At 62.0% G+C, this 57,367-nt stretch carries 50 protein-coding genes; 20 read left to right on the top strand and 30 right to left on the bottom strand.

The features are described 5' to 3' along the window. Window positions 1-253 precede the first annotated feature (253 nt). Window positions 254-1,591 (bottom strand): aspartate aminotransferase family protein, encoded by a 1,338-nt coding sequence (locus K5R89_RS22745; protein WP_217259575.1) that lies wholly within the window; start codon window positions 1,589-1,591, stop codon window positions 254-256. 180 nt (window positions 1,592-1,771) lie between these two features. Here K5R89_RS22745 and K5R89_RS22740 point away from each other — a divergent pair, with 180 nt between their 5' ends. Next, the gene (locus K5R89_RS22740) at window positions 1,772-2,536 is read left to right on the top strand and encodes an SDR family NAD(P)-dependent oxidoreductase (RefSeq protein ID WP_023288749.1); all 765 of its coding nucleotides are present in this window, start codon (window positions 1,772-1,774) and stop codon (window positions 2,534-2,536) included. A gap of 53 nt (window positions 2,537-2,589) precedes the next feature. Here K5R89_RS22740 and K5R89_RS22735 read toward each other — a convergent pair whose 3' ends face one another. Genes K5R89_RS22735 through K5R89_RS22720 form a run of 4 tightly spaced genes read right to left on the bottom strand, consistent with a single transcriptional unit; the run spans window position 2,590 to window position 5,564 of the window. Further along, window positions 2,590-3,351: an amino acid ABC transporter ATP-binding protein gene (locus tag K5R89_RS22735; protein WP_032455037.1), complete on the bottom strand. Its 762-nt coding sequence runs from the start codon at window positions 3,349-3,351 to the stop codon at window positions 2,590-2,592. Further along, window positions 3,344-4,009, bottom strand: coding sequence for an amino acid ABC transporter permease (locus K5R89_RS22730; protein WP_044521507.1), 666 nt, complete (start codon window positions 4,007-4,009; stop codon window positions 3,344-3,346). Before K5R89_RS22730 ends, K5R89_RS22735 begins: the two co-directional genes overlap by 8 nt. A gap of 14 nt (window positions 4,010-4,023) precedes the next feature. Beyond that, window positions 4,024-4,665 carry an amino acid ABC transporter permease gene (locus tag K5R89_RS22725; protein WP_002893187.1) on the bottom strand — a complete coding sequence of 214 codons (642 nt, stop codon included), beginning with the start codon at window positions 4,663-4,665 and terminating at the stop codon, window positions 4,024-4,026. A 47-nt stretch (window positions 4,666-4,712) separates the two neighbouring features. Then, window positions 4,713-5,564, bottom strand: a complete 852-nt coding sequence (locus tag K5R89_RS22720; RefSeq protein WP_022631237.1) for a transporter substrate-binding domain-containing protein — start codon at window positions 5,562-5,564, stop codon at window positions 4,713-4,715. A gap of 240 nt (window positions 5,565-5,804) precedes the next feature. Between K5R89_RS22720 and K5R89_RS22715 the strand changes: the two genes are divergently transcribed. After that, the gene (locus K5R89_RS22715; protein ID WP_087824416.1) at window positions 5,805-7,268 is read left to right on the top strand and encodes a PLP-dependent aminotransferase family protein; all 1,464 of its coding nucleotides are present in this window, start codon (window positions 5,805-5,807) and stop codon (window positions 7,266-7,268) included. Here K5R89_RS22715 and K5R89_RS22710 read toward each other — a convergent pair. Beyond that, on the bottom strand, window positions 7,265-8,599 hold the full coding sequence (locus K5R89_RS22710; RefSeq protein WP_048296978.1) for a PLP-dependent aminotransferase family protein: 1,335 nt from the start codon (window positions 8,597-8,599) through the stop codon (window positions 7,265-7,267). The genes K5R89_RS22715 and K5R89_RS22710 overlap by 4 nt on opposite strands. Before the next feature lie 124 nt (window positions 8,600-8,723). On the opposite strand from K5R89_RS22710, the gene K5R89_RS22705 reads away from it, so the two are divergent. Further along, on the top strand, window positions 8,724-9,632 hold the full coding sequence (locus K5R89_RS22705; RefSeq protein ID WP_117135898.1) for a DMT family transporter: 909 nt from the start codon (window positions 8,724-8,726) through the stop codon (window positions 9,630-9,632). A gap of 34 nt (window positions 9,633-9,666) precedes the next feature. Here the strand turns inward: K5R89_RS22705 and K5R89_RS22700 are convergent, their stop codons facing one another. The 6 genes from K5R89_RS22700 to K5R89_RS22675 form a co-directional block, all read right to left on the bottom strand. Beyond that, window positions 9,667-10,935: a Zn-dependent hydrolase gene (locus tag K5R89_RS22700; RefSeq protein ID WP_044521501.1), complete on the bottom strand. Its 1,269-nt coding sequence runs from the start codon at window positions 10,933-10,935 to the stop codon at window positions 9,667-9,669. A 97-nt stretch (window positions 10,936-11,032) separates the two neighbouring features. Then, complete coding sequence (locus K5R89_RS22695; RefSeq protein ID WP_044521499.1) at window positions 11,033-12,043, bottom strand: ABC transporter ATP-binding protein; 1,011 nt, start codon at window positions 12,041-12,043, stop codon at window positions 11,033-11,035. Then, window positions 12,033-13,070: an ABC transporter ATP-binding protein gene (locus K5R89_RS22690; protein WP_023288742.1), complete on the bottom strand. Its 1,038-nt coding sequence runs from the start codon at window positions 13,068-13,070 to the stop codon at window positions 12,033-12,035. Before K5R89_RS22690 ends, K5R89_RS22695 begins: the two co-directional genes overlap by 11 nt. A gap of 3 nt (window positions 13,071-13,073) precedes the next feature. Then, the gene (locus K5R89_RS22685; protein WP_023288741.1) at window positions 13,074-13,967 is read right to left on the bottom strand and encodes an ABC transporter permease; all 894 of its coding nucleotides are present in this window, start codon (window positions 13,965-13,967) and stop codon (window positions 13,074-13,076) included. A gap of 2 nt (window positions 13,968-13,969) precedes the next feature. Next, the gene (locus K5R89_RS22680; RefSeq protein WP_023288740.1) at window positions 13,970-14,923 is read right to left on the bottom strand and encodes an ABC transporter permease; all 954 of its coding nucleotides are present in this window, start codon (window positions 14,921-14,923) and stop codon (window positions 13,970-13,972) included. 18 nt (window positions 14,924-14,941) lie between these two features. After that, window positions 14,942-16,609: an ABC transporter substrate-binding protein gene (locus K5R89_RS22675; protein WP_023288739.1), complete on the bottom strand. Its 1,668-nt coding sequence runs from the start codon at window positions 16,607-16,609 to the stop codon at window positions 14,942-14,944. A gap of 326 nt (window positions 16,610-16,935) precedes the next feature. Between K5R89_RS22675 and K5R89_RS22670 the strand changes: the two genes are divergently transcribed. Both K5R89_RS22670 and K5R89_RS22665 read left to right on the top strand, forming a co-directional pair. Then, window positions 16,936-18,051, top strand: coding sequence for a YbdK family carboxylate-amine ligase (locus K5R89_RS22670; protein ID WP_048296974.1), 1,116 nt, complete (start codon window positions 16,936-16,938; stop codon window positions 18,049-18,051). 47 nt (window positions 18,052-18,098) lie between these two features. Beyond that, window positions 18,099-18,818 carry a phosphodiester glycosidase family protein gene (locus tag K5R89_RS22665; protein ID WP_065882582.1) on the top strand — a complete coding sequence of 240 codons (720 nt, stop codon included), beginning with the start codon at window positions 18,099-18,101 and terminating at the stop codon, window positions 18,816-18,818. Window positions 18,819-19,060: 242 nt separating this feature from the next. Here the strand turns inward: K5R89_RS22665 and K5R89_RS22660 are convergent, their stop codons facing one another. The 3 genes from K5R89_RS22660 to K5R89_RS22650 are packed head-to-tail and all read right to left on the bottom strand — an operon-like array spanning window position 19,061 to window position 26,022. Beyond that, complete coding sequence (locus K5R89_RS22660; protein WP_048296972.1) at window positions 19,061-22,153, bottom strand: efflux RND transporter permease subunit; 3,093 nt, start codon at window positions 22,151-22,153, stop codon at window positions 19,061-19,063. 13 nt (window positions 22,154-22,166) lie between these two features. Continuing rightward, window positions 22,167-23,246, bottom strand: coding sequence for an efflux RND transporter periplasmic adaptor subunit (locus K5R89_RS22655; protein WP_087827243.1), 1,080 nt, complete (start codon window positions 23,244-23,246; stop codon window positions 22,167-22,169). 52 nt (window positions 23,247-23,298) lie between these two features. Continuing rightward, entirely contained in the window at window positions 23,299-26,022 is a 2,724-nt protein-coding gene (locus K5R89_RS22650) for a cation-transporting P-type ATPase (RefSeq protein ID WP_217259574.1), read from the bottom strand. Between the two features lie 501 nt (window positions 26,023-26,523). On the opposite strand from K5R89_RS22650, the gene K5R89_RS22645 reads away from it, so the two are divergent. Next, window positions 26,524-26,772, top strand: coding sequence for a DUF1158 domain-containing protein (locus K5R89_RS22645; RefSeq protein WP_002893037.1), 249 nt, complete (start codon window positions 26,524-26,526; stop codon window positions 26,770-26,772). Between the two features lie 17 nt (window positions 26,773-26,789). Here K5R89_RS22645 and K5R89_RS22640 read toward each other — a convergent pair whose 3' ends face one another. Then, a complete protein-coding gene (locus K5R89_RS22640) occupies window positions 26,790-27,131 on the bottom strand; it encodes a RamA family antibiotic efflux transcriptional regulator (RefSeq protein ID WP_004202492.1) in 342 nt (113 codons plus the stop codon). 30 nt (window positions 27,132-27,161) lie between these two features. Beyond that, a complete protein-coding gene (locus tag K5R89_RS22635) occupies window positions 27,162-28,277 on the bottom strand; it encodes an MBL fold metallo-hydrolase (protein WP_217259573.1) in 1,116 nt (371 codons plus the stop codon). 179 nt (window positions 28,278-28,456) lie between these two features. Between K5R89_RS22635 and K5R89_RS22630 the strand changes: the two genes are divergently transcribed. The 3 genes from K5R89_RS22630 to nfsB all read left to right on the top strand — a co-directional run bounded on the left by K5R89_RS22630 (window position 28,457) and on the right by nfsB (window position 30,179). After that, the gene (locus tag K5R89_RS22630) at window positions 28,457-29,041 is read left to right on the top strand and encodes a TetR/AcrR family transcriptional regulator (protein ID WP_023288732.1); all 585 of its coding nucleotides are present in this window, start codon (window positions 28,457-28,459) and stop codon (window positions 29,039-29,041) included. Continuing rightward, window positions 29,038-29,406 (top strand): MmcQ/YjbR family DNA-binding protein, encoded by a 369-nt coding sequence (locus tag K5R89_RS22625; RefSeq protein ID WP_048296969.1) that lies wholly within the window; start codon window positions 29,038-29,040, stop codon window positions 29,404-29,406. Before K5R89_RS22630 ends, K5R89_RS22625 begins: the two co-directional genes overlap by 4 nt. A 119-nt stretch (window positions 29,407-29,525) precedes the next feature. Next, window positions 29,526-30,179, top strand: a complete 654-nt coding sequence (gene nfsB, locus K5R89_RS22620; protein WP_023288731.1) for an oxygen-insensitive NAD(P)H nitroreductase — start codon at window positions 29,526-29,528, stop codon at window positions 30,177-30,179. Window positions 30,180-30,335: 156 nt separating this feature from the next. Here the strand turns inward: nfsB and K5R89_RS22615 are convergent, their stop codons facing one another. The 4 genes from K5R89_RS22615 to K5R89_RS22600 all read right to left on the bottom strand — a co-directional run bounded on the left by K5R89_RS22615 (window position 30,336) and on the right by K5R89_RS22600 (window position 33,543). Next, complete coding sequence (locus K5R89_RS22615) at window positions 30,336-30,623, bottom strand: helix-turn-helix transcriptional regulator (RefSeq protein WP_049013658.1); 288 nt, start codon at window positions 30,621-30,623, stop codon at window positions 30,336-30,338. Then, window positions 30,616-30,933, bottom strand: a complete 318-nt coding sequence (locus K5R89_RS22610; protein ID WP_049013659.1) for a type II toxin-antitoxin system RelE/ParE family toxin — start codon at window positions 30,931-30,933, stop codon at window positions 30,616-30,618. The genes K5R89_RS22615 and K5R89_RS22610 overlap by 8 nt, the downstream gene beginning before the upstream one ends. A 184-nt stretch (window positions 30,934-31,117) precedes the next feature. After that, window positions 31,118-32,161: a DUF2157 domain-containing protein gene (locus K5R89_RS22605; protein WP_032454993.1), complete on the bottom strand. Its 1,044-nt coding sequence runs from the start codon at window positions 32,159-32,161 to the stop codon at window positions 31,118-31,120. A gap of 515 nt (window positions 32,162-32,676) precedes the next feature. Further along, the gene (locus K5R89_RS22600; protein WP_023288725.1) at window positions 32,677-33,543 is read right to left on the bottom strand and encodes a helix-turn-helix transcriptional regulator; all 867 of its coding nucleotides are present in this window, start codon (window positions 33,541-33,543) and stop codon (window positions 32,677-32,679) included. A gap of 108 nt (window positions 33,544-33,651) precedes the next feature. Here K5R89_RS22600 and K5R89_RS22595 point away from each other — a divergent pair, with 108 nt between their 5' ends. Together K5R89_RS22595 and K5R89_RS22590 are read left to right on the top strand one after the other, a co-directional pair. Beyond that, complete coding sequence (locus K5R89_RS22595) at window positions 33,652-35,079, top strand: MFS transporter (protein WP_072414144.1); 1,428 nt, start codon at window positions 33,652-33,654, stop codon at window positions 35,077-35,079. 70 nt (window positions 35,080-35,149) lie between these two features. Beyond that, entirely contained in the window at window positions 35,150-36,394 is a 1,245-nt protein-coding gene (locus tag K5R89_RS22590) for a mechanosensitive ion channel family protein (protein ID WP_032454965.1), read from the top strand. A 2-nt stretch (window positions 36,395-36,396) separates the two neighbouring features. Here the strand turns inward: K5R89_RS22590 and K5R89_RS22585 are convergent, their stop codons facing one another. Beyond that, entirely contained in the window at window positions 36,397-37,377 is a 981-nt protein-coding gene (locus K5R89_RS22585) for a LacI family DNA-binding transcriptional regulator (RefSeq protein WP_017900840.1), read from the bottom strand. 248 nt (window positions 37,378-37,625) lie between these two features. Between K5R89_RS22585 and K5R89_RS22580 the strand changes: the two genes are divergently transcribed. Further along, entirely contained in the window at window positions 37,626-38,042 is a 417-nt protein-coding gene (locus K5R89_RS22580) for an Exc2 family lipoprotein (protein WP_023288721.1), read from the top strand. A 33-nt stretch (window positions 38,043-38,075) separates the two neighbouring features. On the opposite strand, the gene K5R89_RS22575 is transcribed toward K5R89_RS22580, so the two are convergent. The 5 genes from K5R89_RS22575 to K5R89_RS22555 all read right to left on the bottom strand — a co-directional run bounded on the left by K5R89_RS22575 (window position 38,076) and on the right by K5R89_RS22555 (window position 44,752). Continuing rightward, window positions 38,076-39,227 (bottom strand): Gfo/Idh/MocA family protein, encoded by a 1,152-nt coding sequence (locus K5R89_RS22575; protein ID WP_087776295.1) that lies wholly within the window; start codon window positions 39,225-39,227, stop codon window positions 38,076-38,078. A gap of 1 nt (window position 39,228) precedes the next feature. After that, a complete protein-coding gene (locus K5R89_RS22570) occupies window positions 39,229-40,251 on the bottom strand; it encodes a sugar phosphate isomerase/epimerase (RefSeq protein WP_023288719.1) in 1,023 nt (340 codons plus the stop codon). A gap of 16 nt (window positions 40,252-40,267) precedes the next feature. Further along, window positions 40,268-41,473, bottom strand: coding sequence for an MFS transporter (locus tag K5R89_RS22565; protein WP_072096478.1), 1,206 nt, complete (start codon window positions 41,471-41,473; stop codon window positions 40,268-40,270). Between the two features lie 187 nt (window positions 41,474-41,660). Beyond that, window positions 41,661-43,037 carry a phenylalanine transporter gene (gene pheP, locus K5R89_RS22560; protein WP_023288717.1) on the bottom strand — a complete coding sequence of 459 codons (1,377 nt, stop codon included), beginning with the start codon at window positions 43,035-43,037 and terminating at the stop codon, window positions 41,661-41,663. Window positions 43,038-43,267: 230 nt separating this feature from the next. Further along, on the bottom strand, window positions 43,268-44,752 hold the full coding sequence (locus K5R89_RS22555) for an aldehyde dehydrogenase family protein (protein ID WP_217259572.1): 1,485 nt from the start codon (window positions 44,750-44,752) through the stop codon (window positions 43,268-43,270). A 158-nt stretch (window positions 44,753-44,910) separates the two neighbouring features. Between K5R89_RS22555 and K5R89_RS22550 the strand changes: the two genes are divergently transcribed. The 4 genes from K5R89_RS22550 (at window position 44,911) to K5R89_RS22535 (ending at window position 48,948) form a co-directional block, all read left to right on the top strand. Further along, window positions 44,911-46,212: an FAD-binding oxidoreductase gene (locus K5R89_RS22550; protein ID WP_023288715.1), complete on the top strand. Its 1,302-nt coding sequence runs from the start codon at window positions 44,911-44,913 to the stop codon at window positions 46,210-46,212. A 13-nt stretch (window positions 46,213-46,225) separates the two neighbouring features. Then, the gene (locus K5R89_RS22545; RefSeq protein WP_002892824.1) at window positions 46,226-46,591 is read left to right on the top strand and encodes a cupin domain-containing protein; all 366 of its coding nucleotides are present in this window, start codon (window positions 46,226-46,228) and stop codon (window positions 46,589-46,591) included. Window positions 46,592-46,877: 286 nt separating this feature from the next. After that, window positions 46,878-48,377 (top strand): APC family permease, encoded by a 1,500-nt coding sequence (locus K5R89_RS22540; protein WP_032454960.1) that lies wholly within the window; start codon window positions 46,878-46,880, stop codon window positions 48,375-48,377. Continuing rightward, complete coding sequence (locus K5R89_RS22535) at window positions 48,355-48,948, top strand: DUF3156 family protein (protein WP_023288713.1); 594 nt, start codon at window positions 48,355-48,357, stop codon at window positions 48,946-48,948. Before K5R89_RS22540 ends, K5R89_RS22535 begins: the two co-directional genes overlap by 23 nt. A 6-nt stretch (window positions 48,949-48,954) precedes the next feature. On the opposite strand, the gene K5R89_RS22530 is transcribed toward K5R89_RS22535, so the two are convergent. The 3 genes from K5R89_RS22530 to K5R89_RS22520 all read right to left on the bottom strand — a co-directional run bounded on the left by K5R89_RS22530 (window position 48,955) and on the right by K5R89_RS22520 (window position 52,061). Further along, complete coding sequence (locus K5R89_RS22530) at window positions 48,955-50,070, bottom strand: class II histone deacetylase (RefSeq protein ID WP_064155707.1); 1,116 nt, start codon at window positions 50,068-50,070, stop codon at window positions 48,955-48,957. After that, window positions 50,067-51,260 (bottom strand): MFS transporter, encoded by a 1,194-nt coding sequence (locus tag K5R89_RS22525; RefSeq protein ID WP_217259571.1) that lies wholly within the window; start codon window positions 51,258-51,260, stop codon window positions 50,067-50,069. Before K5R89_RS22525 ends, K5R89_RS22530 begins: the two co-directional genes overlap by 4 nt. A 117-nt stretch (window positions 51,261-51,377) precedes the next feature. Further along, window positions 51,378-52,061: a LuxR family transcriptional regulator gene (locus K5R89_RS22520; protein WP_032454931.1), complete on the bottom strand. Its 684-nt coding sequence runs from the start codon at window positions 52,059-52,061 to the stop codon at window positions 51,378-51,380. Between the two features lie 425 nt (window positions 52,062-52,486). On the opposite strand from K5R89_RS22520, the gene K5R89_RS22515 reads away from it, so the two are divergent. The 4 genes from K5R89_RS22515 (at window position 52,487) to K5R89_RS22500 (ending at window position 57,132) form a co-directional block, all read left to right on the top strand. Further along, window positions 52,487-53,674: an anaerobic sulfatase maturase gene (locus K5R89_RS22515; protein WP_044521446.1), complete on the top strand. Its 1,188-nt coding sequence runs from the start codon at window positions 52,487-52,489 to the stop codon at window positions 53,672-53,674. 43 nt (window positions 53,675-53,717) lie between these two features. Then, window positions 53,718-55,451, top strand: a complete 1,734-nt coding sequence (locus K5R89_RS22510; protein WP_217259570.1) for an arylsulfatase — start codon at window positions 53,718-53,720, stop codon at window positions 55,449-55,451. 87 nt (window positions 55,452-55,538) lie between these two features. Continuing rightward, window positions 55,539-56,315 carry an SDR family NAD(P)-dependent oxidoreductase gene (locus K5R89_RS22505; protein ID WP_049013140.1) on the top strand — a complete coding sequence of 259 codons (777 nt, stop codon included), beginning with the start codon at window positions 55,539-55,541 and terminating at the stop codon, window positions 56,313-56,315. A gap of 25 nt (window positions 56,316-56,340) precedes the next feature. Further along, window positions 56,341-57,132 carry a MoaF C-terminal domain-containing protein gene (locus tag K5R89_RS22500; protein ID WP_101978031.1) on the top strand — a complete coding sequence of 264 codons (792 nt, stop codon included), beginning with the start codon at window positions 56,341-56,343 and terminating at the stop codon, window positions 57,130-57,132. Window positions 57,133-57,367: the final 235 nt, after the last annotated feature.

Raw genomic sequence — 57,367 nt, 5'->3', positions numbered from 1 at the left:
AGCCCGGGGGTACAGGGGGCGGCGGCGACTGGCCGCCCCCTGTGCGCTCCCTGCGCCATGATTGACATAACGCAGAAAATTAACCGGGAGCGCAATCTGCCCGGAATTGACATAACGCAGACGATTAGCCGGGAGCGCAAACTACGCTGAAGCCACAGATAACATAAAAAACCACACGGCAGCGCTTCCCCTCCCCCTGGCCCTCTCCCGGAGGGAAAGGGAACCGTCCGGCGGTCGCTTCCACTACCCTCCCCTACTTCGCCAGGCTGGCAAAGCGGGCGAAGACCGCATCAAAAATCCCCAAGCCCTGCGCCACCTGCTCAGCAGTAATGGTACACGGCGGTACCACATGAATGCGGTTCTCCACCACAAAGGCCAGCAGCCCGGCTTCGGTCAAGGCCCCTTTGATCGCGGCCATGTCGGCGGCGGTCAACGGCGTTTTTTGTTCGCGGCTGCTCACCAGCTCCAGTGCCTGGAACAGGCCGCGACCGCGCACCTCGCCGATAATGGCGTGCTTCTCCGCCAGCGCCTCGAGACCGGGGCGCAGCACCTCGCTGCCGATATAGGCCGCGTTCTCAACCACCTTCTCCTCTTTCATCGCGTCGATGGTGGCGACAATCGCCGCCATCGCCAGCGGATGGCCGGAGTAGGTCAGCCCCCCGGCAAAGAAGTGATCGTCAAAATAGCGGGCAATCGGCTCGCTAATCAGCACCCCGCCCGCCGGCACGTAGCCGGCGTTAACCCCCTTGGCAAAGGTCACCAGATCCGGCACCACGCCATCCTGTTCGAAGGCGAACCAGCTGCCGGTACGACCAAAGCCGGCCATCACCTCATCGAGGATCAGCACGATGCCAAACTCGTCGGCCAGCGCGCGCACGCCCTGCATATAGCCTGCCGGCGGCACGAGGATCCCGGCGGTGCCGGGGATGGACTCCAGCAGGATCGCCGCGATAGCCGTCGGCCCCTCGCATTCAATGATCCGCCGCAGATGGGCCAGCGCGCGCTGGCACTCCTCCTCCTCGGTCGCGGCGTTGAACTCGCTGCGGTAAAGGTAAGGATTGAAGAAATGCACATGGCCGCGGGAAAACTCATTCGGCACCCGGCGCCAGTCGCCGGTGGCGGCGATCGCGCTGCCGGTGTTGCCATGGTAGGAGCGATAGGCCGACAGCACCTTGTCACGTCCGGTATACAGCCGCGCCATGCGAATCGCGTTCTCATTGGCATCCGCCCCGGCGTTGGTGAAAAACACCTTGCTGAAGCCCGCCGGCGCCAGGTCGACGATGCGCTTCGCCGCTTCGCCGCGGGCAAGGTTGGCGGTAGCGGGCGCGATGGTGACCAGGGTCTCCAGCTGCGCCTTCATGGCCGCCAGCACCCGGGGATGTTGATAGCCAATGTTGACGTTCACCAGCTGGCTGCTGAAGTCGAGCCAGGTGTTCCCCTCATAATCCCATAGCTCGCAGCCTTGCGCCCCGGCGATGACCAGCGGGTTGAGATTGCCCTGCATCGACCATGAATGAAACACATAGGCGCGATCCAATTGCCGAACTTCGTCATTGCTTACCGCGACCTCGTTGTGAATTGCCAGCTTCATACCCTGCCCTCTCTCATGTCGTAGTGGTTGACTTCATCATTGGCCGCGGCCGCGCAAATCGGATAGAGCCAGTGTGCGCAAAACGATGTGACACGGTGTCACATCCCCGCCCGTCGTCTGGCCCTGTGCCTTGCCATCCGGCGTTTTTATAGTGAAGGGACAACCGCACAGGAGAATGAGATGGCAACGAGCAACGTAGTGTTTATCACCGGGGCGACCTCGGGTTTTGGCGAAGCGGCAGCGCAGGTGTTTGCCGATGCGGGCTGGTCGCTGGTGTTGAGCGGGCGCCGCTATCCGCGACTGAAGGCCTTGCAGGACAGACTCGCCGCCCAGGTGCCGGTGCATATTATTGAGCTTGACGTTCGCGACAGCGAGGCGGTGGCTGCGGCGGTGGCGTCGCTGCCCGCCGATTTCGCCGATATCACCACCCTGATCAACAACGCCGGGCTGGCGCTGTCGCCGCTGCCGGCGCAGGAGGTGGCCCTGGAGGACTGGAAAACGATGATCGACACCAACGTCACCGGTCTGGTGACGATGACCCACGCCCTGCTGCCGACGCTGATCCGCCATGGCGCCGGGGCGAGCATTATCAATATCGGCTCGATCGCCGGGCAGTGGCCCTATCCCGGCAGCCATGTCTATGGCGCCAGCAAGGCCTTTGTAAAACAGTTCAGCTATAACCTGCGCTGCGATCTGCTTGGCACCGGCGTGCGGGTCACCGATCTGGCGCCGGGGATTGCCGAGACCGAATTTACCCTGGTGCGCACTAAGGGCGACCAGGCGGCATCGGATAAGCTCTATCGCGGCACCACGCCGCTGAGCGCGCGCGATATCGCCGAGCAGATGTTTTATATCGCCACGCTGCCGGCGCATATGAACATTAACCGGGTGGAGGTGATGCCGGTGCGCCAGGCGTGGCAGCCGTTCGCCATCGACCGGGATTAAGCGAAACCCGACGCTCCCCCTGCCGGCGCTGCCGGCAGGGGGCACAGGCCGGTCTAGCGGCTGCTTTGCAGAAACTGCCTGACGCGTTCGGAGTCAGGTTGCGTGAAAAACTTCTCTGGCGGCGCCTTCTCAATCAGCAGCCCCTTCTCCAGAAACACCACCTCATTGGACACCTGGCGGGCAAAATCCATCTCGTGGGTCACCACCACCATGGTGTAGCCCTCGGCGGCAAGGGCTTTCATCACCCCTAACACCTCGTTCACCAGCTCCGGATCCAGCGCCGAGGTCGGTTCGTCAAAGAGGATAACTTCCGGCGACATCGCCAGCGAACGGGCGATCGCCACCCGCTGCTTCTGCCCGCCGGAGAGGGTGATCGGGTAGACATCGGCTTTGTGCGCCATGCCGACTTTCTCCAGCTGCTGCATGGCCATGGCCTGCGCCTCGTCTCGTTTCATGCCCTTAACGCGCAGCAGCGCCTCGCTGACGTTCTGCTGCACGGTCAGGTGCGGCCACAGGTTAAAACTCTGAAACACCATCCCCACCCGTTCGCGGATTTTCGCCAGCTGGCGGTGCGACATCGCCCGGCCGCGCTGCTCATCAATCCCCAGCCGCTGACCGCCGATATGAATTTCGCCGCGGTCCGGCTGTTCCAGCCAGTTCATACAGCGCAGCAGGGTGGATTTTCCCGACCCGGACGAGCCGAGAATACTCACCACGGTCCCCTTCTCCACCGTCAGGTTAATATCCCGCAGGACTTCCACATTATCGAACTGCTTGGAGACGTTTTTGACGCTTACGGCAATAGACTCAGGCATGGCTCATTCCTCTTTTGGCTCCCCAGGCGGTCAGGCGCTTAATCAGCAGCTCCAGCAGAATGCTGATCGCCCAGTAAAGCCCAATGGCGACGATAAAGGCGTTAAACGGAATAAAATAGGTCGCCTGGACGCTGTTGGCGGCGGCGGTGATCTCCTGAACGGTAATAATGCTCAGGAAAGCGGTGTCCTTCAGGCAGATAATCAGCTGATTGCCGATCAGCGGTAAGGCGGAAGAGACGATATTGGGTAAAATAATCCGCCGAAAAATGGCATAGCGAGAAAAGCCCTGAGCAATGGCGGCTTCAATATACCCGCCGGAAAATACCCGCCGCTGACTGCGCAATATTTCAAAAAAATAGGCGCCATGATAAATAATCAGGGCCAGTAAACCGGCGGTCCACGGCTCCATGCTAATACCGAGCTGCGGCAGTCCGTAATACAGCAGATAGGCGAGGATCAAAAAAGGGATCGCGCGCATCAGGCTGACGAAACCAATGATAACCCGGTTAAGGACTTTCTTTTGATATTCGCTAAAATAACACAGCGCAATACCGATAATAATGGCCGCGAGGGCGGCGGTAATAAACAGTTCGAGGGTCGCGAATAACCCGGCAATAAAGCTATCGCGTACCGACCAGATAACGCCCCACTGATTCATAATACCTCCCGTTGCTAGCGCGCCAGGCGCCTGGCTTTCCGTTCCGCGATCCCCTGCAGCTTCAATAAACAGCCGATGATCGCCACATACAGCAGGCCGGCGGCGAGGATCGGCGACAGCGGCTCGTAGGTGACCGAGGAGATACGGTTGGTCACCCGGGTGAGATCCACCACGCCGATCACGGCGATGGCCGGGCTACCTTTGATCAAAAACGACATCTCATTGACCAGCGCCGGCAGGCTCTCGATCCACATCTGCGGCAGCATGATGTAGCGGAAGTAGGTCCAGCGGCGCATTCCCACCGATTCCGCCGCCTCCCGCTGTTCGCGCGGAAAGGTGCGGAAGGCGTTGCGCCAGATCTCAGCGTTAAACGCCGAGGTGTTAAGCGTCAGCGCCACGATGGCGGCCACGTTCTTGTCGAGGTTAATGCCCATCGTGGGCAGGGAAAGGAACAGAAACAGCACCAGCGTCACCAGCGGCGTCGCGCGGGCCAGGCTGATATAGACCACCAGCAGCTGGTCGATAACCGGCAGGCGCAGCATCCGCACCAGGGCGATCAGCAGCCCCGCCACCACCCCGAAGGCGATAGCGATGGCCGAAATCCAGAGGGTCGTCCATGCGCCTTCGATTAATAACTGCCAGGAAATTGCATCCATGAGGCCCTCCTTCTCAGCAACAGGCGGCGGTCGCCCGCCGCGGAACATTACAGACCGGCAAGCTTATGAAACTGTTCCGGGCTGGTGATCGCCTCGGTGGGCAGGTTGTCATAGGTTTCGCCAAACCACTTTTTCTGCAGCTCGGCGAGCTTGCCGGTCTCCTTCATGTGGTTCATAAACTTGGTCATATAGGCCAGCAGCTGCGGCGAGTTTTTCGGGATCGGCCACGCCATATAGCCCGGTCCGGAGACGGCCAGCCCTTTGGCGAAGACCTTCGGTTTGGCTTTCGCCAGGTCGTTCACCGAGATCACCACGTTAATCACGTAATCCAGCCGCTTATTCGCCAGGTCGGCGTAGGCTTCCGGATAGGAGGGGTACTCCACCACCGGCCCCAGCTTGCCGCCGGTCTTCTCCAGCATCGCCTTCAGCTCCGGCAAACGCGCCAGCAGCGCGCTGCCCGCCTGCACGCCCACTTTTTTGCCGCTGAGATCGGCAATGGTGTTTAGCGAGGTATCGCCAGCGCGTTTGACGAAATAGTGCTGCGCGGAGGCCCACGGCGGGGTGAAATCAAAGACCTTCAGCCGCTCATCGGTAATAACCGCCCCGGTCAAGGCCATATCGTATTGTCCGGTGGAAACCGCCGCTAATAATCCGGTCCACGGTAATATGCTCTGGTCGACATGAAATTTGGCGTATTTACGTAACTCCTCAAGCATATCTTTGTTAAAGCCATCGGCCTGACCATTATTCATAAAGTTAAATGGCGCATAATCATCTTCCGTCGCCACTTTCAGGGTGCCGGATTTTTCTATTTCCGGCAGATCGGCCGCGACGGCGTGATAAGAAAAAGCAACCGTTAATACAGCGCTCAGACACATTGATGCCAATGATTTTTTCATTATTTCACCCCTGATGGATTAGCCAGACGGGTTCATTCCAGAACGCGAAAAGGTTTATGCAAAATAGAGGCCGGGAGGTTCCGGTCCGCGGCGGCTGAATGCGTTTTTAATGTGGGAGCGTTTTGCAATTCCGTATAGAGCCAGATGGGCCGCATCGCTGTGTCAGATGGCGGAAGGGTGGTATGGAATTTGCTGAGCTTATGGGGTGGTCGCGATGCGTTATTGCCAGAGGAGCCCCGTATGATCCGTCACCTGTTACACGTTGATTTTGAGCCTGGCCGCGGTTTGCAGGAGCAGGTGCGAGAGACGCTGGTGAATGCCATTCTCAGCGGGATCTTCGCCGCCGACACCCCGCTGCCCTCCTGCCGCCAGCTGGCCAGCCAGCTGCACGTCTCGCGCAATACCACCGCCCTGGTGTTCGAAAGCCTGGTCAACGAGGGCTATCTGATAAGCCGTCCGCGAAGCGGTTACTACCTGCATCCCGACTATCACGACGCTTCGCCTCCCGCGGTCGAGAGTGCACCGCAGCGCGAAGCGGCTGCACCACGCTGGGGCGACCGGCTGCAAATGACCCCCAGCCAGCAGGAGTCGATCCTCAAACCGGCGGGCTGGATGCACTACCGCTACCCGTTTATCTACGGCCAGCCCGATACCCGACAGTTCCCGCTGGCCACCTGGCGCTCGGCGGCCAACTGGCTGCACGGCGGGGTGCGCGATCCGGCGTGGGTGGTCGACCATATTGACCAGGATGTGCCGATGCTCATCGAGCAGATCCGCACCCGGGTGCTGCCCAAGCGCGGCATTGTCGCCGCCCCGGACGAAATTCTCATCACCCTGGGCTCGCAAAACGCCCTCTACCTGCTGACACGGCTGCTGCTCTCTTCCACCACCCGCATTGGCGTCGAAAACCCCTGCTTTCGCGAAGCCATCAACACCTTTCTGCTCGCCGACGCCGAGGTAGCGCCGCACCCGGTGGATGAAGAGGGGATCGTGCTTAATGAGCGTCCCTGCGATTACTACTATGTCACCCCCGGCCACCAGGTGCCCACCGGAGTGGCGATGAGCAGCGCGCGCCGCCGCCAGCTGCTGGAGCATGCCGCCCGCCATGACGCGGTGATCATTGAAGATGATTATGACTCGGAGAGTAACTTTACCCAAAACCCGCTGCCGGCGCTGAAGGCCAGCGATCGCAGCGGCCGGGTGGTGTATGTCAGCAGCCTGTCAAAGGCGCTGTCGCCGGGGCTGCGGCTGGGGTTTATGGTCGCCGACCCGGACCTGATCGACGAGGCGCGCGCCCTGCGCCGGCTGGTCTATCGCCATCCGCCGACCAACATTCAGTACCAGATGGCCCACTTCCTCGCCCAGGGCCATTATGAAACCCATCTGCGGCGCTACCACTACGACTCCGCCCAGCGCTGGGAGCGCCTGCACGCCGCCCTGCAGCGCTACCTGCCGTCGTGCCGCGCGCTGGCGGGGAGCGAACACGCTAACGCCTTCTGGCTGCAGACCCCGGCGCAGATCAACACCCAACAGCTTACCTGGCGCGCCGCCCACGCCGGCGTGCTGATTGAGCCTGGGGCGCGCCATTTTCTCAACGCCGCGCCGCCGGATAACTACTTTCGCATGGGATTCCACGCCATTAACCCCGACGCCATCGCCCGGGGGGTGGAAGTCCTGCGCGGCCAGCTGGAGCAGATGGGTTAGCGGGATTGCTCATACTCGACGGCGTCACGCACGTTGAGCAGCGCCGGGCGCAGGCTGTCGAAAGGCACCGAACCGAGCGCGATGCGCAGCGCCTGTGGGATCGTGGCGGAGACGCAGAACGGCTCGGCGGTCGACACCGAAATACGGCGTTCCATCAGCGCATTCGCCAGCCGGTCGGCCCGGCTCTCTTCGCCCAGCGGCAGCCAGACAAAGTACGAATCGGGATGACTCACAACGGGAAGGCCGCAGAGCACCTCGCGGGCCACCTGCTGCCGCTGTCGCGCATCCTGGCGTTTCTGCGTTTCAAAGCGGGCCACCGTGCCATCTTCAATCCAGGCGCAGATCAGCGAGCTTATCAGCGTCGGCGTATTCCACGTCGTGGCCCGGATGGCGCGCTCAATCTCCGGCCGATAGCGCGGCGGAGAAATCACCACCCCCACGCGCAGTCCGGTGGCGATATTTTTCGAAAATCCGGTGACATACACCGTTCTTTCCGGCGCATAGCTGACCACCGGCGGCGGCGGACGGCTCACCAGCCGGGCGTAGGCGGCATCTTCGATAATCAGCAGATCGTGCTGGCGCGCGAGGTCGGCCAGCGCCTGCCGCTGCCCGGCGTTGAGCACCCAGCCCAGCGGATTGTGCAGCGTCGGCATGGTATACACCGCCCGCACCCGCCGCTGCTGGCACAGCGTGTGAAGCGCCTGCAGGTCCGGCCCTTCGGCCCGACAGGGGATCGCCGCCAGCTCCAGATGATAGAGCGCCGCCAGCACCTTGAAGCCCGAATAGGTCAGCGCATCAACCGCCACCACATCCCCCGGACGTAACAGCCCCATAACGGTCACCGCCAGCCCGTGCTGCGCGCCGTTGACGATCAGGACATTTTCCGCGTCCGGCGCAAAGTGCCGGCAGGTCAAATGGCGGGCGATAATTTCCCGCTCGGCGAGCCGCCCGGCGTGAGGCTGATAGCGCAGATGCGAGTCAATATCGCCCGCCATCGCCAGCTGCCTGAGCGCCTCGCGCAGCGCATCGCCCTGCGCCGGCAGCGAAGGGTAGTTGAAGTTAAGATCCACGACGTCGGCGGCCACCACCTGCTGGTCGACCCCATGCCCCGGCGGCAGCGAGAGGTCCCGCACGAAGGTGCCGCGCCCGGTTTCGCCACTGACCAGCCCCATCTCCTCCAGTTCACGGTAGACGCGCGTGGCGGTGGCCAGCGAGAGGCGTTCCTCGGCGGCCAGGGTACGGTGCGTCGGCAGACGGCTGCCGGCGGGCAGCTGCCCGCTGCGGATCGCCTGCGCGTATCGGTCGACAACGGCTTTGTATCGGGCTTTCATCGTGAAATGTATCTATGACAATAATTTGATTGTATCAGATTGGCCACATTACCATCGCCGCTGACGATGCTCAAGCGGGCGCAGCCCAATCAGATAACGCGAGGTTAACGTGGTAGATTCAACACTGGATAAATCGGCGCCCGGCCCCTGGTCCGGATGGCTTCATGGTTTACTGGGGGTGATCATTTTCAGCGGTTCGCTGCCCGCGACGCGGCTGGCGGTGCAGGATATGGATCCGTTGTTATTGACCTTTCTGCGCGCCTCCATCGCCGGGCTGCTTGCCGTCGCGCTGCTGGTCGGCTTTCGTCAGAAACGCCCGCGCCTGGCGCAGCTTGTGCCCCTGATCATCGTCTCATCCGGGGTGGTGATCGGCTTTCCCCTGCTCACGGCGCTGGCCCTGCAGCGCATCACTTCGGCGCATTCGATTGTGTTTATTGGCCTGCTGCCGCTGATGACCGCCCTCTTCGGCGTACTGCGCGGCGGCGAACGTCCGCGGCGGGCTTTCTGGATCTTTTCGCTGCTGGGCAGCCTGCTGGTGATGGGATTCGCCCTGACGCAAAGTGCGGCGGCGTCGCTCAGCGGCGATCTGCTGATGCTGGCGGCAGTGATCGCCTGCGGCCTCGGCTATGCGGAAGGGGCAAAGCTGACGCGGGAGCTCGGCGGCTGGCAGGTGATCTGCTGGGCGCTGCTCATTGCCCTGCCGTTGATGCTCCCCGCCTCGCTGATGGTTCAGCCCGCCTCCTGGCGCGCCATATCGGCCTCCTCCTGGGCCGCGCTGGGCTATGTGTCGCTCTTCAGCATGCTGATTGGTTTTATCTTCTGGTACAAAGGGCTGGCCGCGGGCGGGATCGCCGCCGTCGGCCAACTCCAGCTATTGCAGCCGTTCTTTGGGCTTGGCCTGTCGGCGGCGCTGTTGCACGAAACCGTTAGCCCCTTGATGCTGGCGGTCACCCTCGGGGTGGTGCTGTGCGTGGTGGGCTCGCGCAAATTTGGCCGCCAGCGGGTTGGCGCAGGGAGCGGGAGCCGCGCCTGACCTGACGCGTCGCCCCGCCGGGGAGGAGGAGCGCCTACACCGGCCGGGCGTACTGGAGCATCACCTGCAGCAGCACGTTGGCCCCGGCGGCGACGTGCTCCGGCGAGGCATACTCCATTTCGTTATGGCTGATCCCGTCCTTGCAGGGAATAAAAATCATCCCGGTCGGCGCCAGGTAGCTCATATACACGGCGTCATGCCCGGCGCCGGAGACAATCGGCCGCGCCGGATAGCCCAGCCGCTGCGCGGCATCGGCAATGGCCTGCTGGCATTCGCCATCGAACGGCGCCGCCGGATAGTGGCTCACCTGCTTCAGGGCCACCTGCAGACCGCTCTCCCGCTCAACCTCCGTGATAAACGCCCGCAGCTGGCGATCCATTTCATCCACCAGCGCATCGCTGAGATTGCGCATATCAATGGAGAAGGTGACCTCCCCGGGCACCACGTTGCGGCTGTTGGGCCACACCTGCACGCTGCCGACGGTGCCGCGTCCCTCTTCGCTGCGCCCGGCAATGGCGACCACCTCCTGCATAATGCGGGTCGCCACCTGCAGGGCATCCTGACGCAGGCGCATCGGCGTGGGTCCGGCGTGCGACGCCTGGCCGGTCACCACGCAGTCGTACCAGCGGATCCCCAGCACGCCCTGCACGATACCGATGGTTTTCGCTTCATCTTCGAGAATCGGTCCCTGCTCAATGTGCGCCTCAAAATAGGCGCCGATGGGATGCTCTCCCGGGGTCTGCTCGCCGATATAGCCGATCTGCGCCAGCGCCTCGCCGACGCTGACGCCCTCTTTATCCGTGACGGCCCAGGTCTCCTCCAGCGGGAAGACCCCGGCAAAGACCCCGGAGCCCATCATCACCGGCACGAAGCGCGACCCCTCTTCGTTGGTCCAGAACACCACCTCAATCGGCGCCTCGGTGGCAATCTGCCGATCGTTGAGCGTGCGCACCACCTCCAGCGCCGCCAGCACGCCGTAGTTGCCGTCAAATTTGCCGCCGGAGGGCTGGGTGTCGATATGGCTGCCGGAGACGATGGGCGGCAGGCTGGGGTTGCGCCCCTCCCGGCGCATAAACACATTGCCGATTTTGTCGATGGTGACGCTCATCCCGGCCTCCCGCGCCCAGCCAATCACCCGGTCCCGCCCCTGGCGGTCGAGGTCGGTGAGGGTCAGACGGCGGCAGCCGCCCTTCGGCGTGGCGCCGATCTGAGCAAGGTCCATTAACGACGCCCACAGGCGGTCGCCATTGATGCGCCAGCGGGTGGTGTCGGTGGCGGGGGTAAAAAGTACATCACTGCTCATGGTGGTCTCCTGACATCAAGGTCGCCGCCAGCGCAACCGGCGGTGGGAAATAAGGCATCAGCGCCTGGCCTTCATCTGTAGAGTATGTTGCCGTCGGTCAGACGGCCAGGGCCTGCGCGTGGGCGTCAATCGCCAGCTCGCGCCAGCGGTGGCAACTCACCGTGTGGCGCTCCGCTGCGGCCTCCGTCGGCGGCAGGCTCTGCTCGCAGACCGGGCGACGGTGCGGGCAGCGCTCGGCAAAGGCGCAGCCGGGGGGCAAGCGCGCCAGATCCGGCGGCGCGCCGGGAATGCAGTGCAGGGCATCGCCTTTCTTGAGCCCCTCTTTCGGCCGGCTGCCCAGCAGCACCCGGGTATAAGGATGGCGCGGGTGGCGCAGGATCTCGCTCATGGCGGCCTCCTCGACGATCCGCCCGGCGTACATCACCGCCACCCGGTCGGCAATCTCCACCGCGGCGCCGATATCGTGGGTCACAAACACGATCGACAGCCCGCGCTGCTTTTGCTGCTCGCGCAGCAGGATCAGGATCTGGATTTGCACCGTGGCGTCGAGGGCGGTGGTCGGCTCATCCGCCAGCAGCAGCTGCGGGTTACAGGAGAGGGCAAGGGCGATCATCGCCCGCTGGCGCATCCCGCCGGACATCTCGTGCGGGTAAGCCTCCAGCCGCCGTTCGGGGCTGGGAATGCGCACCTGACGCAGGGCCTCCAGCGCCCTGTCCCGGGCCGCCTGGCGCGACAGCCCTTCGTGGCGGCGCAGCCCTTCTATAATCTGCTGCCCGACGGTGTAGACCGGATCGAAGGCCAGCAGCGGCTCCTGAAAAATCATCGCGCAGCGCCCGCCGCGATAGCGCCGCAGCTGGCTGGCGTTCATCGTCAGCACCGCGTCGTCCCCCACCCGCAGGGTGCCGGAGAGCTCACTGCTCCCCGGCGGGTGCAGGCGCATCAGCGCCCGCAGGGTCACACTCTTGCCGGAACCCGACTCGCCAATCAACGCCATCACCTCCCCCTTTTGTACGTCAAAGGAGACCCCGTTGACCGCGTTGATGGTCTGTCCGTCGCGGCGAAAGACGACCCGCAGGTCGCGCACATGGACAAAGGCGTTATGCGACATGGCTGACCTCCTTAAGGGGGATGCGCTGATGCCAGGGCGAGGCTGGCTGCGCCATCAGGCAGGCGCTCTGGTGCCCCTCCCCGACCGCCTCCAGCCGCGGTTTCACCTCGGCGCAGACCGCCTTCGCGTGCGGGCAGCGGGTGTGAAAGCGGCAGCCGCTCGGCGGCGCGATGGGGCTGGGGGGATCGCCGCTCAGCGGCGAGGTCAGGGTGCGGTTTTGCGGATCCATGGAGGGCATGGAGCTTAACAGCGCCCGGGTATAGGGATGGGCGGAGGCGGTAAACAGCTGCTCCGCCGGGCCGATCTCCACCACTTCGCCAAGGTACATGACGAGGATCCGATCCGACAGCCAGCGCACCACGTGCAGATCGTGGCTGATGAATACGTAGGTCAGCTCGAGGGTCCGCTTCAGCTCCTGCAGCAGCTGCAGCACCTGAGCTTCCACCGATTTATCCAGCGCCGACACCGCTTCATCAAGAATCACCAGCCGCGGCTTCATCGCCAGCGCGCGGGCGATATTCACCCGCTGCCGCTGGCCGCCGGAGAGCGCATGGGGATAGCGGTCGGCAAAGCGCGCCGGCTCAAGGCCAACGTGCGCCAGCAGATAGCGGGCGTATTCGCTGGCCTCTCTGGCGCTGACGCCGTGGACGCGCTGGCCGAAGGCGATGCTCTCCTCCATGGTCAGGCGCGGATTGAGCGAGGCATAGCTGTCCTGGAAAACCATCTGCACCTGGCGACGGTAGGCTTTCAGCGGCAGGCGCGACGAGCCGACCCCCAGCCCGTCGAAGATCAGTTCGCCGCTGTCCTGGGTGAGCAGCTGCATCAGCAGCCGGGCGGTGGTCGATTTGCCGCAGCCCGACTCGCCGACCACCCCCAGGGTTTCGCCTTTCATCACCGTGAAGCTGATATCGTCCACCGCCTGGACCACCTCCCGGCCTTTGCCGCCGCGGAAGTACTTCAGCAGGTGATTGACCTTCAGCAGCGGCTGCGCCGGCCCGCCGAGGTCGATATTGGTAAAGGGTTGCATCGCTTACTCCTTAATCGCCATTGCCGCACGCAGGCGGTCCGCGAGGATATTGAACGAAATGGAGGTGATAAAAATCATCAGGCCCGGCAGGGCGGCCACCCACGGCTGGGTATAGATTGCCGTGCGCAGCGTATTGAGCATCAGCCCCCACTCGGGCTCCGGCGGCCGCACGCCGAGGCCGAGAAACGACAGGCCGGAGGCGAGGATCATGCACACCGAAATCAGTCCGGTGGAGAAGACGAAGATCGGCCCGAGCACGTTACCCAGCACCTGGACGCGGATAATGGTCAACGCGCTGGCGCCGGTGGCCCGGGCGGCATCGATATAGTCCATATGCCGTACCTGGGCGGTCACGCTCTCGGCAATCCGCGCCACCTGCGGGACAAACACCAGGGTCAGCGACAGCAGCGCATTGCCGATGCCCGCCCCCAGCGCCCCCGACAGCGCAATCGCCAGCAGGACCGAGGGAAAGGCATAGAACACATCCACGGTGCGCATGATCAGGGTATTGATTTTGCCGCCCATGTAGCCAGCGATGATCCCGATGGCGCCGCCGATAAAAAAGGCGAACACCACCGGGACAATCCCCATAAACAGCGACAGCCGGGTGCCGAGGATCAGTCGCGACAGCATGTCGCGCCCCAGCTCATCAGAGCCCAGCGGGAAGCCGTCGCTGCCGATGGGCTTCAGGCGCAGGAACATCGACGTTTGATAGGGGTCTTTGACGATAAGCCACGGCCCGAACAGCGCCAGGGCCAGCAGAACGAGAATGATCGCGCCGACGAATACCCCGCCCGGATCGCGCAGCAGGCGGCGCAGCACGCCGCGCCAGTAACCTTGCCGGGAAGCGTTGGCCGGCGCGGCCGGGACCGCTTTCGTCGTTGCCGTATCCACCATGGTCAGCTCCTCTTAATGCGCGGGTCGAGGGTGGTCTGCAGAATATCCACCAACAGGTTGAGCAATACGAAAAACAGCGCCAGCACCCAGATGGTGCCCTGCAGCAGGGGCAGGTCGCGCTGAAAAATGGCGGTGTTGAGCAGCAGTCCGGTTCCCGGCCAGGAGAAGACGGTCTCCACAAGGATCGAGCCGCCCATCAGATAGCCCACCTGCAGCCCCATCACCGCCAGCGCGGTTGGCGCGGCATTTTTCATGACGTGGACAAAGATGCGCGACTCGTTGAGCCCGCGAGCGCGCAGGCCAACGATGAACTCCTGGCTGAGGATATCGGCGACCTGCGAGCGCACGGTGCGGGCGATAATCCCGGTCGGGATCACCGACAGCGTGATGGCCGGCAGCAGCATGAACTGCAGGTGCGCCCAGTCCCATTGCCAGCCCACCTCGCCTATCGGCCCGCCGCCGGTGGCCGGCAGCAGCGCGAACTTGACGCTGCAGAGGATCACCAGCAGCATCCCCAGCCAGTAGTGCGGCACGCTGACGCCAAACACCGACAACACCGAGGCCAGACGGTCGATGACGCTGTTGCGAAAATAGCCGGCGACAAAGCCGAACAGACTGCCGAGGACGAAGCCGATCGCCGTCGCCAGCAGCGCCAGGCGCAGGGAGTAGCTTACCGCGGTCATCACCTCGTCTATCACCGGGCGGCCGGTGGCGACCGACATACCGAGGTCGCCGTGCAGCGCCCGCCACAGCCAGTGGATAAACTGCAGGGGCAGCGGCTTATCAAAGCCGTAGGCCTGCATCAACGTCTGGCGCAGCGCCTCCGAGGCGTCCGGCGGCATTACCGACACCAGCGGGTCGCCAGGCGCTATCTGCACCAGCATGAAACAGATCACCGCCACCCCAAGCATGGTGGGGATAGCCAGCAGAATGCGGTATAGCAGCGTATTGATCATCGGTCGCCCCTTTCGCGATTACTCTTTTTTGCTCACCAGACTGAGGTCGATAAACCAGCTCTGCGGTTGCACCACCCCGGTCACCGCGGGCGAAATCGCGCGCGGCCCGACGTCGTGGGCGACAAACAGGAACGGCACCTGATCCACCAGCGCGGCGTGCAGCTCGCCGGCGGCTTTATTCATCGCTTCCGGGGTAAAGGCGTGCTTGACGGCGGCGGCCAGTTTTTCCGTCTCCGGGGTGGAGAAGTAGCCCCAGTTGGTCGCCACCGGCGGAAACGCTTTGGCGGTGGAGAAGCGGATCAGGCCAAAATAGGGATCGTTGACCGCGGCGCTGACGTTGATCGCGTCGATCCCTTTTGCCGAGGGATCCCGGGCGCCCAGACGCCAGTTGGTGAACAGGGTGTTCCATTCCACCACTTTGATATCCACATTGAAGAAGCAGCTCTTCAGGCTCTGCTGGATATACTCGTTCATCGGCAAGGGCTGCATCTGCCCCGAGCCGGAAGCCGAGGTCGCCACCGTGACGTGCAGCGGCTTGCCGGCGCTGTATCCGGCCTCGGTCATCAGCTGACGGGCGGCGTCCGGGTCATATTTGATCTGGAAGGTGGGTTTGCCATGCCACGGGCTGTCGGCCTCGTAGACCCCGGTGGCCTCGGTCATATAGCCGCCGAGGTAGCTCTTCAGCTCGGCGCGGTTCAGACACAGGTTGGCCGCTTTACGCACCCGAATGTCCTGCCACGGGGATCCTTTTTCAAAGGAGAACTGCCAGGGCCACAGGTGCGGCTGGGTGTTGGCGTAGAGGTGAAAACCCTGAGACTTGATCTGATCGATGGCGTCCGGCGCCGGGGCTTCAATCCAGTCCACCTGCTTCGACAGCAGCGCCGCGGTGCGGGCGTTAGCCTCCGGCAAGGGGATCAGCACCACCTTATCCACCCGGGGAATGCGATCTTTATTCCAGTAGTCGGGGTTTTTCGCGAGGATCAGCTGCTGACGCGGCACCAGCTTCTCCAGTTTGAACGGGCCGCTGCCCACCGCATGGGCGGCGAAGGCGGTCCACGCCTGTTTGCTGCGCGCGGCGCTATCGCCCGCGCTGGCCGGCACCGCGTCATACTGCTTCTGCCACGCCGTGGGCGAGACAATAAACAGGTTGGTAATGTTGTACGGCAGCAGCGCGTCCGGTTCCGAGGTGGTCAGCGCCACGGTGTGATCGTCAATTTTCTCCGCGCCGGCGAGGGTCGGCATCCGCGACAGGGTGTTGCCGATCTGACCCGGGGCGTACTGTGGCGCTGCTTTATTGAGCACCTTATCCACGTTCCAGACGATGGCGTCGGCGTTCACCTCGCTCCCATCATGAAATTTCACCCCCGGACGCAGGGTGAAAATCCAGCGGCGGGTGTTCTGCGGATCGATGTGCCACTCGGTCGCCAGTCCCGGCACCAGACCGCTGGGCTTTTCCCCTTGCGACAGATCCCACTCCACCAGCGCGTCGTACAGCGGGATGCCGGTAAAGCGGTTGCCCTCATAGCCCTGATCCGGCTGGCCGAGGGTCAACGGAATATCCGCGGCGGTCATGGCGATCCGCAGCGTGGAGGCGTTGGCAGGTAAGGCGGCGCCCGCCAGGGCCAGTGCGCCGCTCACCGCCACGGCGAGACGACCGGCACGCGAAAATAACGTCGTTTTGTGCATCACATGATCCCTGTTAAATAAAGTGTCACTGATTAACAGGCAAAATGCGTACCAGCTCTGGTGCGGGCGGAAATAGGCCGAAACCGACCGATAAAATAAGAAGGACTTATATTATCACCATGATAATTATGGGAAAATAATTCAACCTTATTCTGCCGCACCGCCAGCGGGAAATATGTTGCAGAATTGCACCAGTCGCTATATCGCAAAATTTAAATAATCACGTCGCGTCACTTTTTTATGCTTCCCCCTCCCCCGCCGCGGCGTATTCTCCGCCGGGAACAATCCCTTCTATACTTCAGAGAACACATCGACCGGGAGAGACTATGCCTTTAGCCGATTTTCACCGCTCCGATCCGTTTACCCTCGGTATCGAACTGGAGCTGCAGGTGGTGAACCCGCCGGGTTACGACCTCAGCCAGGATGCCTCGACTCTGATTGCCGACGTCCAGCATGAACTGACCGTGGGAGAAGCCAAGCACGATATCACCGAGAGCATGCTGGAGATCGCCACCGGGGTGTGTCGCGACATCAGCCATGCGCAAGCCCAGCTCAGCGCCATCCAACAGGCGGTCCAGCGCGCGGCGCTGCATCATCATCTGCAGATCTGCGGCGGCGGTTCGCACCCCTTTCATGCCTGGCAGCGCCAGCAGATCAGCGACAATCCGCGCTATGTCAAAACCGTCGAGCATTTTGGCTATCTGGCGCAGCAGGCGACGGTCTTTGGCCAGCATGTGCACGTCGGCTGCCAGAGCGGCGACGACGCCATCTATCTGCTGCACGGCCTGTCGCGCTTTGTGCCGCATTTCATCGCCCTTAACGCCGCCTCGCCGTGGTTCGACAGCACCGACAGCCGCTTCGCCTGTTCGCGCCTCAACCGCTTCTCCTCTTATCCCGACAACGGCCCGATGCCGTGGGTGGCCGACTGGCAGGGGTTTCGTCGCCTGTTCCGCCAGCTGAGCTACACCAGCATGATCGACAGCATGAAGGATCTGCACTGGGATATTCGCCCCAGCCCGCAGTTTGGTACCGTCGAGGTGCGGGTGATGGATACCCCCCTGACCCTTGCCCAGGCGATCCACATCGCCGGCTTTATTCAGACCCTGGCCTGCTGGCTGTTGACGGAGCGTCCTTTTAAGCACCAGCCTGACGATTATCTGCTGTACCCTTTTAACCGCTATCAGGCCTGTCGCTACGGGCTGGACGGGACTCTCACCGATGTGCGCGGCGGGGAGCAGCGCAGCATCCGCCAGGAGATCCTGCAGCTCGCCGACCGGCTGGCTCCTTTCGCCCATCAGCTGAAGGCGACGGCGGCGCTGGAGGCGGTGGTTCGTCAGGCGAAATCGCCGCACAGCGAGGCGCAGCAGATGCGCGAGTTTATCGCCAACGGCGGTTCGCTTTCCGGGCTGGTGCAAAAACACTGTGAGATTTGGGCGGCATAAGACAGCGAGGCGGTTATACTCGGCGCAGACCATAGAAAGGACCGCCCATGTTATTACGCTGCCTGCTCCCCCTGGCGCTGCTGCCCCTGGCCACCCTCGCCAGCGCCGCCTGTACCCTCACCGACCCGACGCTGACCCTGCAGAGCTATCGGGTGGATGCGCAGAAAGAGCGCATTGCGATGTACTGGCAGGATCGGCACGGCAAAGCCTGGGGTTCCCTGCGTTCGCTGCTGGCGGGTATCGATGGCGATGGCCGGGTGCAGATGGCGATGAACGGCGGCATTTACGATAAGGCCTACGCGCCGCTGGGGCTGTATATCGAAGACGGCAAGCGCCTGACGCCGGTAAACCGCTCCGCCGGCGGCGGGAACTTCTTTATCCGCCCCGGCGGCGTATTCCTGGTGGAGAACGGCCGGGCGAAAATCGTGCCGCTGCCGGCGTTTAAACGCTCTCCCGCCATCCGCTATGCGGTGCAGTCCGGCCCGATGCTGATTGAAAATGGCGCTATCAACTGGCGGCTGAAGCCCTCCGCCAGCTCCCGCAAACTGCGCAACGGCGTTGGCATCGATAAGCAGGGCCGGGTGGTGTTTATGCTCAGCGATCGCGAAACCAACTTCTATGATTTTGCCTGCTATGCGCAGTCAAAACTTGGGGTGCGGCAGATGCTTTATCTCGACGGCACCCTGTCGAAGATGTACCGCAAAGGCGGCAGCGTGCCGTGGCAGTATCATCCGTTCGTGACCATGATAACGGTGGAGAGGAAATAGCGGGCGCGTTTGGGGGCGGCCATTCCAGCCAGGAGACTGAATAAATTAACGACAGGCCGGGCAAGGGATTGCCGCCGTGCCCGATGTCCTTGCCCGGTGGCGCTGCGCTTACCGGGCCTACAAAGTCTGCTCGCTATGGTATGGCCCTGAAAACTACGGGCGTGCAGCGGGGCCGATTCCCCCTGACCCCGGCTCTCCCCCAGAGGAGAGGGGATCGCCCGGTAGTCGTTGTGGCGCCGCGCTTACCCACGCCGATGCGCCCACTCGCGCATACGCTGAAACAGCACATACAGCGAAGGAATAAACAGGATGCCAACCATCGTCGCCACCAGCATCCCGCTGAACACCGTGGTGCCGATGATCCGCCGGCTCTGCGCCCCGGCGCCGGTGGCGAGCATCATCGGCATGATGCCGATAATAAACGACACCGCGGTCATCATCACCGCGCGGAAGCGGCGGGTGGCGCCCTCGCGCGCGGCGTCGACTATCGACAGCCCCTCCTCGCGCCGGCTGCGGGCGAACTCAACGATCAGAATCGCGTTCTTCGCCGCCAGGGCGATCAGCAGCACCAGCCCTATCTGGACATACACATCGTTGGCATAGCCCGCCGTCCACAGCCAGACCAGCGCTCCGCCGATGGCGAACAGCACCGAGAGCATGACGCTCGCCGGCAGCGTCCAGCTTTCATACTGCGCCACCAGGAACAGCCACGCCATCGCCACCGCAGCCAGCACGATCCACACCGCCTGATTGCCGGTCTGCTGCTCCTGCCAGGAGATCCCGCTCCAGGCGTAGTCATACCCCGGCGGCAGATGGGCCTGCAAAATCTGCTCCATGGCCGCCATCGCCGTGCGGCTGCTGACCCCCTCGGCCGCTGAACCGCTCACCGACACGGACGGGAACTGGTTGTACTGCTGAATAAACGGCGCCCCCACCGTCGGCGTAATGGTGACCAGATTGCTCAACCGCACCCGCTCGCCGTCGCGGCTGCGGACGTACAGCTCGCTAATCTGCTCAGCCCGCTCGCGCCACTGCATCTCATTTTGCATCACCACATGATAGACACGGTTGTTAAGACTGAAATCGCCGGCGCGCGTGCCGCCGAACGCCGTCTGCAGGCTGCTGAAGATCTGCGCCACCGGCACATCCAGCAGCGCCGCCCGATCGCGGTCGACCGTCAGGGTCAGCTGCGGCACGTTGCTGCTCCAGGTGGTAAATACCCGGCTCAGCTGCGGATGCTGGTTCGCCAGCTGAAGGATCTCCCGCGTCACCTGCTCCAGCTCCGCCGACGACTGACCGGCCTGCGCCAGAATGCGCAGATCAAACCCCGAGGCATTGCCCAGGCCCGGCAGGGTCGGCGGCGCGAAGGTCATGATCGTCGCCTCCGGCAGCGACAGCAGCTGGCGCTGAATATCCGCCATCACCGTATCCAGCGGCGGCCGCTGATGCCAGTCCTTGAGCATCACCGAGATAAACCCGCCGTTAGCGGCGCTGGTGCCGTTGAGAATGTTGAAGCCGGACACCTGAATCACATCCTCCACCGCCGGGTTAGCCGTCAGCAGCTTGCGCGCCTGGGCCATCACCGCTTCGGTACGCTCCAGCGACGCCGCCTCCGGCAGCTGCACACTGGCAAACAGGTAGCCCTGATCTTCCTGCGGCAGGAAGCCTTTCGGCATCGAGGTGAAGCTGAACGCCACCAGCGCGCCCGCCGCCACCGTCGCCGCCAGCGCCAGCCACGGGCGGCGGTTCATCCACCCCACCAGCCGGCCATAGCCGTCGCGGGTGCCGTCGAGAAGACGGTTAAACGCCCGCCACACTGCCGCCGGCCGGGCGGGTCGCGGGCGCAGCAGCAGCGCGCAGAGGGCCGGGGTCAGGGTTAACGCCACCAGGCTCGACAGGGCCACCGCGGTGGAGAGCGTCACGGCAAACTGCCGATACAGCTCGCCGACGATCCCCGGGAGCAGCGCCACCGGCACAAACACCGCCAACAGCACCAGGGTCGTGGCGATCACCGGCCCGGCGATCTGCCGCAGCGCCTGGGCGGTGGCCTGCAGGCGATCCAGTCCTTCCGCCATTTTGGTTTCGACATTCTCCACCACCACAATGGCGTCATCCACCACCATCGTCAGGGCAAGAATAATCGCGAACAGGCTGAGGGTGTTGGCGCTGTAGCCCAGCAGATAGAGCACCGCAAAGGTGCCGATCAGTGACACCGGGATCGCCAGGGCCACGATCAGCGTCGCCCGCCAGCTCTGCAGGAACAGCGACACCACCACCACCACCGCCAGCAGGGTCAGCGCCAGCGAGACGCCGATCTCTTTGATCGTCGCCGCCACAAAGCGGGTGGTATCGAACTTCACCTCCCAGGTGAGATCCGCCGGAAAGCGAGTGTGCAGGCGGTTAAGCTCCGCGCGCACCGCGCTGGCGACCTGCAGGGCGTTGGCGGTAGGCGTCGGATAGATCCCCAGATAGGCCGACGCTTTACCGTTCAGCTGCGCGCCGGAGCTGTAGCTGCGGGCGCCCAGCTCGATGGTCGCCACGTCGGCGAGGCGCACCAGCTGCCCCTGCGCGCCGCGGCGGAGGATAATCTCGCCAAAGCTGGCCGCCTCGTTCAGACGCCCCAGTCCGTTGATGGTCAGCGTCTGCTGCTGGCCGTTGAACACCGGTGGGGTGCCCACCTGCCCCGCCGCCCCCTGCACATTCTGCTCGCGCAGCGCCTGGGCAACGTCATCCGTAGTGATGTTAAGGGCGTTCATGCGGTCCGGGCGCAGCCAGATGCGCATGCTGTAATCCCGGGCGCCAAACATCTGCACCTCGCCGACGCCGGGCAGGCGGGCCAGCGCCTCGCGCACCTGGGTGCTGGCGTAATTGCTGACAAACAGCGGCGACAGCGTACCCAGCGGCGAGTAAAGGCTTACCCCCATCAGCAGGTTGCTGGCGCGCTTGCGCACCTGGACGCCATTCTGCTGCACTTCCGCCGGAAGCTGCGCCAGCGCCTGCGCCACCCGGTTTTGCACGTCGATCGCCGCCAGATCGGCATCGGTGCCTGCCGCGAAGGTGATACTCAGGCGGTACGTCCCCTCGTCCGAGCTGGTGGACTCCATATACAGCATATGATCGACGCCGTTGAGCTGGGTCTCCAGCGGGGCGGCGATGGCCTCCGCCACGTCTGACGCGCTGGCGCCCGGCCAGCTGGCGGTGACGTTCACCACCGGGGGCGTGATCGCCGGGTATTGCTCCACCGGGATCAGCTTCAGCGATACCGCGCCGACAAAGGTCAGCAGCAGCGCGATCACCATCGCAAATCGCGGACGACGGATAAAAAAGGTCAGCATCCCCTCTCCTTAGCTAGTTCAGCACCTGCACCGCGGCGCCTTCGCGCAGCCGCTGCGCGCCGTCAGTGATCACCTGCTCGCCCGCCTGCAGCCCTTTCTCGACCGCAAACTGCTGCCCCTGTTGCCCCGCAAGGGTCAGACGACGCTGCCCGGCGGTGTGGTCCGGCTTCAGCACCCAGCTGAAAAAGCCCTGCGGATCCTGCTGCACGGCGGCAGCCGGGATCATCACCCGCGACGACAGCGCTTGCGGACGGAACAGGATCGTCACGCTGCCGCCCGGCAGCAGACGGTGCTGCGGATTGGCAAACTCCGCCCGCACCGCCACGCTGCCGGTGCGGGCGTCGATCCGGTTATCGATGGAGGTCAACACGCCGTCGCGCCGTTTGCCATCCACGTCAATTTGCGCCAGCCATGCCTGCTTCAGGGCGTGGATGTCGGCATGCTGGCCGGTTTTGCTGAAAAACGCGGCTTCGTCGAGGGCAAACGACACCCGTACCGGATCGAGCTGCACGATGTCCGCCAGCACCCCGCTGGACGGGTTGACCAGCGTCCCGACGTGAAAGGCGCTGTGGCCCACCCGCCCGGTCACCGGCGCCGCAATCCGGGTATAACCGAGCACAATCTGCTGAGCCTCGACGCGGGCTTTCGCCTGCTGCACGGCGGCGGCGGCGACGTCGCGCTGCATCCGGGCCGTGTCGAGGTCGTTGCGGCTGATGGAGTGGTTGTTGATGAGCCGCTCATAGCGAGTGAGCAGCTGCTGCGACTGGCGTAGCGAGGCTTCGGCGCTTTTCAGCTCGGCCTGCGCCAGGGCCAGCGCCGCGCGGGGCTGCGCGTCGTCGAGGGTAAACAGCAGGTCGCCCTCGGTCACATACTGCCCGTCCTGGAAGTGGCGCTGAACAATCACCCCTTCGGTGCGCGCGCGAATGTCGACGGCGCGGATCGCCTCGACCCGCCCGGGGATGGCGCGTTCTTCAGCGTGAGGAGCCCGTTCTACCGTGGCGATGCGGACCGGCACCGCCGGCGCGGCGGTCGCCGTCAGGACGCTGCCGCCCAGGACGCAGGCCAGCAGCGCAAAGCGAAAGGTGTTAATCATAGAGGATCCTTGCGAAAGTAACGCGCGCCTGCAGCCAGGCGCGCGAGATCGATCAGGCCGTTTTGCGGAACCGGCGCGTCAGACGCTTCTCGACTTCCACCACCAGGAACATGGCGATGCCGATGACCAGGGTGACAAACCAGTAGCGCAGCGGCAGCGCTTCCGTGCCAAACATGCTCTGCATCAGCGGGACATAGATAATCACCAGCTGCATCAGCAGCAGGACACCGGTCACCAGCCAGATGCCTTTATTGCGCAGCAGGCCCATGCTCAGGGAGAAGCTGTCGCTGCTGCGGCAGTTGATCATGTAGACCCACTGCGCCGTCACCAGCATCTGCAGCAGCACGGTGCGGATAAACTCCGGACTGTGGCCGCGCGGCGCCAGCCAGGCCTCAAGGATAAAGGCGGCGATCGCGATCATCGACCCGACGAAAGCCACCCGCCACACGGCGAAACCATCCATCACGTGCTGGCCGGTTTTACGCGGCGGGCGGTTCATCACGTTGCGCTCCGCGGCCTCAAAGGCCAGGCCGAAGGAGAGGGTCGCCGACGTCGCCATGTTCATCCACAGGATCAGCACCGGGGTCAGCGGAATCATGTTCCCCGCCAGCAGGGCGATGATGATTAGCAGCCCCTGCGCCAGGTTGGTCGGCATGATGAAGAGGATGGTCTTCTTCAGGTTGTCATAGACCCGACGGCCCTCTTTCACCGAGCTGGCGATGGTGGCGAAGTTATCATCGGTCAACACCATGTCAGCCGCCTCTTTGGTGACTTCGGTGCCTTTGATGCCCATGGCGATACCCACGTCGGCCTGGCGCAGCGCCGGCGCGTCGTTGACGCCGTCGCCGGTCATGCCGACCACTTCGCCGTTATCCTGCAGGGCTTTCACCAGGCGCAGCTTATGCTCCGGGCTGGTGCGGGCAAAGATGTCGTACTCCACCGCCGCCTTCGCCAGCGCCGCATCGTCCATGTGCTCCAGCTGGTAGCCGGTCATGGCCTGGCTGCTGTTGGTGATCCCCAGCATCTGGCCGATGCTCATCGCCGTCTGCGGGTGGTCGCCGGTGATCATCTTCACACGGATGCCGGCGGTCTGGCAGGCGTGGATAGCGTCAATCGCTTCCGGACGCGGGGGATCCATCATCCCGGCGATGCCGAGGAAAATCAGTCCCTCCTGCAGGTCCTCATGGTTCAGCGTAGTGGCATCAACGCTGGCCGGCTTACAGGCCGCCGCCACCATGCGCAGCCCCTGACGGGCGAAGCGCGCCATCTCCTCTTCCCAGTACTGCGCCTCGAAGGGCACCGCGCCCTGGCGGGTCATCTGCTCGCGGCACATGGCGAAGATAACGTCCGGCGCACCGGTGATCAGCACCCGGGCGTCGCCATCGATGTGCTGCAGCGTGGACATATATTTGTACTGCGAGTCAAAAGGGATCTTGGCCACCAGACGGGCCTCCACCGCCGGGAGCTGCGCTTTCGCCGCCAGCACCTTCAGCGCCCCTTCGGTTGGCCCGCCGGTGATCCCCCACAGGCCGCGCTCATCCTGGGTAAGCTGGCTGTCGTTGCACAGGTCGATGGTGCGCAGCCAGGTCTCCAGCACGGTACCCGGCTGAACCTGCACGGGCTCATCGCTCCCCTCAAGGAAGATCCGCCCCTGCGGCTCATAGCTGTCGCCTTCCACCCGGTAGCAGCAGTCGGCGGTGATGATCGCCTTGACGGTCATTTCGTTCATCGTCAGGGTGCCGGTTTTATCCGAGCAGACCACGGTCATGGCGCCGAGGGTTTCCACGGTCGGCAGCTTACGGATAATCGCCCGCTTGCGCGCCATCGTCTGCACGCCGAGCGACAGAATAATCGAGATGATCGCCGGCAGTCCCTCCGGTACCGCAGCCACCGCCAGGCTAATCAGCGACAGCAGCAGTTCGCCCATCGGGATGTCCCGCAACGCGAGGCTGAAAATAAACAGCGCCACCATCATGGCGAGGATAATGACGAAAATCGCTTTGCCGAGCTTATCCATCTGCACCAGCAGCGGGGTGCGGTGCTTCTCAATGCCCGCCATCATCTGGTTGATATGGCCGAGTTCGGTCTGCGCGCCGGTGGCGGTCACCACGCCGACGCCGCCGCCGGCGCTGACGGTGGTCCCGGAGAAGACCATGTTCACCCGGTCGCCCAGCGGCAGGTCGCCCTCCAGCGCGTCGGTGATTTTATCCACCACCGTCGACTCGCCGGTGAGGATCGCCTCTTCCACCCGCAGGTTGTGCGTTTCAATCAGCCGCATGTCCGCCGGCACGCGGTCGCCGGCGCGCAGGATAACGATATCCCCCGGCACCAGGTCGCGCGTCGGGATAGTCTCATGTTTGCCGTTACGCTGGACGCGGGCATCGCTGGAGAGCATGTTGCGGATCCCCTGCAGGGATTTTTCGGCGTTGCTCTCCTGGATATGGCCGATCAGGGCGTTAATCACCGTCACGCCAAGGATCACCAGGGTATCGACCCAGTGACCCATGATGGCGGTGAGCGCCGCAGCGGCCAGCAGCACATAAATCAGTACGTCGTTAAAGTGGGCGAGAAAGCGCAGCCAGGTCGGTTTTCCCTTCTTTTCCGGCAGCGCGTTCGGCCCGCAGGTATTCAGGCGCTCGGCGGCGTCTGCGGAACTTAACCCAGCGGCCTGGCTTTTGGTCTGCGCCAGCACTGCGTCAACGGTCTGCTGCCAGACCTGCCGTGGCGCGGTGTCGCCCGAGGGCGTCGTAAACTTTGGGTTATTCATCTTGGTCAAATTACATTTTCCTTATAAATTCCGTGAGTCGGAAAGCCTGAAATCATTCCTGGCCAATGCAATAAAAGGTGGCGAAAAAGCCGATAAAAATGTGAACTATTACAAGCCTAAATTTTTCGCAAAATAAAAAATATGTGGTAAGTTAATTCCACGAACCAACTATTACAGAATATTAATAAACCAAAACTAAACGAGGTCAAATATGTTTGGAATCTACCGCGGACGCCGTCTGGCGCTGTACATCCTGCTGGCCATCATCGCTGCCACGCTGGTGGGGTATAGCACTTATAGTTTTGTAAAAGCGCTGGCATAATAATGACGTTAATTTACAAGCAACGGGTTTTAATTTAATTACAAATTATTTCAGATTAATTAACATGAGAAGAAAACGCAGGCAATAATATTAAAAAGAGACGCATTAAGGCGAGTAAAATACAAAGCATATTGCGTTAGGTGTTATTTTGCCGGACAATATGTTTTTTAACTGATGATTAACATGACATGAAACATCCGCTGGAAACGCTCCTCTCCGCCGCCGGGATCTTACTGCTGGCCCTGCTCTCCTGTCTGCTGTTGCCCGCGCCGTCGCTGGGCCTGACGCTGGCGCAAAAGCTGGTTGAGACATTCCATATGATGGATCTCAACCAGCTTTATACCGTGCTGTTTTGTCTGTGGTTCCTGGCGCTGGGCGCCATTGAGTATCTGGTGCTGCGCTGGGTATGGCGTCGCTGGTTTTCCCTCGAACGCTAAATCAGGAAGGGCGCGCCTCAGTGGGCGCGGCTGTGGTTCTCTTTACGGTAGGCGCCCGGCGGCAGATTGAAGGTCCGGGTGAAGACGCGGGTAAAGGTCTGTTGTGAATCGAAGCCATACTTCAGGCAGATATCGTAGACCCGCTGATCGGTGTCGCGCAGATCGCGGGCGGCCAGCAGCAGCTTCCTTTCGCGTATATAGCGCCCCAGGCTCTCCCCTTTATACTGTAAAAACAGCCGTTGCAGATGCCATTTCGAATACCCGGCATGGCGAGCGATATCATCAATACGCAGCGGTTGATGCAGGTTGTCATCAATCCACTCGACGATAGTGTCAATCACCTGAGCGGAAATCGTCATATGCTCTCTCCTCTGATGCTGCACTGGCGCTTAGCGCCACCAGGCGTTAAATGATTGCGTCTTATCGGCGACCCACACCGGCTCGCCCTGCACAGGCGTCAGCAGACGCCAGGCCCTTCCTTCGCTGGCAGTCGCCAGCCGTTGATACGGTTCATCCCAGCTGTGTTTCGCCAAAACGAATCGTCCTGCATGCCCAGGCAGCACCGCGCGAGCGCGCAGGTCGTCAGCAGCCTGAGCCGTTTCATCCGGCATCATGTGGATATATTTCCAGTCCTGGTCATACTGTCCGTTCTCCATGATCGCCAGATCGATCGGACCGAACTCATCGCCTATCGCTTTAAAGTGCGGCCCATACCCGCTGTCGCCGCTGTAATAAATCTTTTGCTGCGGGGTAACGAACAGAAAACTGGCCCACAGCGTCTGGTTGCGCTTCAGCCCACGGCCGGAAAAGTGCCGCGCCGGCAGGACGTGGACGGTGAGCTCGTCGCTAACCGGAATCGCCTGCTGCCAGTCCGCTTCGGTAATCAGCGCCCCGTCCATTCCCCAGTAGCGCAGGTGCGACCCAACCCCCAGCGGCGTAATGACCCGCTTAATTTTCGGCAGCAGAGCGCGGATGGTGGCGTAATCCAGATGGTCGTAGTGATCGTGGGAGACGATAAGCAGATCGATCTCCGGCATCCCTTCCGCCCGCCACGGATAATCGCCGGGGAAGGCTTTATTGATAAAGGAGAACGGCGCCGCGTAATCGCTGAACACCGGGTCGATCAGGATGCGTTTTCCCGCCAGCTGCAGATACCAGGAAGAGTGGCCGAGCCAGACCATCACGTCCTGCCCGAGGGGCAGCGTCGCCAGATCGGTTTTCACCAGCGGCAGCGGCTGCGCGGGACGGGCGTTTTCCCGTTTGGTCATCAAAAAATCCCACCACGCCGCCAACATATTTTTCTGCCCGGTGAATCCCGGCGTGGGCAGTTGGTTATGGAACTGGCCGTCCCGGTAGTGGGGAGACGCTTCCACCTGGCTAAGCTGTGCCCCCTGCGGCGCCTTACCAAAACCGGCATTGAGGACAAACGGCAATGTCGTTGCTGCTGCGAGTAACATGATGGCGACCACGCTGAAAGTGACACGGTTCATATCCTGACCAGACAAAAGCCCCCATCCCGGAGGCTTTATGATATAACTTGATTATGAGTGAGTACGCACTCATTATTAGGAATGTGATGAAAGTCGTCAAGACGATTTTCAATTTTTGCGTTCCGCCGTTGCAGCGACCTGGTCAGACGTGCAAAGATCGGCGGTTTGTTTAAACCTGCGTGAGGAAAAATGTAGTGGCTCGTCCAAAGAGTGAAGATAAAAAGCAAGCGTTACTGGAAGCTGCCGCCGCGGCTTTCGCCCAGTCCGGCATCGCCGCCTCAACGTCGGCCATCGCCCGCAGCGCCGGGGTTGCCGAGGGGACGCTGTTTCGCTATTTCGCCACCAAGGATGAGTTGCTCAACGAACTGTACCTCGCCATTAAGCTGCGCCTGGTGCGGATGATGATCGCCGGGCTGGATCCGGACGAAAAGCGCCCGAAAGAGAACGCGCGCAATATCTGGAACAGCTATATCGACTGGGGCGTGCGCAACCCGATGGAGCACAAGGCGATCCGCCGGATGGCGCTCAGCGAGCGCATCACGGACGAAACCCGCCGCCAGGTGAAAGAGAGCTTTCCGGAGCTCAACGAAATGTGCCAGCTGTCGGTGAAAGAGATATTCCTCAGCGAAGCGTATCGCGCCTTTGGCGATGCCCTGTTTCTGTCGCTGGCGGAAACCACTATCGAATTCGCCAGCCACGATCCGCAGCGCGCCCGGGAGATTATCGCCCTCGGCTTTGAAGCCATGTGGAACGCCCTGCATGAGGCGGACGCCAAATGACGCCGGAAACGCTGCACCCCTGCGCCCACCGTATCGCCCTGACCTACCCGTTTACCGAGCACTGCTGGCCCTTTGGGCCGGAGTACGACGTGTTTAAGGTCGACGGCCGCATCTTTATGATCACCATGAACATTCGCGGCCGGGCGCTGGTCAACCTCAAGGCCGAGCCGCAGAAGTCGCTGCTCAATCAGGAAATTTATCGCAGTATCGAACCGGGCTACCATATGAACAAGAAACACTGGATCACGGTGGTGCCGGGGGACGATATCAGCGAGGATCTGCTGGCCGAGCTGATTGACGACTCATGGCATCAGGTGGTGAACAAGCTGAGCAAAAAGGCCCAGCAGCGCCTGCGTCCGCGCTGATTTTCAGCCAAACGCGATAAGTGTTATCGCATTTTTCACCCTTATCATTTGGCGATCTTCGCTGTACTCTTCCTCTCCTGAACGCACCGGTAAGGTGCTGTAAACTGTGAGGAAGAGTTATGGATATCGTATCGGTCGCTTTGAAGCGCTATTCCACCAAGGCCTTTGACGCCACGAAAAAGCTGACTGCCGGGGAAGCGGAACAGCTGAAAACGCTGCTGCAGTACAGCCCGTCTAGCACCAACTCCCAGCCGTGGCACTTTATCGTCGCCAGCACCGATGAAGGGAAAGCCCGCGTGGCGAAAGCCGCCAGCGGTACCTACGTGTTCAACGAACGTAAAATTCTCGACGCCTCGCACGTGGTGGTGTTCTGCGCGAAAACCGCGATGGACGACGCCTGGCTGCAGCGCGTCGTGGATCAGGAAGAGGCCGATGGCCGTTTCGCCACCCCGGACGCAAAAGCCGCTAACCACAAGGGTCGCACTTTCTTTGCCGATATGCACCGCAAAGAGCTGAAGGATGACGATCAGTGGATGGCGAAGCAGGTGTATCTCAACGTCGGCAATTTCCTGCTGGGCGTAGCGGCGATGGGTCTCGACGCCGTGCCGATTGAAGGGGTTGATTTTGCGATCCTCGATGAGGAATTTGACCTGAAAGCCCAGGGCTACACCAGCCTGGTGGTGGTCCCGGTCGGCCATCATAGCGTTGAAGACTTTAACGCCTCCCTGCCGAAGTCGCGTCTGCCGCAGTCGACGACGATTACCGAGATTTAATCTCCGCACAAGGCACCTTTAACCGGGCGCCTGTGGTGTCGCTTGTCAGTGCCGGGTGGCGGCTACGCCTGACCCGGCCTACATAACCCTCTCTATATCAGCTGGTTAGCCCTCACCGTAGGCCCGCGCAAGCGAAGCGCCGCCGGGCGCCTTAATTTAATACAGTAAAACTTGCGGGTGCTTTATACCGCAGGCTAACGCGTATCGCGTTAAGGTATCCAGACTGGCGCGGGTGATATTGGCTTCCATTCTGGAGACCGTTGGCGCACTCACCCCCATCCTCTGCGCCACCTGGGCTCGGGTCAGCCCCGCCTGCTCGCGCCATTGCGCCAGCATAGTACGTAATCGATGTTGACGTTCTTGCGCATCGAACGCAGCCTGAACCTCAGGCTGGCTGAGCAGTTCCGTTTTTAACGTATCCCAGTCAATGATCTTTTTACTCATTGCGCATCTCCTCTAATCGCTTCAGCGCCAGGCGAATTTCCGATGACGGGGTTTTTTGCGTTTTCTTGACAAAAACCCGTAGCAGAAAGAGCGTCTTGCCTTGCTGAAAAACGTAAATCCCCCGCCCCTGTACCGAACCTAACGCCCGAATTTCGAATAGCCCCTGCCCCAGCGGTTTACTATCAGGTTCTCTCAGCGCGGTGGGATTTTGGCGTAACTTGTCTAATTGCCTGATCATCTTCGCCTGGACAATGGCCGGAAGCGCCTGCAATTCCTTTTTAACGTCCACGTGCACAACCATTCTGAACATCAGACTCCCTTCCTCTAAATGTTAGCATATAAGGCAAATTGCCTTAAAGGCTAATTTTGCCGATGCCCGGCAAGCGTATGCGCATTTGCTGCCAATCGCAGAAAAACGTGCTGAAACTGGAATCATGGACGAAAAAAAGCCGCGACTTAGCGCGGCCTGAGTGGTTAGCGTTCTCAAAGCGAGGTTAGTTGTTCTCCACCTGCCTTTCACCCGCGTGCCAGATACGCTCGGCATAACGGCCAATTACCGCCAGCGAGACGGCAAGGATCAGGAAAAACAGCACCTTGTGCATCCCGTTCCAGAAAAACTCAAAGAAGCGGGTATAGAGATTGATCGCCAGGAAGGTTAACCCAAAGCCGCGCAGCATTGCGTCATCGGTTTTCAGACTGATAAAAATGCAGACGCCGGCCGCCGCGGCAAACAGCAGCCCCCACGGCAGGAGTCGCGCCTGGCTTACGTTGTACCAGCTGTCAGCGTCGTAATTGCCGAAAATCGACAGGATCCACAGCGCAATAAACAGATACGTGAGGCCCATCGCCTTGCTGACGGTAAACAGCTGCCGCTGGCGAAGCAGGGACTGCGCGCCGTAGCAGAGCGCCAGCAGCGCGCCGCCGAACAGGACGAAGCGAATCGGGTAGTTCATGCCCAGCCAGTAGGCGCCCCACCCCGAGACATAGCCGGTTTCCGCGCCAAACCAGTTGCCCAGCGCCAGCAGAAAAAAGAGCCACACCAGCCCGGAGCGGGCAGCATAGCCGATAGCGCCGTAAATCACGCATCCGGCCAGAAACAGCGGCGCGATATGGCCGCTGCCGTTATCCAGCCGTTCGCCAAGCTGCCATAGCGCCACCGCGGTAAAGACAACGCCCAGAAACAAAATCGCCTCGGTGCTGTAGTGCCACTGCGTTTCCCGCCGCTGGCGGCGAAAACCCCAGGCGTAGCAGGCGACAGCCAGCAGCGCAGGCAGCAGGATCCGCGTCAGCGCCGAGCGGCTGAACAGGCTCAGCAGCCACGCCACCAGTTCATTGTCGGCGAACAGACTGCCCAGAGCAATCAGCACGCAGGCCAGCGCGGTCCAGAAGGCATAGCGGCTCAGACGCCGCCAGTCGAAGGGGGAGACGCGCAGCGTTTGCGCCAGCCGCTGGCTGTCCGCCGGGGTTAACTCCCCGCTGGCCTGCCAGGCGTTCAGCGCGCGCTGAATAATGCGCTGCTCTTTTCGGGTTACGTTCATAGGCATTCCTTGAGACTGATGACAAACCTGTTTTCGCTAATGTGCTCGCCTTTCTGCGGGTGGCAGTTGCGCCTGACCCGGCCTACGGTCCCAGCCTGGGGCTGCTGAAACTGCCGGTGTTGCGGCCTCAACATCGCTGAGACGTTCCCGGCAGGCCGGGGCAGCCCGCATGGATGCGGGCTGAGGGCCGTGTTTTGCACGGACGCTGCCTCGGCCCGACCCGAAGCCTGCAGGGATAAGTCGAAGGCACCACGCAGTGGCGATGTTGCTGGCCGGAGCCCGGGGGTGCAGGGGGCGGCGGCGACTGGCCGCCCCCTGTGCGCTCCCTGCGCCATGAGAGATATAACGCAGAAGACTAACCGGGAGCGCAATGTGCGCTGAAGTCGCAGATAACATACAGGACTTCCCGACAGTGCTTTCCCTCCCCTATTCCCGGAGGGAGAGGGAACCGTCCAGCAGCGCCGGCCGGGCAATACCCGAAGTTGACACATTGCCAGCCATCTGATTCCTTGTGATTAATGTTGGTCCAGCCACGCCAGCGCCTGCTCGCCCGCCTCGTCCATCGGCAGGTAGACCAGCAGGCGCGAACCGTTGCGCGGCGCCGAATACCAGTACATCTGCTGCAGGCTGAATCGCCCGAGCTGCGGGTGGTTAAAATGTTTAATCTGGTTTTCCACGCCGCGCACCTCGTAGCGCTGATGCCACAGCGCTTCAAACTCCGACGAGGCGGCGAAAAAGCGCGCCAGTTTGTTTTCCCATGCCGGATCGCCGCGGTGCTCGGCCATCGCGGCGCGGAAATAGGAGACGAAGGTCGGCAGCACATCGCGATTTTCGATCCGGCTGCGCCAGGTCTCATGGGTCAGATACAGATAAATGCAGTTGCGATCCTCTTCCGGGAGGGTGGCGAAATCGATGCCCATCAGGCGGCAGAAGCTGTCGTTCCAGGCCACAATATCAAAGTTCGGTTTCTGAATACTGGCCGGCTGCGGCATCAGGCTGTCGAGCATTCGCCGGGTGCCGGGGCTGATGCCTTCGCATACCGTCACCTGGGTCGCTTCCGGCGGGGTCAGCCCGGCGAGTACGAACAGGTGCCGGGTCTCCAGCGGGCTGCACTGCAGGGCATTCGCTACCCCCACCAGCACCGCTTCCGACGGATTCACCTCCCGCCCCTGCTCCAGCCAGGTGTACCAGGTGACGCCGACGTCGGCAAGCATTGCCACCTCCTCCCGGCGCAGACCCGGCGTGCGCCGGCGGCCCACCCTGGGCAACCCCAGGCGCTGCGGATCGAGGCTCTCACGCCGGGCGCGCAGAAACGCCCCCAGCTGTTTGCGCCGATCGTCCGGCACGGCGAACGTCGACTCTCGTTGCGGCATCGTGGTCATCACCCCTCCAGCATGGTAGTTCCAATACCAGTATAGACAGGAACTGGTACCCGTTTAATTTATCGGTAATGCTACGTCGGTCTGCTGAATGACGCAATGGAGAACCCCATGAAAACGTCTGCTGTTTCACCCGGCCGCGCCGGTCTGTGGCTGCTGCTGGGCGGCCAGATGCTGCCGCTTATTGATACCTCGATCACCAATGTGGCGCTGGACGCCATCACCCACACCCTGGCGGCCAGCGCCACGCAGCTGGAGCTTATCGTCGCGCTCTACGGCGTCGCCTTTGCCGTCTGCCTGGCGATGGGCAGTAAGCTTGGCGATAACTATGGCCGCCGTCGCCTGTTTATGTGGGGCGTCGCTCTCTTTGGCATCGCTTCCCTGTTGTGCGGCATGGCGAACAGCATCAGCGCCCTGCTGGCCGCCCGCACCCTGCAGGGCGCCGGGGCGGCGCTGATTGTGCCGCAGATCCTCGCCACCCTGCACGTCACCCTCAAAGGCCCGGCCCACGCCCGGGCCATCAGCCTGTATGGCGGGATCGGCGGGATCGCGTTTATCGTAGGTCAGATGGGCGGCGGCTGGCTGGTATCGGCGGATATCGCCGGGCTGGGCTGGCGCAACGCCTTTTTTATCAATGTGCCGATCTGCCTGCTGGTGCTGGCCCTGAGCCGCCGCTATGTGCCGGAAACCCGTCGTGAGACGCCGTCGCGGATTGACTGGCAGGGTACCCTGTACCTCGCCCTCATCCTCTGCTGCCTGCTGTTCCCGATGGCCCTCGGTCCGGAGCTGCACTGGCCGCTGTGGCTGCAGCTGATGCTGGTGGCGGTCCTGCCGCTGCTGTTCGCCATGCGTCAGAGCGCCCTGCGCCAGCAGCAGCGCGGCGACCATCCCCTGCTGCCGCCGCGTCTGCTGCAGTTGACCAGCATCCGCTTCGGGATGGCCATCGCTCTGCTGTTCTTCAGCGCCTGGTCCGGCTTTATGTTCTGCATGGCGCTGACCATGCAGGAGGGGCTGGGGATGGCGCCGTGGCAGTCCGGCAATAGCTTTATCGCCCTCGGCGTGGCCTATTTTATTTCGGCGCTGTATGCCCCGCGGCTTATCGCCCGCTACAGCATGGGGCGGATCCTGTTGACCGGTCTGACGGTGCAGATCGCCGGGCTACTGCTGCTGTGCGCCACCTTCTCCCGCTTCGGCGTCGCCACCACCGCCCTGACGCTGGTCCCCGCTACGGCGCTGATCGGCTACGGTCAGGCGCTGATCGTCAACAGCTTTTACCGGATTGGCATGCGCGATATCAGCGCCAGCGACGCCGGGGCCGGGAGCGCCATCCTCAGCACCCTGCAGCAGGCGACCCTCGGTCTCGGGCCGGCTATCCTCGGTTCGCTGTTTCTGGCGCTGGCCCGCCGCGGCGGCGGAAACTATCCGCAGGCGCTGATTGATTTTCTGCTGGTCGAGGTGGCCATGATGCTGTTGCTGGGGGCCATCGCGCTGTGGCTGCGCCATCATCTCAACCGACAGCCGGCGACGGCGGCGTCGTAATACCGGCGGCGGTAATTTGCATAATCGTTATCCAGCGGTCATCATACCCGCTGGATATTCAGGAGACGTTATGCAGGAATTAATATCGCAAATTGCCGCCTTAGGAATCGAAATAACCCCTACCCGCTCGCTGATGATTATCTTCGGCATTATCTTGTTCACCGCCGTCGTCGTGCATCTGATATTGCACAAAGTGGTCCTGCGCGCTTTTGAAAAACGGGCGTTGGCCAGCAGCCATCTGTGGTTGCAAATCATCACGCAGAATAAACTCTTTCACCGACTGGCCTTTACCCTGCAGGGGATCATCGTTAACGTGCAGGCGGTGCTGTGGCTGCAAAAAGGCAGCGAGGCCGCAGAAATATTAACCACCGTGGCTCAGCTATGGGTGATGATATATGCCATGCTGTCCTTCTTCTCGCTGCTGGATGTGATCTTAAAGCTGGCGCAGAAATTTCCCGCCGCCTCTCAGCTACCGCTGAAGGGGATATTCCAGGGAATTAAGCTGGTGACGGCGATTATTATCGGCATCCTGATTATTTCCCTGCTGATAGGCCAGTCGCCAGCGATCCTGATTAGCGGGCTCGGCGCGATGGCCGCGGTACTGATGCTGGTATTTAAAGATCCGATCCTTGGTCTGGTGGCCGGTATCCAGCTCTCGGCCAACGATATGCTCAAGCTTGGCGACTGGCTGGAGATGCCGAAGTACGGCGCCGACGGCGCGGTGATCGATATCGGCCTCACCACGGTCAAGGTACGCAACTGGGACAACACCATCACCACCATTCCAACCTGGTCGCTGGTCTCCGACTCGTTTAAAAACTGGAGCGGGATGTCGGCCTCCGGCGGCCGCCGCATTAAGCGCAGCCTCAACATCGACACCACCAGCATTCATTTCCTCGATGAACAGGAGCAGCAGCGCTTGATCCGGGCGAAGTTGCTTAAACCCTATATGGATTCGCGCCACGAGGAGATTAGCGCCTGGAACCAGCAGTATGCCGGGGAGCAATCGGTCCTCAACGAGCGCCGAATGACCAATGTCGGCACCTTCCGCGCCTATCTGCAGGAGTATTTACGTCATCATCCGCGCATCCGCCAGGATATGACCCTGATGGTGCGCCAGCTGGCGCCGGATGCCAACGGCTTGCCGATCGAGATCTACTGCTTCACCAACACCGTGGTGTGGGCGGAATATGAGGGGATCCAGGCGGATATTTTCGACCATGTCTTCGCCGTGGTGGAGGAGTTTGGCTTACGCATTCATCAAACGCCCACCGGCAACGACATTCGCGCGCTGACGGGGGCCTTCCCCCGCTAACCTCAGGCGCTGGCGCGGGCGATCACGCGCCAGTCCATCATCACTCGCTCGACGGCGGCGTCGGGATCGTCGATGCGTTTCATTAACAGATCCACCGCCGTGCGGCCGATCGCCCGGGAGGGCTGTTCAACGGTGGTCAGCTGCGGGGAGACCACTTCCGCCAGCTCGGTGCCGTCGAAGCCGATCACCGCGATATCCTCCGGCACCCGCAGCCCGGCCTGGTCAATCGCCCGCAGCGCCCCGGCGGCAAGGGAGTCCGATACGGCAAATACCGCGTCGGGCTTCTCGTCTTGCGACAGCAACTGCTCCATCGCCCGTTTACCGGCCGCCGCGCTAAGATCCTGCGCGTAGGTCACCTGCTGATACGCCAGACCGTGCACGTGCAGCACGCTTTTATAGCCGCGCTCGCGCAGACGGGCGTAGCGATAGCTGAGGTCGTGATTAATGAGCGCGATGCGCCGGCGCCCGCCGTCGGCCAGCCGGGACACCGCCCCCTGGGCCGCCTCGACGTCGTTAATCCCGACGCAGGAGATGCTGCCGGTGTCGGCATACTCCGCACACTGTACCCAGGGCGCATCGCCAATCATGGTGGTCAGTTCCGGCAGGCTGGAGAGCGCGTTCATGGTGATAATGCCATCGACCATTTTGCCGGAGAGCAGCTGCAGGCCGGAGGTCGAGCGGGCCAGATCCGACCCGGAGTTACACAGCAGAATGCGGTAGCCGTTCTTTTCCGCCTCTTCTTCTATCCCTTTCACCACCTCGGCGCAAAAGGGGTTAGCGATATTGGAGACCATCACCAGGATCATATTGCTGCGGGCGGTTCGCAGCTGACGCGCCAGCAGGTTCGGCTGATAGTTGCTCTCTTTAATCGCCTGCAGCACGCGCTCACGGTTTTTGGCTTTTACCGTATCGCTGTTGTTCAGCACCCGCGACACCGTGGCCACCGAAACGCCGGCCAGACGAGCAATTTTCTGAATAGACATAAACCCTGCACTTCCTGCGATAGAGGTGGATCCTGCAGGCTATCATAAATGACCTCTGGTTGGCCTGCCAGCCTGGCGCGCAAGCGCGGCTCAGTAAGACGGTGTCTCGGGAAACTATTAATAATCAGGGCTTCTCTCCCGCCCCGTTAACGCGCATCCTTTTGCCGTTTCATATGCTTATTAGCGCAGGAGGCGCAACAGACCGCCTGCGCCCCATTTGTGCTTTTATGATTAAGGATGATATCCCCATGAGGCTCTCCACCGCGATTCTCGCCCTCAGCTGTGCCCTGGTAACGATCACCGGCTGCACCTCGTCAAAATCGTCACCGGAACGCCACGCCTATGCGTTCGTCGCCCACCGCTCCGATTTTGTCGGCGGCAACTTCACCGTCAACCGTCAGGAAAATTACCGTTTAAACCTGCCGACCTTCACGGCGATGTACGCCCGCGGCCAGCAGGATAAAGCCGCTGGCATGAGCGAAAGCGACGCCCGCCGCACCGCCGAGGCCATCAAACAACAGGCGGCGCAGGGCACCCGCACCGAGCACGCCTTTACCGGCAACGCCAGCGACAAATGGGATAATGCGATGGAAAATAAAGATGCCGTCCTGTTCGGCAATGAGCTCTCCGGGGCCTATCTCGACGGCTATCTTGGGGTGAAATAACCCGGCGGCGCGCGTCCTGCGCCCCGCCAGAATTCAGCGTTCGACGCTCACCCAGCGCTGCTGCTGATGGCTTTTGACGATCGCCTCGATGATGTACATCACATCGGCGCCGTCGTCGAAAGCGGCGAAGCGCCGGGCCCCGGCCTCCGGCATCTTCCCGGCGCGCACCGCCTGATAAAAATGGCCCATCATATTCTTAAAGGCGTCCGGCCAGCCCTCAATATGGCCGCCGGGGTAATGGGCGCTGTCAGCGATCTCCGGCCGCAGCAGGCTGGGGTCGTCGCTGAGCCGCCGATCCGGCTGCTCGCGATGGCCAATCCACAGCCGCTGGGGCACTTCCTGATCCCAGGCCAGAGAACAGCGGCTGCCGTTAATCTCCACCGCCAGACGGTTTTTCCGCCCGGCGCTCACCTGAGAGACCATAAAGCTGCCTTTGCTGCCATCGTCAAAACGCAACAGCACCGAGCCAAAGTCCTCGGTATCGACAGGCCGGGTTTCATATCCCTGCGCCTCGTGAACGGCGCTGAAGGTCGCTTTGCCATTCACTGGCGCTTTACGCGTCGGCCAGACGATAGACAGATCCGCCATCACCTCGACAATCCGCCGACCGGTCATAAACTGCACGGTATCGCACCAGTGGGAGCCGATGTCGGCCACCGTTCGCGACGCGCCGCCCTGCGCCGCATCAACCCGCCAGTTGTAGTCGGTCTCCAGCAGCATCCAGTCCTGTAAATAGCTGCCGTGCGCCGCGAAGATTCTGCCGACATCGCCATGGCGGATCATCGCCGCCGCCTGCTGGACCATGGCGAACTGGCGATAGACGAAGCTGACGCCGTGCACCACGCCGGCCCGGGCGGCAAGCGTCACCAGCTCCCGCGCCTCCTCCGCCGTCATACACAGCGGTTTTTCGGAGAAGACGTGCAGCCCGGCGGCGAGGATCTGCCGGTTAATCTGGGCATGCAGATGGTTCGGCGTACAGTTATGCACCACCTGCAGCCCCGGATGGGCCAGCAGCGCCTCCACGCTGTCGTAGGCATGGGCAATATTCAGCGCTCGCGCCTTGCGCTGCGCCGCCTCAAGGCTGCTGTCGCACAGCGCCACCACCTCGATATCCCCCAGCCGCCGCAGCGCCTCCAGATGCGCCGGACCAATAAACCCTGCCCCAATAATCGCGACCTGAATCATATTATTCCCTCCCGCCGGCGGCAAAGTCATCGAAGGCCCGCCCGGCAACGGGAATGATATGGCGACGAATAAACTCGCTGCCCTCGCGCGCGCCGGTCTCGGCGTCCTTCAGGCAGCACTCCCACTCCAGCACCGCCCAGCCGTCAAAATCATATTCGGTCAGCTTACTGAACACCCCTTTGAAGTCGATCTGCCCGTCGCCGGGAGAGCGGAAACGGCCAGCCCGCTGCTGCCAGGGCTGATAGCCGCCGTAGACGCCATTGCGCCCGTTGCGGCGAAATTCGGCGTCCTTGACGTGAAACGCTTTAATACGCGAATGATAGATATCGATATAGGTCAGGTAGTCCATCTGCTGCAGATGCAGGTGGCTCGGGTCATAGAGCATATTGCAGCGCGGATGGTTATCCACCCGCGCGAGAAAACGCTCAAAGGTCACGCCATCATGCAGGTCTTCGCCGGGGTGGATCTCATAGCAGACATCAACGCCCTGCTCGTCGAAGAGGTCCAGCAGCGGCCGCCAGCGCCGGGCCAGCTCGGCAAAGGCCTCATCCAGAAGCGGCTGATTATGCGGCGGCCATGGATAAAAAAAGGGCCATGCCAGCGCCCCGGAAAAGGTCGCATGGGCCTTCAGCCCCAGGCGACCGGAGGCCACCGCCGCCTGCTTGACCTTCTCCACCGCCCAGCGCTGGCGCGCCTGCGGATCGCCATGCAGCGCCGCCGGAGCAAAGGCGTCAAACGCTGCGTCATACGCCGGATGCACCGCCACCAGCTGTCCTTCAAGGTGGGTGGACAGCTCGCTGATCGCCAGCCCATGCTCCGCCAGGACACCGCTGACCTCGTCGCAGTAGGTCTGGCTCGCCGCCGCCCGCTCGACATCGAAAATCGCCGGGTGGTTGCAGGGGATCTGCAATGCCTTGTACCCCAGGCCGGCGGCCCACTGCGCCACCCCCTCCAGCGTGTTGAACGGCGCCTGCGGGCCGATAAACTGCGCCAGAAAAATGCCCGGTCCCTTAATCGTTTTCATACCCCCTCCTGAAAAATTAGTGCGGCTCTTTCTCGTTATACTGGAAAGAGAAAAGGAAAATCAGCGCGATAACCGCGGCGGCCACCGCCGGGATCCACCAGAAGGTCACCCAGGCCTGCGGCACGCTCTGCCCGGCCACCAGATGGTTATACAGCGCGCCGGAGATCTGCGAGCCCAGCAGCATGCCGATCCCGTAGGTGAACATCACAATCATGCTCTGCGCCTGGCCTTTGACCTTCTCGCCCGCCACGCGGTCGGTGTAGATAAAGCCGACGACAAAGAAAAAGTCATAGCACACGCCGTGCAGCAAAATGCCGAGATAGAGCAGGAAGCGCCCCTCTTCGCTGACGCCGAGGGCGAAAAAGGCATAGCGCACAAACCACGCCGCCATGCCGATAAGCAGCATGTATTTCACCCCGAGGCGACGGAACAGCAGCGGGATCACCAGCATAAAGACGATCTCTGACATCTGGCCGAAGGACATCGCGGTGCTGACATCCTTAACGCCGGCATCCGCCAGATACGACGCGGTATAGGCGTAATAGGTGCCTAACGGCACGGAAATTAAGGTGGCGCAGAGGGAGAAAATCAGGAAATGGCGCGTTTTCAGCAGCGCGAAGGCGTCCGCGCACAGCAGATCGCGAAACTGAACCGGCATGCCTTTGGCCGGCGCCGGGGTGTGGGGCAGCGTCAGGCTATAGATCGCCAGCGCCACCGAACAGAGCGCCGCCAGGGTGAAGATGCCGGTGGTGTCAGAGATGCCGGTCACCCCGATGCAGATCCCGGCGATAATCCAGCCGATGGTGCCGAACACGCGGACCACCGGAAAGGTTTTATCGACGTTAGCCAGGCTGTGGAAGGCGATATTGTTGGTCAGCGCCAGGGTCGGCATGTAGCACAGCGTATAGCCGAACAGCAGGCCAATCAGCAGCGCGCCGTTCTGCGCCACCAGCGCCTGGGGGACAAACCACAGGATCGCCGCCCCGGCCAGGTGCATCACCGCCATCACCTTCTGCGAGGCGAAAAAGCGATCCACCAGCATCCCCAGCACAAAGGGAGACAGGATGGAGGCGATCGGCCCGGCGGAGAACGCATCGCCGATCAGCAATGACATCTCATAGCGGGTCATGACCAGCCCCAGGGTCACCGACCAGCTGCCCCAGATAAAGAACTGCATAAACATCATTAACGACAGCCGCGGCACCAGAAAACGGTGGCTCACGCGGACACTTTCCCGACCTTCTGTTGTTGTGACCATGTTGCTCGCCCTCAGAAAAGTAATCGATTACAAAATCGCTCAAAACAAAAGTAATCGATTACAAAAAGAAGATCGCCAGGCAAATGCGCCACCTGCGAAGAGGATCACAATAAAAAGGCAGGCAGCCCCGCCGGACGGCGGGGCATCTCGCTTACGCCGGGCGGCGCAGCAGTTTGAAGGCGATAAACAGGAACAGGATCCACACCGGCAGCAGGATCGCCGACAGACGCATCCCGTCGATCGTGCACATCAGCGCCAGAATCAGCCCAAGGAAAGCAATGCAGAAGTAGTTGCTGGCGGGCGCCAGCAGCGCTTTAAACTTCGACTCACGCCCTTTGCGACGCTGGGCGGCGCGGAACTTCAGGTGCGCCATACAGATCATGATCCAGTTCAGGAGCAGCGTCGCCACCACCAGGGCCATCAGCAGTCCCAGCGCTTCATGCGGCAGCAGGTAGTTCAGCACCACCACCAGCGAGGTGATAATCCCCGAGAGCAGCAGAGAGTTCACCGGCACGCCGCGCTTGCTGACGCGGGCGAGGAAGGTCGGCGCATTGCCCTGCACCGACAGGCCGAACAGCATCCGGCTGTTGGAGTACACGCCGCTGTTATAGACCGACAGCGAAGCCACCAGAATGACGAAGTTCAGCGCGGACGCCACCAGGTTACTGTCGAGATGATGGAAAATCATCACAAACGGGCTGCTGTCGGATTTGATCTCCACCCACGGGTAGAGCGCCAGCAGCACCACCAGCGAACCGATATAGAACAGCAGGATACGATAAACCACCTGGTTGACCGCTTTCGGAATGCTCTTTTCCGGATTTTGCGCTTCCGCGGCGGTGATGCCGATAAGCTCCAGCCCGCCGAAGGAGAACATGATCACCGCCAGCGACAGGATAAGACCGTGCCAGCCGGTGGCGAAGAAACCGCCGTGCTTCCACAGATTATCGAAACCCGCCTTGCTGCCGCCGTGGCCGCCAAACAGCATCCACAGGCCAAAGGCAATCATGCCGATAATCGCCAGCACTTTTATCAGCGCGAACCAGAACTCCGCTTCGCCATACAGGCGCACGTTGACCAGGTTGACGGCGTTAATAATGAGGAAGAAGGCCGCCGCCCAGATCCAGGTCGGAACGTCGGGCAGCCAGTACTGCATGTAGATCCCGGCGGCGGTCAGCTCCGCCATTCCCACCAGCACGAACATCACCCAGTAGTTCCAGCCGGACAGGAAGCCGGCGAACGGGCCCCAGTATTTGTAGGCAAAGTGGGCAAAGGAGCCGGATACCGGCTCTTCCACCACCATTTCGCCCAGCTGGCGCATGATCAGAAAAGCGACAATCCCGGCCACCGCGTAGCCCAGCAAGACCGCCGGGCCGGCCATTTGAATCGCCGGACCAATGCCGAGAAACAGGCCGGTGCCAATCGCGCCGCCAAGGGCGATAAGTTGAATGTGTCGGTTCTGTAAACCGCGATGAAGCGTCGGGCCGCTCTCTTCTACGGCATCCGACGACGTTGACGCGTCTTTCACGTCGTTCCCCTGTGTGTTTTTGCGAAGGGGCACCTTTTATCACTTAGGGGAAGATGTCGCAAGTTGCGCGGGGCTATGGCGGCGGCTAGATTCCCCCCCACGCTTGCACGATCCCAGGCCGGGCAAGGCGTCGTCGTCCGGCACATACGCGGCTGACTACCCGCTCTCTTTGCCCGCTGGCGCTGAGCTTACCGGCCCTACGCAGACGCCTGTATCCCGGTCAGGAAAACTTAATAGCGCACCATCACCGACTTCAGCTCCGTATAATCATCGATAAACGCGCTGCCGAATTCGCGCCCGATGCCCGAGCCCTTCATGCCGCCGAACGGTACCGCCGGGTCGAGGAAGGTATGCATATTGACCCATACGATGCCGGCCTCAATCGCCTCCGAGTAGCGTAGCGCCTGACGAATATTATCCGACCAGACGCTGGCCGCCAGGCCATACGGCGAGGCATTCATCCGCGCCAGCGCCTCGTCTTCACTGTGATAGCCGATAAAGCTGCACACCGGGCCGAAGGTCTCCTCGCGCATCAGGGTGCTCTTTTCACTGCGCACTTTGACCGCCGTCGGCTGCAGGAAATAGCCCTCCCCCGGCAGGGCTTCGCCGCCGCAGACGATGGTATCGCCCTCGTCGCGTGCGGTCTGAATGAGCCGCAATACTTTTTCATGCTGCTGGCGGTTGGCCAGCGGCCCCATCAGCGTGCGCTCATCCAGCGGCGATCCCGGCGTGAAGGCGCTGAGTCTTTCTTTCAGCAGCGCCAGCACCGCATCCAGTTTGCCCTGCGGCAGATAAAAGCGCTCCGCGGCGGCGCAAATCTGCCCCTGGTTCAGGTAGCCGGCTTCAAGAATGCCGTTGACCATCGCCTCCGGCGTCAGGTCATCGAGGAACAGCGCGGCGTTTTTGCCCCCCAGCTCAAGGGTCACCCGTTTACCGAAAGCGCCAGCCGACTGCTGGACTTTTTCGCCGGTAGCCACCGAGCCGGTGAAGCTCACCTTGGCGCAGGCCGGATGGGTAATCAGCCGCTGAGCAATCTCGCCGCCGGCGCCGTTGACCACGTTAATCACTCCGTCCGGAATACCCACCGCTTTCGCCAGCTCCGCCACGCGCAGCAGCGTCAGCGGCGTATACTCGCTCGGCTTGAGGACGATGGTGCAGCCGCAGACCAGGGCCGCCGCCAGCTTCCAGATGGCAATCATGATGGAGAAGTTCCACGGCACGATGCCAACCACCACCCCCAGCGGCTGGCGGCGGGTAAAGGCGGTATATTTCTCCCCGGCCATCGATGGCAGCGAGACATCCAGCGTTTCACCGGTGACTTTCCCCGCCCAGCCGGCGAAGTAGCGCAGGAACGCCACCGACTGGTCCAGCTCGAGCATCCGCGCCAGCGTGATAGTTTTGCCAGAACAGAGACTTTCCAGCTGCGCCAGCGCTTCGCGATGCTCAGCCAGGGCATCCGCCAGCTTCAGCAGCAAGGTTCCGCGCGCCAGCGTCGGCATTTCGCGCCACTGACTAAACGCCTGGCGGGCGCTCTCTACCGCGCGGTCCGCCTGGTCGCTATCCGCCGCGGTGACCTCAGCGATCGCCCGCCCGGTGGCCGGGTTGATCACCGCAAACGGCGCGCCGCGGCCCGCCTCTCGCTCACCGGCGATAAACTGCCCGTGCGGCTGGCGTAAAAAGGCGGTCACTTCCGCCAGTAAGGTTATCTCGCTCATCGTCAGCACCCGTTTTTCAGCAAAGTTAACCCATCACAGCACGGCTTCCCGCCGCAGCCTATCGTTCTAAAGAACGTCATTCTTCCGGACGATATTCAACGCCCGCGCGGCGTGCTGTGATGAGGAACTTGAGCGAGGCAAGACCACAGGGTAACGCGATGAACATCAAAATCGATGCGCTGAACTACTACGGCGCGACGAAGAAATACCACCTCCATTTTCCGGCGCTGCGGGAAGATATTGAAGCCGACGTGGTGATTATCGGCGGCGGCTTCTCCGGCATTAACACCGCCCTTGAGCTGGCGGAACAGGGCATCACCAACGTGGTGGTGCTGGAAGCGCGCCATCTCGGCTACGGCGGCACCGGGCGCAACGGCGGCCAGGTGATGGCCGGTATCGGTCACGATATCGAAGCGGTAAAAAAGCACGTCGGCAAAGAGGGGCTGGAGACGCTGTTTAAAATCGCCAACCTCGGCGCAGGCATCATTCGCGAGCGCATCCGCAAATACAACATCGACGCCGATTTCGTCCCCGGCTACGGCTACCTCGCCTATAACCAGCGGCAGCTCAAAACGCTGCGCCAGTGGGAGAAAGAGTTTAAGGCCGCCACCCCGGATGAAGATATCGAACTGTATACCGGGAAAGAGGTGCAGCAGGTGGTCGGCTCCGAGGTCTACTGCGGCGCGCTGAAACATATGGGCGGCGGGCAGATCCATTCGCTCAATATGCTCCTCGGCTCGGCGCAGGCCGCCCATTCGCTGGGGGTGAAGATCTTCGAATCCTCGCCGGTGGTGGAGGTGAATTACGGCAAACAGGTGCGGGTACGGACCGCGATGGGCAGCGTCAAAGCCGCCAAGCTGCTGTGGGCCTGCGACAGCTTCCTCAACAATATGGAGCCGGAGATCTACAACAAAACGCTGGTCACCTACTCCTACCAGGTATCGACCGAGCCGCTCTCCGATGAACTGATCGAGCGCATCAGCCCGCTGCGCGGCGCCTTCAGCGATATTCGCCCGGTGATTAATTATTACCGCGTCACCCGGGAAAACCGCCTGCTGTTCGGCAGCGCCACCCGCTTTGTGGAGTATACGCCGAACGATTTCGCCGCCTGGAACCGCACCCTGCTGGCGGAGGTCTTCCCCTATTTGAAGGATGTGAAGATCGATTTCGCCTGGGGCGGGCCGATGGCCTGTAGCGCCAACCTGTTCCCGCAGATCGGCACCCTACGCGATCACAACAACGTCTTTTACGTCCAGGGGTACTCCGGCTTCGGCGTCACCCCGTCGCACATCGTGTGCAAAATCCTCGCCGAAGGGATCAACGGCGGTTCCGACCGCTATCGTCTGCTGAGCAGCATCCCCCACGCGACCATCCACGGCCGTGACAGCCTGCGCTTGCTATTAGTCACCGCCGGAAAACTGATGCATCAAACCGCCGGTTTCTGGAAAGGCCGGAGTTAACCAGGAGAACGCTATGCACGCTTTTAAACTTAAACACCCGGTGCCCGACCTGCAGCCAATCGGCAGCGTCAGCCTGCTCGGCGCGACGCCGACCGCCGGCGACCCGCAGGTGGCCGGGGCGATGATCTACGGCGAGCCGCAGGATGCCTTTACCTGCGGACTGTTTTCGTCCACTGAGGGGAGCTTTACCATGACCTATCCGTTTACCGAACACGCCACCGTGCTGGAAGGCGAAGTGGAGCTGACCGTCGCCGGCGGCGAGCCGCAGCGCTTTGCGCCGGGCGACAGCTGGTTTGTTAAACAGGGTACCGAAGTGGAGTGGAAAATCCTGACGCCGCGCTTTGTGAAGCACTACCTGGCGAACGTCGAGACGCGCTAACGCGCTGCGCTTGCCCGGCCTGGGGGACGAATGCCGTCGCCAGGCCGGGTCAGGCGCCAGCCGCCACCCGGCAGAAACAGGCACAATGTGGCAAGACGGATGGCCCCGGTTTTCGGGGTCATGTTGTTTATCCACCCTCACATTCATCGACGGCGTCACAGAATCATGCGCCGCCCTCCACCTTCCGGACGATATTCGTTGAGCAGGATGCCCGCCTAAATTATGACTATCCGGGAGTGGCGCTGGCTATTCCCTGCCCTCCCCCACTATTGTGCAGAGGTTGACTATGTTTAGTAACAGACTTGCCAGCCATCTTGAGCGCGGGGTCGTCGGCTTCCCGACCACTCTCGCCAGCTCCGTCGGGCTGATTATGGCCAGCCCGGTGATCCTGACGGTGACCAGCGGCTTCGGCATGGGCGGTGATACCTTCGCGCTGGCGGTGCTGCTGGCCTTTATTATGATGCAGGCGCAGGTCACCACCTTTGCCGAGGCGGCGACGCTCATTCCCACCACCGGTTCGGTGTACGACTATATCTCCTGCGGCATGGGACGCTTCTTCGCCATCACCGGCGCGCTGTGCGCCTATCTGATCGTGCATATTTTCGCCGGGACGGCGGAGACGATCCTGGCCGGCATTATGGCGCTGGTGAACTTCGAATCGATCAACGCCCAGATGGCCGCTCACCAGAACACCTGGATGGTGGGCGTCGGCATGGTGGTGGTTTTCGGCCTGTTGAACGCCATCGGCGTGGAAATCTTCGGCAAGGTCGAAGTGGTGCTGACCTTCGGCATGTGGACCACGCTGACCATTTTCGGCCTGTGCGGCATTTTTATGGCGCCGGTCACCCATCTTTCCGGCTGGTTCGGCACGCCGCTGAACGTCAGCGATATCCATGGCCTGTTCGGCTATATCGGCATGGCGATGTTTATGTTCGTCGGTTGCGAACTGGTGACGCCGATGGCGCCGGAGATCAAACAGGCTCACCGTACCATTCCGCGGGCGATGGCGCTGGGCCTGCTGGGGGTCGCCAGCTGCATGTTTATCTACGGGGCGGCGATCAACCGCCAGGTGGAGAACACCGTGCTCGACGCGGCCAACAACGTCCATCTGCTGGATACGCCGATGGCGATCCCGGCCTTTGCCGAGCGGGTGATGGGCCACGCCGGCCAGTACTGGCTGGGGGTCGGGCTGCTGCTGGCGGGCTGCGCCACCATCAATACGCTGATGGCCGCGGTACCGCGCATTATTTACGGTATGGCGCTGGACGGCGCGCTGCCCCGCTTCCTGACCTGGCTGCATCCGCGCTTTAAAACGCCGGTGATCGCCATTGCCATCGGGGTGGCGATCCCCTGCCTGCACGCCTGGTATCTGAACGGCGATCTGGACCGCATCGTGCCGCTGATCCTCGCCGCGGTCTGCGCCTGGGGCGTCGCCTATCTGCTGGTTACTCTGTCGGTGGTGATGCTGCGCATTCGCCGCCCGGACCTGCCGCGCGCCTACCGCTCGCCGTGGTTCCCGCTGCCGCAGATTATCTCCAGCGTCGGAATTATCATCGCTATCGTCAATATCACCCCGCCGGGGATGGACAGCCGCCAGGTGCTGGTGCCGTTCGGCATTATGCTCGGCCTGACCGCCGCCTACGCCCTGTTCTGGACGGTGTGCGTACAGCGCGTCAATCCGTTCAAGCCGCTGGTGGTGGAAGAGGTGGTCGACCGCGCCATCAGCAACTACGAAAAACAGACCCGCGGGGAGATGACGCCAGATGTCCTCCGTCCCCTGGTTTGAGACGCCGTTAATGAACGCGGTGCAGCGAGATCTGGCCGGCTGGCCCTGCGAAAAGCTGAGCGAGCGCAGCGCGCTGCTGCGATTGAACGACGCCACCGCCGTCACCTTCAGCGTGCGTCAGAAGCGGCTGTTTATGGCCAGCATTCACAGTTGCGAATTTGTCGTCGCAGGACCGGTCACCCGGCCCGTGCGCGGTCACATTCGCGCCCATCAATCCGGCTGGTGGAAACGCCAGCCGATCCGCTTTATCGGCGGCAAAGGCAGCGAGGAACTCGCCGGCTATCTCAACGGGTTTCCTAATCTCCAGCAGACCCTAAGCGAGCTGGACTACCGCCGCTTTTCGTTGACCTTTGACGGTAACGGCTGGCGCTGCAGTATTGAACCCTGGGCCGCCAGCGAAGTGGTCTGTAAAATGCCGCCGCTGCGCCGCTATCTGCGGCTGGAAGCGCAGCAGCGGATGCTGCTGCTCAGCGTGCTGGCGATGATCGATCAGGCAGTCAGTCAGTGGATGCGCGGTGAAATCGTAGATGAGAAAGCATTTTCTTCCCCGCCATCACAGCGGGGAAGCTGAGCCGGTTTACTGCAGGCCAAACCGTTGCGCCAGCCGATCGATGGCCTGCCTCTGGAACTGCGCAAACTCCGCCCGCGGCTGCTGCTGCTGAATAAAGTCCAGCAGCGGATCCTGGACCGCGGTGCGAATGCCGCTCAGGGCCTCCATCACCGCCAGGCCGCAGAACGGCACGTAGGATTCGGCGTAGCCGCCCTCGTGCACCATCACCAGTTTCCCGCCGCACAGACGATCCGCCGCCTGTTGCACCAGCCCGGTCATCGCCCGGAAGCTGTCACTGTGCAGCTGCATCCGCGCCAGCGGGTCCATGGCGTTGGCATCATAGCCGCAGGCGATGATAATCAGCTCCGGCTCAAAGCGCGCCAGCGCCGGAATAACGATGGTTTCCAGCGCATAGCGCCAGCTGTCGTCCCCCGCCCCGGCCAGTAGCGGAATATTGATGTTGTAACCTTCGCCCGCGCCAGCGCCGCGATCGTCCTCACCGGCATAACCGGGTGGGAAGCAACCGTCCTGATGCAAGGAGATGGTCAGCACGTCGTCGCGCTGCAGGTAGATATGCTGGGTGCCGTTGCCGTGATGAACGTCCCAGTCAATGATCGCCACCTTGCCGAGCCCCAGCAGCGCTTTCGCCCGCTCGACGGCAATCGGAATATTGGCGAGGAAACAGAAGCCCATCGACTGGTCCGGCAGGCAGTGGTGTCCAGGCGGCCGCGACAGCGAATAGGCATTATCCAGCTCGCCCTTCAGCACCGCTTCCACCGCCGCGCAGGCCAGTCCGGCGGAGAGACAGGCGATTTCATAACTGCCCGGCCCCAACGGCGCCTCTTTGCCCAGCATGCCGCCGCCGTTATCGCTTATCGCCTTGAAGCGCTCAAGATAGCTGTCGGGATGGATCCGCCGCAGGTCCGCAAGGCTTGCCGGCGCCGCGCTGTGCAGCGCCAGCTGCGGCGTCAGCCCGGAGACGTCCATCAGGTTTTTCATCCGCCGTTTGGTCTCCGGCGATTCGGCATGACCGCCGCCGGCGGGCGGTTGCACCCACCCGCCCACCGGCAGCGTCACCGCGTGCAGACCAGTACTGTGCCAGAAACAACGTTCATCAAAGAAGAAACCGGTTTTTCTTTTCACTCTATCCTCCCGTTGGCTAAGCCTTTGCCGGCGGCCGACGCCGCCGCAATCAAAATCAGTGACAGCAGCGCGCAGCCCCCTGCCGCCAGCAGCAACGGATCGGCGCTGGCAAAATGCTGCAGTAAAGCCCCGGCTAATGCCGGACCGGCCGCCATGCCGCCGCCGATCACCAGATTAATGCTGTTCATCAGCCGGCCGTTGTTATCGAGCCCGGCGACGCGGGCGAGAATAAAGGGCAGCACGAAGGTCCAGGTGAACTTAAACAGCAGCGCCGCGATGGCGTAGCGCGCCAGCAGCGGCTGGCCGATCAGCAGCCCGACGCTGAGGATCAGCAGGCCGTAGCCCAGCCACACCGGCAAACGATCGGCCCGCCGGGTGCCGCGCAGGGCCGCGCCCCCCGCGCCGATAATGCCGAAGACCGTCGCCGCCGCCAGCACCAGGCCGACCTGCGTCGGGCTCAGGCCCGCCGCCGCGCCGAGGGTGCCGATAAAGGTCCACACCGCGCTAAGGCTGATATAGAAGGTCAGCACCGCGAGGACCGCCAGCGCCTGACGCCACAGCGCCGTCGGCGGCTGCTGGCGCGAGACGGACAACGGTTGAAAGCGCGGCGGGAAAGCCGACACCAGCGGCAGGCAGCAGAGCATAATGGCGGCGAGGATCAGATAGACCACCTTGAGGCCAAAGCTGGCAAACAGCCCGGGCAGCACCAGCAGGCCAAGCATCCCCAGCAGCAGTTGCCCAAGCACCCAGAAGGCGTAGACTCGCGACGGGTTCGAGGTTCCCGCCGCGCAGCTGATGCACAGAATCATCAGCGTGCCGCCCGCCAGCGAGGCGAGAAAGCGCACCGCCAGCAGCGTCTCATACTGGGTCACCGCCGCCGAGGCGAGATTGGCTGTCAGAAACACGACCCCGGCCGTCAGGGCGACCCGCCGCCAGTCGAGGCGACTCATCCACCACCACGCCGGCAGCGTCGCCAGGCTCATCGCCCCCAGTTCCGCCGAGAACAACCAGCCGATCTGGCCGGGTTTTAGCTGCCATTCGCTGGCCAGCTGCGCCGCCACCGCCGGCGCGGTCATCAGAATACCTGGCGCAATAGCGGCGAAAATCACAATCGCCGCCAGCAAACGCAGGGACACAACCAGCCCGGCGGGCCGGGAAAGCGCATGATCAGTGAGAGGGGTACTCGACATCGTAGGGCGTGCTCCGGTCAAAAAAGCCTCCCCCCGGAGGGGTCTCCAGGGAGTGATACCCACAGGCATCAGGAAAACGCCGTGCTGCCACGGCGCGCGCGGGATGCGATAGTCAGATCACAGATGCAGCGTACGCTGAGCGGCCGGCATCCAGGTTCGGGAAACGAGTTCAGTACGATTGACCACTTCGGTCTTGGCGAAAATATTGCGCAGGTGCGTTTTCACCGTCGAGAGCGAGATATCCAGCCGGCGGGCAATCAGCTTATTGCTGGCCCCTTCGCGCACCATGCCGACGATTTCCCGCTCTTTGGCCGTCAGGATGGCGGGCAGGTCATCTTCGTCCTGCAGGCAGTCGCGGATCGCCAGCTCCACCAGCGGCAGCACCGCCTGGGCCCGATGACGCTCTTCGCTGGAGAAAGGCACGTCGCGCATCAGCGAGATACCGGCGACGATCCGCCGCTCGCGGCGAATAAAGATCTCGGTCATGTCGCGCACATTATTCGGCAACATAAATTCATGATAATAATGCCGGTTGCGGTCGCAGAGGCGCGGCGTCATCGCCGCCATGGTGGTGTTCTGGTGGCTAAAGCGCGACGGCAGCAACGGATCCAGCGGCTGGAAGTTTTCCAGATATTGTTGGTGCGTATTATCAGAAATATTATGCAATATATAGTTTTCGGGTTTTAACCGATTATTTACTCGATAAAATACCGCCGAAGACAGTGGAATTAACTGGGAAATAGTCTGTAAACAACGGGCTATTATCGCATCATTACGGCTGGCTTTTAACAAAGCAGACATGATAGGGCCTCCCCGTCGAGGTGCTGGTACATGACACATGAATGACTACCGATTATTGAAGCATACATTTCACATTTAAGTAACACAATCATTAACATATTAACAGTGTGATAGCCGTTACAAAATTTTCAGCAATCCATTGTTATATAAAGCATTTAAAAAACACACCCGCCATGCTTTACGATAGCGGCGTTAAAACATAAACAAAAAAGATTAACACCCGGCGGACAGGCCCCTGGTGATAAAAAAACCCTATCCCGGACGCGTCTCTCTCATCCTTAAGAACGATGGATTTCTGTTTTTTTTCACTTATACCTCTAACAGGATGCAATTAATTTTCGCCGCGGCTTAATCATGTGATTACGCCTGACCCGCTGTTGCCAAAATAATATCAACAGCGCCGGTCATTAACCGAGGATAAGCCGATGCTGAATATCGCCGCCCTGCGCCAGCAGCAAATTCCGCTGGCCGCTGAGCCGCGCTCGCCGGTGCCGTTTCATATTCTGATGAAGCCGATTGGCCCCGCCTGCAATCTCGCCTGCCGCTACTGCTATTACCCACAGGATGAAACGCCGGTCAACAAGATGGACGAGGCGCGGCTGGAGCAGTTTATCCGCCGCTATATCGCCGCCCAGCCCGCCGGCGCGCGGGAAATCAACTTTGTCTGGCAGGGCGGCGAGCCGCTGCTGGCCGGCCTGAGCTTCTACAAAAAAGCGCTCGCCCTGCAGGCGCGTTATGCCCCCGACGGCGTCACCATCAGCAACAGCCTGCAGACCAACGGCACGCTGATCAACGACGCCTGGTGCCGGCTGTTTCGCGAGCATCGCTTTATTATCGGCTTGAGCCTCGAAGGCAGCGAAACGCTACAGGACCAGCATCGTCCGGATAAACGCGGCCGGGCCACCTGGCCGGCGGCGCTGCGCGGCATCGACCTTCTCCACCAGCATCAGGTGGAGTTTAACCTGCTGGTGGTGGTGCATAACGAGATGGCGGCGCACGCGGCGGCGATATATGACCGGGTGGTCAGCCTCGGCGCGCGCTATCTGCAGTTTCAGCCGCTGATGAGCGAAGGCGCAGCGCTGCGCGAGGGCTATCAGCTGAGCGCCGATAACTGGGGGCGTTTTATGGTCGGCATCTGGCGGCAGTGGCAGAAGCGCTGCGACAAGGGGCGGGTGTTTGTCATCAATATCGAGCAGGCGTGGGCGCAGTACTTCACCCACACCAGCGGCAGCTGCGTGCACAGCGCCCGCTGCGGCAGCAATCTGGTGATGGAGCCCGACGGAGAGCTCTACGCCTGCGATCATCTGATCAACGCCGAGCATCGGCTGGGACGCCTCGATGAGCAGACGCTCGCCGCCGCGGTCGACGCCTCGGTGCAACTGCCTTTCGGTCAGCAGAAAAGCCTGCGCCGCGAATGCCAGACCTGCGCGGTCAAAATGGTCTGCCAGGGCGGCTGTCCGGCGCATCTCAACGCCGCGGGCAACAACCGCCTCTGCGGCGGCTACTACCGCTTCTTTAGCGAAATTCTTGCGCCCGTGCGCCCCTTTTCCCGCGACCTTCAAGGGCTGCAAGCCTGGCGGGCCGCGTTTGTCGGGGCCGCGCATCCGGCGTAGCCCGTTGCTCTGAAGCTATCCCTTTGAAACAGGAGAATCCGTTGTGAATAAAACAGCCATGGCCGCGGCGGTCAGTGTCATCCTCGCCGGCGGCGCGCACGCCGCGCAGCAGGAGCGTCCGAACGTCATCGTCATTATCGCCGATGATATGGGCTACTCGGACATTAGCCCCTTCGGCGGCGAGATCCCCACCCCCAACCTGCAGGCGATGGCCGAGCAGGGGATGCGCATGAGCCAGTATTACACCTCGCCGATGTCGGCCCCGGCGCGCTCCATGCTGCTCACCGGCAACAGCAACCAGCAGGCCGGGATGGGCGGCATGTGGTGGTATGACAGCACTATTGGCAAGGAGGGCTACGAGCTGCGGCTGACCGACCGCGTCACCACCATGGCCGAGCGCTTTAAAGACGCGGGGTATAACACTCTGATGGCCGGCAAGTGGCACCTTGGTTTTGTTCCCGGCGCCACGCCGAAGGACCGCGGCTTTAACCACGCTTTCGCCTTTATGGGCGGCGGCACCAGCCATTTTAACGACGCTATTCCGCTGGGTACCGTTGAAGCGTTTCACACCTATTACACCCGCGACGGCGAGCGCGTCTCCCTGCCGGACGATTTCTACTCCAGCGAGGCCTACGCCCGGCAGATGAACAGCTGGATTAAAGACACGCCGCAGGAACAACCGGTCTTCGCCTGGCTGGCCTTTACCGCCCCGCACGACCCGCTGCAGGCGCCTGACGAATGGATCAAGCGCTTCAAAGGCCAGTATGAGCAGGGCTACGCCGAGGTCTATCGCCAGCGTATCGCCCGCCTGAAAGCGCTGGGGATTATCCATGACAACACCCCGCTCCCGCACCTTGAGCTGGATAAAGAGTGGGACGCGCTGACCCCGGAGCAGCAGAAATATACCGCGAAAGTGATGCAGGTCTACGCGGCGATGATCGCCAATATGGACGCGCAGATCGGCACCCTGATGGAAACGCTGAAGCAAACCGGTCGCGATAAAAACACCCTGCTGGTGTTCTTAACCGACAACGGCGCCAACCCGGCGCAGGGCTTCTACTACGAATCCACCCCGGAATTCTGGAAGCAGTTTGACAACAGCTATGACAACGTTGGCCGCAAAGGCTCGTTTGTCTCCTACGGTCCGCACTGGGCCAACGTCAGCAACGCCCCTTACGCCAACTATCACAAAACCACCAGCGCTCAGGGCGGCATTAACACCGACTTTATGATCGCCGGCCCCGGGATTACCCGCCACGGTAAAATCGACGCCTCGACGATGGCGGTGTATGACGTGGCGCCGACCCTGTATGAATTCGCCGGTATCGACCCGAACAAATCGCTGGCGAAGAAGCCGGTGCTGCCGATGATCGGCGTCAGCTTTAAGCGCTATCTCACCGGCGAAGTGCAGCAGCCGCCGCGCGGAAACTACGGCGTCGAGCTGCATCATCAGGCGGCGTGGGTCGATGGCGAATGGAAGCTGCGGCGGCTGGTGCCGCGGGGCTTCACCGCCGGCGACGCGCCGTGGCAGCTGTTTAATCTGCACAACGATCCGCTGGAAACTCATGACGTCGCGGCCCAACACCCCGATCGGGTCAAAGCGATGAGCGAAGCCTACGAGGCGTTCGCCAGACGCACCATGGTCACCCGGGCGCAGGGCAAAATGATCGATTACGTCGGCATCGACAGCAAGACCGGACGCTATCTGGCGGTCGACCCCGCCACCATGAAGCCGGTTCCGGCGCCGCAGGCGATCCCGGTGAGCGAGCTCCATTAACCGACCCGGCTATCGTTCTTCCGGGCGATAGCCGGGAGCTGGCGCGCTTTTTAAGGTAACCGGAAACCCCCTTACAGGAGAGAGCGAATGGCGAGAGTCGTGGTGATCACCGGCGGCGGAACCGGAATTGGCGCCGCCTGCGCGCGGCTGATGCGCGCCGCGGGCGACCGGGTGTTTATTACCGGACGGCGCGAGGCGCCATTGCGGGCGGTCGCCGATGAGACCGGCGCCACGGCGCTGATGGGCGATGCCGCCGACGGCGAGGCGTGGCGCCAGCGGCTGCTGCCGGCCATTCTCGACCAGGCCGGCGGTATTGATGTCCTCATCTGCAGCGCCGGCGGGATGGGCAACAGCCCCGCCGCCGATACCAGCGACCGCCAGTGGCGCGAGGCGCTGGACGGCAATCTCACCAGCGCCTTCGCCAGCGTTCGCGCCTGCCTGCCCTCGCTGATTGCCCGCCGCGGCAACGTGCTGTTTGTCGCCTCCATCGCCTCGCTGGCCGCCGGTCCGCAGGCCTGCGGCTACGTCACCGCTAAACACGCCTTAATCGGCCTGATGCGCTCCGTCGCCCGCGATTACGGCCCGCAGGGGGTGCGCGCCAACGCCGTCTGCCCCGGCTGGGTCACCACGCCGATGGCGGATGAAGAGATGCTCCCGCTGATGCAGGCGGAAGGGTTGTCGCTGACTGAGGCGTATCAGCGGGTCTGTCGCGATGTTCCGCTGCGCCGCCCCGCCAGCCCCGAGGAGATAGCCGAGGTCTGTCAGTTTCTCTGTTCGCCGCAGGCCGCCATCATCAGCGGCGCTACGCTGGTCGCCGACGGCGGCGCCAGTATCGTCGATGTTCCCACTCTGGCGTTTGCCTAACGCCCTACTCTGTTCAGGAGCCACTATGACTTCAGAAGCCGTATTTATCCAGGTCGGCGCGCTGGCCGATGGTTTTGCGCCACACGGTAATGTACTCGCCACCGCCAGCCTGCCCGCAGGCGAGCGCTTTACCTTTTATGTCGCCGGGAGCGAGCCGCAGCAGCTGATCATCGAAGATGAGCAGACGCTAAGCTGGAACGGCACTCGCACCCCCTGGCGGGCGACCGCCCTGCGCCCGGATATTCTGTTTATCGACTTCCTTGACCCGGAGCGGGATAACGCCAGCATCAGCGCGGTATGTAACCTGACGCAGCGCAACGCTACCCTGGTCTATGGCCAGCTGCCGGACGAAGCCGCCGCGCGGCTGGACGCCTTCAGCCGGGTGGAGCGAGGCCTGCCGCTGACCGCGGTAGAAGCGCGCTTTGTCTTCGCCCGCCTGGATGCGCAGCCGGGGCCGCTGCCGGGCTTTACTCCTGCGCTGGTCGGCATGCGCAATCAGTACACCTACAGCCCGACCGAGCGCTATGAGCACATCTATCTCAACGATAATTTTTACGCCTGGCAGTGTCTGGACGGCGTGGAAAAGGGGCTGGCGGATGTCGACCGCTGCCACTATGTGCTGGTGGCGGAGGATCTCTATCTGTTTGTCTGGCGCGAGAAAATCATTCCGACGCTGGGGGTGATCCTGATCGATCTTCAGCAAATGCGCACCGACGGCAAGATCATGGGCTATCAGGGCAGCGACTTCGGCGCCCTCAGCAATTTCCCGGTCGGCGCCAGCGCGAAGATCCTCAACATCACCCGCCATCAGGAATAAAGGGGCGCCGCCGGGCACGCTTTCAGCCACCATACCCGTCATATTGCCGGGTGGCGGCTGCGCCTTACCCGGCCTACGGGGTCCTCTCACAGTCTCATACCTCGTAGGCCCGGCAAGCGCAGCGCCACCGGGCAAGATATCAGGCTCGATACCCGTCATGTTGCCGGGTGGCGGCTGCGCCTTACCCGGCCTACGTTCTTACGACCTGTCGTTAATTTATTCACCATTGTTGCTG

This window comes from Klebsiella sp. TF21-TM (genome assembly GCF_019753495.1).
GTDB classification, from domain to species: Bacteria; Pseudomonadota; Gammaproteobacteria; order Enterobacterales; family Enterobacteriaceae; genus Klebsiella; species Klebsiella quasipneumoniae.
This window is presented reverse-complemented; position numbering and strand designations above follow the sequence as displayed.

Excerpts from the sequence above, each read along its gene's own strand:
- K5R89_RS22600 (WP_023288725.1), bottom strand. The coding sequence starts at position 33,543 with ATGACCACGATGCCGCAACGAGAGTCGACGTTCGCCGTGCCGGACGAT.
- K5R89_RS22710 (WP_048296978.1), bottom strand. The coding sequence starts at position 8,599 with ATGAAAGCCCGATACAAAGCCGTTGTCGACCGATACGCGCAGGCGATC.
- K5R89_RS22580 (WP_023288721.1), top strand. The coding sequence starts at position 37,626 with ATGAGGCTCTCCACCGCGATTCTCGCCCTCAGCTGTGCCCTGGTAACG.
- K5R89_RS22575 (WP_087776295.1), bottom strand. The coding sequence starts at position 39,227 with ATGATTCAGGTCGCGATTATTGGGGCAGGGTTTATTGGTCCGGCGCAT.
- nfsB (WP_023288731.1), top strand. The coding sequence starts at position 29,526 with ATGGATATCGTATCGGTCGCTTTGAAGCGCTATTCCACCAAGGCCTTT.
- K5R89_RS22625 (WP_048296969.1), top strand. The coding sequence starts at position 29,038 with ATGACGCCGGAAACGCTGCACCCCTGCGCCCACCGTATCGCCCTGACC.
- K5R89_RS22715 (WP_087824416.1), top strand. The coding sequence starts at position 5,805 with ATGATCCGTCACCTGTTACACGTTGATTTTGAGCCTGGCCGCGGTTTG.
- K5R89_RS22525 (WP_217259571.1), bottom strand. The coding sequence starts at position 51,260 with ATGTCGAGTACCCCTCTCACTGATCATGCGCTTTCCCGGCCCGCCGGG.
- K5R89_RS22660 (WP_048296972.1), bottom strand. The coding sequence starts at position 22,153 with ATGCTGACCTTTTTTATCCGTCGTCCGCGATTTGCGATGGTGATCGCG.
- K5R89_RS22665 (WP_065882582.1), top strand. The coding sequence starts at position 18,099 with ATGTTATTACGCTGCCTGCTCCCCCTGGCGCTGCTGCCCCTGGCCACC.
- K5R89_RS22690 (WP_023288742.1), bottom strand. The coding sequence starts at position 13,070 with ATGCAACCCTTTACCAATATCGACCTCGGCGGGCCGGCGCAGCCGCTG.
- K5R89_RS22555 (WP_217259572.1), bottom strand. The coding sequence starts at position 44,752 with ATGAGCGAGATAACCTTACTGGCGGAAGTGACCGCCTTTTTACGCCAG.
- K5R89_RS22515 (WP_044521446.1), top strand. The coding sequence starts at position 52,487 with ATGCTGAATATCGCCGCCCTGCGCCAGCAGCAAATTCCGCTGGCCGCT.
- K5R89_RS22740 (WP_023288749.1), top strand. The coding sequence starts at position 1,772 with ATGGCAACGAGCAACGTAGTGTTTATCACCGGGGCGACCTCGGGTTTT.
- K5R89_RS22610 (WP_049013659.1), bottom strand. The coding sequence starts at position 30,933 with ATGTTCAGAATGGTTGTGCACGTGGACGTTAAAAAGGAATTGCAGGCG.
- K5R89_RS22735 (WP_032455037.1), bottom strand. The coding sequence starts at position 3,351 with ATGCCTGAGTCTATTGCCGTAAGCGTCAAAAACGTCTCCAAGCAGTTC.
- K5R89_RS22590 (WP_032454965.1), top strand. The coding sequence starts at position 35,150 with ATGCAGGAATTAATATCGCAAATTGCCGCCTTAGGAATCGAAATAACC.
- K5R89_RS22505 (WP_049013140.1), top strand. The coding sequence starts at position 55,539 with ATGGCGAGAGTCGTGGTGATCACCGGCGGCGGAACCGGAATTGGCGCC.
- K5R89_RS22520 (WP_032454931.1), bottom strand. The coding sequence starts at position 52,061 with ATGTCTGCTTTGTTAAAAGCCAGCCGTAATGATGCGATAATAGCCCGT.
- K5R89_RS22745 (WP_217259575.1), bottom strand. The coding sequence starts at position 1,591 with ATGAAGCTGGCAATTCACAACGAGGTCGCGGTAAGCAATGACGAAGTT.
- K5R89_RS22595 (WP_072414144.1), top strand. The coding sequence starts at position 33,652 with ATGAAAACGTCTGCTGTTTCACCCGGCCGCGCCGGTCTGTGGCTGCTG.
- K5R89_RS22550 (WP_023288715.1), top strand. The coding sequence starts at position 44,911 with ATGAACATCAAAATCGATGCGCTGAACTACTACGGCGCGACGAAGAAA.
- K5R89_RS22500 (WP_101978031.1), top strand. The coding sequence starts at position 56,341 with ATGACTTCAGAAGCCGTATTTATCCAGGTCGGCGCGCTGGCCGATGGT.
- K5R89_RS22725 (WP_002893187.1), bottom strand. The coding sequence starts at position 4,665 with ATGGATGCAATTTCCTGGCAGTTATTAATCGAAGGCGCATGGACGACC.
- K5R89_RS22700 (WP_044521501.1), bottom strand. The coding sequence starts at position 10,935 with ATGAGCAGTGATGTACTTTTTACCCCCGCCACCGACACCACCCGCTGG.
- K5R89_RS22535 (WP_023288713.1), top strand. The coding sequence starts at position 48,355 with ATGTCCTCCGTCCCCTGGTTTGAGACGCCGTTAATGAACGCGGTGCAG.
- K5R89_RS22695 (WP_044521499.1), bottom strand. The coding sequence starts at position 12,043 with ATGTCGCATAACGCCTTTGTCCATGTGCGCGACCTGCGGGTCGTCTTT.
- K5R89_RS22605 (WP_032454993.1), bottom strand. The coding sequence starts at position 32,161 with ATGAACGTAACCCGAAAAGAGCAGCGCATTATTCAGCGCGCGCTGAAC.
- K5R89_RS22540 (WP_032454960.1), top strand. The coding sequence starts at position 46,878 with ATGTTTAGTAACAGACTTGCCAGCCATCTTGAGCGCGGGGTCGTCGGC.
- K5R89_RS22685 (WP_023288741.1), bottom strand. The coding sequence starts at position 13,967 with ATGGTGGATACGGCAACGACGAAAGCGGTCCCGGCCGCGCCGGCCAAC.
- K5R89_RS22730 (WP_044521507.1), bottom strand. The coding sequence starts at position 4,009 with ATGAATCAGTGGGGCGTTATCTGGTCGGTACGCGATAGCTTTATTGCC.
- K5R89_RS22585 (WP_017900840.1), bottom strand. The coding sequence starts at position 37,377 with ATGTCTATTCAGAAAATTGCTCGTCTGGCCGGCGTTTCGGTGGCCACG.
- K5R89_RS22615 (WP_049013658.1), bottom strand. The coding sequence starts at position 30,623 with ATGAGTAAAAAGATCATTGACTGGGATACGTTAAAAACGGAACTGCTC.
- K5R89_RS22670 (WP_048296974.1), top strand. The coding sequence starts at position 16,936 with ATGCCTTTAGCCGATTTTCACCGCTCCGATCCGTTTACCCTCGGTATC.
- K5R89_RS22675 (WP_023288739.1), bottom strand. The coding sequence starts at position 16,609 with ATGCACAAAACGACGTTATTTTCGCGTGCCGGTCGTCTCGCCGTGGCG.
- K5R89_RS22680 (WP_023288740.1), bottom strand. The coding sequence starts at position 14,923 with ATGATCAATACGCTGCTATACCGCATTCTGCTGGCTATCCCCACCATG.
- K5R89_RS22545 (WP_002892824.1), top strand. The coding sequence starts at position 46,226 with ATGCACGCTTTTAAACTTAAACACCCGGTGCCCGACCTGCAGCCAATC.
- K5R89_RS22570 (WP_023288719.1), bottom strand. The coding sequence starts at position 40,251 with ATGAAAACGATTAAGGGACCGGGCATTTTTCTGGCGCAGTTTATCGGC.
- K5R89_RS22645 (WP_002893037.1), top strand. The coding sequence starts at position 26,524 with ATGAAACATCCGCTGGAAACGCTCCTCTCCGCCGCCGGGATCTTACTG.
- K5R89_RS22655 (WP_087827243.1), bottom strand. The coding sequence starts at position 23,246 with ATGATTAACACCTTTCGCTTTGCGCTGCTGGCCTGCGTCCTGGGCGGC.
- K5R89_RS22640 (WP_004202492.1), bottom strand. The coding sequence starts at position 27,131 with ATGACGATTTCCGCTCAGGTGATTGACACTATCGTCGAGTGGATTGAT.
- K5R89_RS22720 (WP_022631237.1), bottom strand. The coding sequence starts at position 5,564 with ATGAAAAAATCATTGGCATCAATGTGTCTGAGCGCTGTATTAACGGTT.